The organism is Streptomyces sp. NBC_00691, assembly GCF_036226665.1.
Classification (GTDB): domain Bacteria; phylum Actinomycetota; class Actinomycetes; order Streptomycetales; family Streptomycetaceae; genus Streptomyces.
Genome location: NZ_CP109007.1, coordinates 4,521,856 through 4,577,126 on the forward strand (window position 1 = coordinate 4,521,856; position 55,271 = coordinate 4,577,126).

General features: G+C 73.1%; 57 protein-coding genes (2 of these 57 only partly in view). 30 read left to right on the top strand and 27 right to left on the bottom strand.

Features of this window, described 5'->3' with window-relative positions; all coding sequences use genetic code 11:
* The 6 genes from metH to OG392_RS20490 form a co-directional block, all read left to right on the top strand.
* A protein-coding gene (metH, locus tag OG392_RS20465; protein WP_329281457.1) for a methionine synthase crosses the window boundary here: on the top strand, positions 1-635 show its 3' portion. The gene continues 2,845 nt to the left of window position 1, outside the view; 635 of the gene's 3,480 nt are visible here — the last part of the coding sequence; its start codon lies off the left edge, out of view; it ends in the stop codon at positions 633-635.
* Positions 632-1,492 (top strand): methylenetetrahydrofolate reductase [NAD(P)H], encoded by an 861-nt coding sequence (gene metF / locus OG392_RS20470; RefSeq protein WP_329281459.1) that lies wholly within the window; start codon positions 632-634, stop codon positions 1,490-1,492. The genes metH and metF overlap by 4 nt, the downstream gene beginning before the upstream one ends.
* Positions 1,485-2,882, top strand: coding sequence for an adenosylhomocysteinase (ahcY, locus tag OG392_RS20475; protein WP_329281460.1), 1,398 nt, complete (start codon positions 1,485-1,487; stop codon positions 2,880-2,882). The genes metF and ahcY overlap by 8 nt, the downstream gene beginning before the upstream one ends.
* Positions 2,882-3,550, top strand: a complete 669-nt coding sequence (locus tag OG392_RS20480; RefSeq protein WP_329281462.1) for a maleylpyruvate isomerase family mycothiol-dependent enzyme — start codon at positions 2,882-2,884, stop codon at positions 3,548-3,550. The genes ahcY and OG392_RS20480 overlap by 1 nt, the downstream gene beginning before the upstream one ends.
* A 163-nt stretch (positions 3,551-3,713) precedes the next feature.
* Positions 3,714-7,415 carry an amino acid adenylation domain-containing protein gene (locus tag OG392_RS20485; RefSeq protein ID WP_329281464.1) on the top strand — a complete coding sequence of 1,234 codons (3,702 nt, stop codon included), beginning with the start codon at positions 3,714-3,716 and terminating at the stop codon, positions 7,413-7,415.
* A 153-nt stretch (positions 7,416-7,568) separates the two neighbouring features.
* Positions 7,569-7,877, top strand: coding sequence for a hypothetical protein (locus OG392_RS20490; RefSeq protein ID WP_329281466.1), 309 nt, complete (start codon positions 7,569-7,571; stop codon positions 7,875-7,877).
* A gap of 66 nt (positions 7,878-7,943) precedes the next feature.
* Here the strand turns inward: OG392_RS20490 and OG392_RS20495 are convergent, their stop codons facing one another.
* Positions 7,944-8,690, bottom strand: a complete 747-nt coding sequence (locus OG392_RS20495) for a dienelactone hydrolase family protein (RefSeq protein ID WP_329281468.1) — start codon at positions 8,688-8,690, stop codon at positions 7,944-7,946.
* A gap of 161 nt (positions 8,691-8,851) precedes the next feature.
* Between OG392_RS20495 and OG392_RS20500 the strand changes: the two genes are divergently transcribed.
* Positions 8,852-9,391 (top strand): GNAT family N-acetyltransferase, encoded by a 540-nt coding sequence (locus OG392_RS20500; RefSeq protein ID WP_329281470.1) that lies wholly within the window; start codon positions 8,852-8,854, stop codon positions 9,389-9,391.
* A gap of 93 nt (positions 9,392-9,484) precedes the next feature.
* On the opposite strand, the gene OG392_RS20505 is transcribed toward OG392_RS20500, so the two are convergent.
* Entirely contained in the window at positions 9,485-10,429 is a 945-nt protein-coding gene (locus tag OG392_RS20505; protein WP_329281472.1) for a sigma-70 family RNA polymerase sigma factor, read from the bottom strand.
* A gap of 26 nt (positions 10,430-10,455) precedes the next feature.
* Positions 10,456-11,700 (bottom strand): NAD(P)/FAD-dependent oxidoreductase, encoded by a 1,245-nt coding sequence (locus OG392_RS20510; RefSeq protein ID WP_329281474.1) that lies wholly within the window; start codon positions 11,698-11,700, stop codon positions 10,456-10,458.
* Positions 11,701-11,970: 270 nt separating this feature from the next.
* On the opposite strand from OG392_RS20510, the gene OG392_RS20515 reads away from it, so the two are divergent.
* The 5 genes from OG392_RS20515 to OG392_RS20535 all read left to right on the top strand — a co-directional run bounded on the left by OG392_RS20515 (position 11,971) and on the right by OG392_RS20535 (position 15,493).
* Positions 11,971-12,306 carry a DUF2087 domain-containing protein gene (locus OG392_RS20515; RefSeq protein ID WP_329281476.1) on the top strand — a complete coding sequence of 112 codons (336 nt, stop codon included), beginning with the start codon at positions 11,971-11,973 and terminating at the stop codon, positions 12,304-12,306.
* Positions 12,303-12,932 (top strand): LysE family transporter, encoded by a 630-nt coding sequence (locus OG392_RS20520; protein WP_329281479.1) that lies wholly within the window; start codon positions 12,303-12,305, stop codon positions 12,930-12,932. Before OG392_RS20515 ends, OG392_RS20520 begins: the two co-directional genes overlap by 4 nt.
* A 174-nt stretch (positions 12,933-13,106) precedes the next feature.
* Complete coding sequence (locus OG392_RS20525; RefSeq protein ID WP_329281481.1) at positions 13,107-13,556, top strand: SRPBCC domain-containing protein; 450 nt, start codon at positions 13,107-13,109, stop codon at positions 13,554-13,556.
* Positions 13,556-13,924 carry an ArsR/SmtB family transcription factor gene (locus OG392_RS20530; RefSeq protein ID WP_329281483.1) on the top strand — a complete coding sequence of 123 codons (369 nt, stop codon included), beginning with the start codon at positions 13,556-13,558 and terminating at the stop codon, positions 13,922-13,924. Before OG392_RS20525 ends, OG392_RS20530 begins: the two co-directional genes overlap by 1 nt.
* 138 nt (positions 13,925-14,062) lie before the next feature.
* Positions 14,063-15,493, top strand: coding sequence for an amino acid permease (locus tag OG392_RS20535; RefSeq protein WP_329281485.1), 1,431 nt, complete (start codon positions 14,063-14,065; stop codon positions 15,491-15,493).
* Here the strand turns inward: OG392_RS20535 and OG392_RS20540 are convergent.
* Positions 15,444-16,127, bottom strand: a complete 684-nt coding sequence (locus tag OG392_RS20540; protein WP_329281487.1) for a TetR/AcrR family transcriptional regulator — start codon at positions 16,125-16,127, stop codon at positions 15,444-15,446. The genes OG392_RS20535 and OG392_RS20540 overlap by 50 nt on opposite strands.
* Before the next feature lie 30 nt (positions 16,128-16,157).
* Positions 16,158-17,369 carry an MFS transporter gene (locus OG392_RS20545; RefSeq protein ID WP_329281489.1) on the bottom strand — a complete coding sequence of 404 codons (1,212 nt, stop codon included), beginning with the start codon at positions 17,367-17,369 and terminating at the stop codon, positions 16,158-16,160.
* Positions 17,370-17,537: 168 nt separating this feature from the next.
* Here OG392_RS20545 and OG392_RS20550 point away from each other — a divergent pair, with 168 nt between their 5' ends.
* Positions 17,538-18,107, top strand: coding sequence for an NADPH-dependent FMN reductase (locus OG392_RS20550; RefSeq protein WP_329281491.1), 570 nt, complete (start codon positions 17,538-17,540; stop codon positions 18,105-18,107).
* Here the strand turns inward: OG392_RS20550 and OG392_RS20555 are convergent.
* The 3 genes from OG392_RS20555 to OG392_RS20565 form a co-directional block, all read right to left on the bottom strand.
* Positions 18,079-18,423 (bottom strand): hypothetical protein, encoded by a 345-nt coding sequence (locus OG392_RS20555; protein ID WP_329281493.1) that lies wholly within the window; start codon positions 18,421-18,423, stop codon positions 18,079-18,081. The genes OG392_RS20550 and OG392_RS20555 overlap by 29 nt on opposite strands.
* Positions 18,424-18,584: 161 nt before the next feature.
* On the bottom strand, positions 18,585-19,589 hold the full coding sequence (locus tag OG392_RS20560) for a hypothetical protein (protein ID WP_329281496.1): 1,005 nt from the start codon (positions 19,587-19,589) through the stop codon (positions 18,585-18,587).
* A gap of 121 nt (positions 19,590-19,710) precedes the next feature.
* Complete coding sequence (locus OG392_RS20565) at positions 19,711-20,490, bottom strand: PIG-L deacetylase family protein (RefSeq protein ID WP_329281499.1); 780 nt, start codon at positions 20,488-20,490, stop codon at positions 19,711-19,713.
* 145 nt (positions 20,491-20,635) lie between these two features.
* Here OG392_RS20565 and asnB point away from each other — a divergent pair, with 145 nt between their 5' ends.
* The 6 genes from asnB to OG392_RS20595 all read left to right on the top strand — a co-directional run bounded on the left by asnB (position 20,636) and on the right by OG392_RS20595 (position 27,745).
* Positions 20,636-22,453, top strand: a complete 1,818-nt coding sequence (gene asnB / locus OG392_RS20570) for an asparagine synthase (glutamine-hydrolyzing) (protein ID WP_329281500.1) — start codon at positions 20,636-20,638, stop codon at positions 22,451-22,453.
* Entirely contained in the window at positions 22,443-23,357 is a 915-nt protein-coding gene (locus OG392_RS20575; protein ID WP_329281503.1) for a hypothetical protein, read from the top strand. The genes asnB and OG392_RS20575 overlap by 11 nt, the downstream gene beginning before the upstream one ends.
* A gap of 91 nt (positions 23,358-23,448) precedes the next feature.
* Positions 23,449-24,195: an SDR family oxidoreductase gene (locus OG392_RS20580; RefSeq protein WP_329281505.1), complete on the top strand. Its 747-nt coding sequence runs from the start codon at positions 23,449-23,451 to the stop codon at positions 24,193-24,195.
* A 106-nt stretch (positions 24,196-24,301) separates the two neighbouring features.
* Positions 24,302-25,867, top strand: a complete 1,566-nt coding sequence (locus OG392_RS20585) for a class I tRNA ligase family protein (RefSeq protein WP_329281507.1) — start codon at positions 24,302-24,304, stop codon at positions 25,865-25,867.
* A 144-nt stretch (positions 25,868-26,011) separates the two neighbouring features.
* Positions 26,012-27,325 (top strand): D-inositol-3-phosphate glycosyltransferase, encoded by a 1,314-nt coding sequence (gene mshA / locus OG392_RS20590; RefSeq protein ID WP_329287375.1) that lies wholly within the window; start codon positions 26,012-26,014, stop codon positions 27,323-27,325.
* A 216-nt stretch (positions 27,326-27,541) separates the two neighbouring features.
* Positions 27,542-27,745, top strand: a complete 204-nt coding sequence (locus tag OG392_RS20595) for a hypothetical protein (RefSeq protein ID WP_329281509.1) — start codon at positions 27,542-27,544, stop codon at positions 27,743-27,745.
* A 163-nt stretch (positions 27,746-27,908) separates the two neighbouring features.
* Here OG392_RS20595 and OG392_RS20600 read toward each other — a convergent pair whose 3' ends face one another.
* The 7 genes from OG392_RS20600 to OG392_RS20630 all read right to left on the bottom strand — a co-directional run bounded on the left by OG392_RS20600 (position 27,909) and on the right by OG392_RS20630 (position 33,847).
* Positions 27,909-28,961 (bottom strand): helix-turn-helix transcriptional regulator, encoded by a 1,053-nt coding sequence (locus tag OG392_RS20600; RefSeq protein ID WP_329281511.1) that lies wholly within the window; start codon positions 28,959-28,961, stop codon positions 27,909-27,911.
* Between the two features lie 123 nt (positions 28,962-29,084).
* Entirely contained in the window at positions 29,085-30,113 is a 1,029-nt protein-coding gene (locus OG392_RS20605) for a helix-turn-helix domain-containing protein (RefSeq protein ID WP_329281513.1), read from the bottom strand.
* Positions 30,114-30,311: 198 nt separating this feature from the next.
* Positions 30,312-30,752 carry a Fur family transcriptional regulator gene (locus OG392_RS20610; protein WP_329281515.1) on the bottom strand — a complete coding sequence of 147 codons (441 nt, stop codon included), beginning with the start codon at positions 30,750-30,752 and terminating at the stop codon, positions 30,312-30,314.
* A gap of 97 nt (positions 30,753-30,849) precedes the next feature.
* Positions 30,850-31,710 carry an SAM-dependent methyltransferase gene (locus OG392_RS20615; RefSeq protein WP_329281517.1) on the bottom strand — a complete coding sequence of 287 codons (861 nt, stop codon included), beginning with the start codon at positions 31,708-31,710 and terminating at the stop codon, positions 30,850-30,852.
* Positions 31,711-31,913: 203 nt separating this feature from the next.
* The gene (locus tag OG392_RS20620) at positions 31,914-32,393 is read right to left on the bottom strand and encodes a GNAT family N-acetyltransferase (RefSeq protein ID WP_329281519.1); all 480 of its coding nucleotides are present in this window, start codon (positions 32,391-32,393) and stop codon (positions 31,914-31,916) included.
* A 147-nt stretch (positions 32,394-32,540) separates the two neighbouring features.
* The gene (locus tag OG392_RS20625) at positions 32,541-33,458 is read right to left on the bottom strand and encodes a M56 family metallopeptidase (RefSeq protein ID WP_329281521.1); all 918 of its coding nucleotides are present in this window, start codon (positions 33,456-33,458) and stop codon (positions 32,541-32,543) included.
* Entirely contained in the window at positions 33,455-33,847 is a 393-nt protein-coding gene (locus tag OG392_RS20630; protein WP_329281523.1) for a BlaI/MecI/CopY family transcriptional regulator, read from the bottom strand. Before OG392_RS20630 ends, OG392_RS20625 begins: the two co-directional genes overlap by 4 nt.
* Before the next feature lie 95 nt (positions 33,848-33,942).
* Between OG392_RS20630 and OG392_RS20635 the strand changes: the two genes are divergently transcribed.
* Entirely contained in the window at positions 33,943-34,098 is a 156-nt protein-coding gene (locus OG392_RS20635) for a hypothetical protein (protein WP_329281525.1), read from the top strand.
* 38 nt (positions 34,099-34,136) lie between these two features.
* Here the strand turns inward: OG392_RS20635 and OG392_RS20640 are convergent, their stop codons facing one another.
* From OG392_RS20640 to OG392_RS20650, 3 genes are all read right to left on the bottom strand, one after another.
* Positions 34,137-34,418: a metal-sensitive transcriptional regulator gene (locus OG392_RS20640; protein ID WP_015035316.1), complete on the bottom strand. Its 282-nt coding sequence runs from the start codon at positions 34,416-34,418 to the stop codon at positions 34,137-34,139.
* 82 nt (positions 34,419-34,500) lie between these two features.
* Positions 34,501-36,777: a heavy metal translocating P-type ATPase gene (locus OG392_RS20645; protein WP_329281527.1), complete on the bottom strand. Its 2,277-nt coding sequence runs from the start codon at positions 36,775-36,777 to the stop codon at positions 34,501-34,503.
* Between the two features lie 88 nt (positions 36,778-36,865).
* Entirely contained in the window at positions 36,866-37,150 is a 285-nt protein-coding gene (locus OG392_RS20650; protein ID WP_329281529.1) for a heavy-metal-associated domain-containing protein, read from the bottom strand.
* 187 nt (positions 37,151-37,337) lie between these two features.
* On the opposite strand from OG392_RS20650, the gene OG392_RS20655 reads away from it, so the two are divergent.
* From OG392_RS20655 to OG392_RS20665, 3 genes are all read left to right on the top strand, one after another.
* Entirely contained in the window at positions 37,338-38,330 is a 993-nt protein-coding gene (locus OG392_RS20655; RefSeq protein WP_329281531.1) for a hypothetical protein, read from the top strand.
* Between the two features lie 52 nt (positions 38,331-38,382).
* Positions 38,383-39,081, top strand: a complete 699-nt coding sequence (locus OG392_RS20660; RefSeq protein ID WP_329281533.1) for a copper homeostasis protein CutC — start codon at positions 38,383-38,385, stop codon at positions 39,079-39,081.
* Positions 39,082-39,236: 155 nt separating this feature from the next.
* Positions 39,237-40,223: an aminoglycoside phosphotransferase family protein gene (locus OG392_RS20665; protein WP_329281535.1), complete on the top strand. Its 987-nt coding sequence runs from the start codon at positions 39,237-39,239 to the stop codon at positions 40,221-40,223.
* 20 nt (positions 40,224-40,243) lie between these two features.
* Here the strand turns inward: OG392_RS20665 and OG392_RS20670 are convergent, their stop codons facing one another.
* Positions 40,244-40,816 (bottom strand): dihydrofolate reductase family protein, encoded by a 573-nt coding sequence (locus tag OG392_RS20670; protein WP_329281537.1) that lies wholly within the window; start codon positions 40,814-40,816, stop codon positions 40,244-40,246.
* A gap of 242 nt (positions 40,817-41,058) precedes the next feature.
* The gene (locus OG392_RS20675) at positions 41,059-43,092 is read right to left on the bottom strand and encodes a HelD family protein (protein ID WP_329281538.1); all 2,034 of its coding nucleotides are present in this window, start codon (positions 43,090-43,092) and stop codon (positions 41,059-41,061) included.
* Positions 43,093-43,341: 249 nt separating this feature from the next.
* Between OG392_RS20675 and OG392_RS20680 the strand changes: the two genes are divergently transcribed.
* Together OG392_RS20680 and OG392_RS20685 are read left to right on the top strand one after the other, a co-directional pair.
* Positions 43,342-43,530, top strand: a complete 189-nt coding sequence (locus tag OG392_RS20680) for a hypothetical protein (protein ID WP_329281539.1) — start codon at positions 43,342-43,344, stop codon at positions 43,528-43,530.
* A 48-nt stretch (positions 43,531-43,578) separates the two neighbouring features.
* Positions 43,579-43,911 carry a hypothetical protein gene (locus tag OG392_RS20685; protein ID WP_329281541.1) on the top strand — a complete coding sequence of 111 codons (333 nt, stop codon included), beginning with the start codon at positions 43,579-43,581 and terminating at the stop codon, positions 43,909-43,911.
* A 6-nt stretch (positions 43,912-43,917) separates the two neighbouring features.
* Here OG392_RS20685 and OG392_RS20690 read toward each other — a convergent pair whose 3' ends face one another.
* Positions 43,918-45,558, bottom strand: a complete 1,641-nt coding sequence (locus tag OG392_RS20690; protein ID WP_329281543.1) for a DNA repair helicase XPB — start codon at positions 45,556-45,558, stop codon at positions 43,918-43,920.
* 160 nt (positions 45,559-45,718) lie between these two features.
* Between OG392_RS20690 and OG392_RS20695 the strand changes: the two genes are divergently transcribed.
* Positions 45,719-46,051 carry a metalloregulator ArsR/SmtB family transcription factor gene (locus OG392_RS20695; protein ID WP_329281545.1) on the top strand — a complete coding sequence of 111 codons (333 nt, stop codon included), beginning with the start codon at positions 45,719-45,721 and terminating at the stop codon, positions 46,049-46,051.
* Positions 46,048-46,791, top strand: coding sequence for a DUF2071 domain-containing protein (locus OG392_RS20700; protein ID WP_329281547.1), 744 nt, complete (start codon positions 46,048-46,050; stop codon positions 46,789-46,791). Before OG392_RS20695 ends, OG392_RS20700 begins: the two co-directional genes overlap by 4 nt.
* An 84-nt stretch (positions 46,792-46,875) precedes the next feature.
* Here the strand turns inward: OG392_RS20700 and OG392_RS20705 are convergent, their stop codons facing one another.
* Positions 46,876-49,401, bottom strand: coding sequence for a helicase C-terminal domain-containing protein (locus OG392_RS20705; protein WP_329281549.1), 2,526 nt, complete (start codon positions 49,399-49,401; stop codon positions 46,876-46,878).
* A gap of 72 nt (positions 49,402-49,473) precedes the next feature.
* Here OG392_RS20705 and OG392_RS20710 point away from each other — a divergent pair, with 72 nt between their 5' ends.
* Positions 49,474-50,571, top strand: a complete 1,098-nt coding sequence (locus OG392_RS20710; RefSeq protein WP_329281550.1) for a hypothetical protein — start codon at positions 49,474-49,476, stop codon at positions 50,569-50,571.
* 119 nt (positions 50,572-50,690) lie between these two features.
* On the opposite strand, the gene OG392_RS20715 is transcribed toward OG392_RS20710, so the two are convergent.
* From OG392_RS20715 to OG392_RS20725, 3 genes are read right to left on the bottom strand one after another with little or no spacing between them, the layout of a single operon-like run.
* Entirely contained in the window at positions 50,691-51,515 is an 825-nt protein-coding gene (locus OG392_RS20715) for an ABC transporter ATP-binding protein (protein ID WP_329281552.1), read from the bottom strand.
* Entirely contained in the window at positions 51,512-52,600 is a 1,089-nt protein-coding gene (locus tag OG392_RS20720) for a FecCD family ABC transporter permease (RefSeq protein ID WP_329281554.1), read from the bottom strand. Before OG392_RS20720 ends, OG392_RS20715 begins: the two co-directional genes overlap by 4 nt.
* Positions 52,597-53,601 carry a FecCD family ABC transporter permease gene (locus OG392_RS20725; RefSeq protein WP_329281557.1) on the bottom strand — a complete coding sequence of 335 codons (1,005 nt, stop codon included), beginning with the start codon at positions 53,599-53,601 and terminating at the stop codon, positions 52,597-52,599. Before OG392_RS20725 ends, OG392_RS20720 begins: the two co-directional genes overlap by 4 nt.
* Positions 53,602-53,715: 114 nt before the next feature.
* Here OG392_RS20725 and OG392_RS20730 point away from each other — a divergent pair, with 114 nt between their 5' ends.
* Complete coding sequence (locus tag OG392_RS20730) at positions 53,716-54,348, top strand: HAD family hydrolase (protein WP_329281559.1); 633 nt, start codon at positions 53,716-53,718, stop codon at positions 54,346-54,348.
* 9 nt (positions 54,349-54,357) lie between these two features.
* Here the strand turns inward: OG392_RS20730 and OG392_RS20735 are convergent, their stop codons facing one another.
* Positions 54,358-54,636, bottom strand: a complete 279-nt coding sequence (locus OG392_RS20735; RefSeq protein ID WP_329281561.1) for a hypothetical protein — start codon at positions 54,634-54,636, stop codon at positions 54,358-54,360.
* Positions 54,637-54,774: 138 nt separating this feature from the next.
* On the opposite strand from OG392_RS20735, the gene OG392_RS20740 reads away from it, so the two are divergent.
* A complete protein-coding gene (locus tag OG392_RS20740) occupies positions 54,775-55,158 on the top strand; it encodes a cold-shock protein (protein ID WP_030322122.1) in 384 nt (127 codons plus the stop codon).
* Positions 55,159-55,192: 34 nt separating this feature from the next.
* Here the strand turns inward: OG392_RS20740 and OG392_RS20745 are convergent, their stop codons facing one another.
* Positions 55,193-55,271 carry the final stretch of a 1,4-dihydroxy-6-naphthoate synthase gene (locus tag OG392_RS20745; RefSeq protein ID WP_329281563.1) on the bottom strand. It continues 776 nt past the right edge of the window, so the window shows 79 of its 855 coding nt (coding positions 777-855); its start codon lies off the right edge, out of view; its stop codon occupies positions 55,193-55,195.

The following is a 55,271-nucleotide window of genomic DNA, read 5'->3' on the forward strand; positions in this document are numbered from 1 at the left end:
GACTGCGCGCCTGGCTCGACCGCCTCCAGACGGACCACCTCCTCGAAGCAGCCGTCGTCTACGGCTGGTTCCCCTGTGTGTCCAAGGGCGACGACCTGATCGTCCTGGACGAGGACGGAGGCGAGCGGACCCGTTTCTCCTTCCCCCGCCAGCAGCGGGGCCGCCGCCTCTGCCTGGCCGACTTCCACCGCGCCGAGGACTCCGGCGAGATCGACGCCGTCGCGATGCAGGTGGTCACCGTCGGCTCCCGGATCGGCGAGGAGACGGCGAAGCTCTTCGCCGCCGACGCCTACCGGGACTACCTGGAACTCCACGGCCTCTCCGTCCAGCTGGCGGAGGCCCTGGCCGAGTACTGGCACGCACGGGTGCGCGCCGAGTGGGGCATCGCGGGCGCCGAGCCGGCGTCCCTCGACGGCATGCTCCGTACCGAGTACCAGGGCTGCCGCTACTCGCTCGGCTACCCGGCCTGCCCCGACCTGGAGGACCGGGCGAAGATCGCCGCGCTCCTGCGTCCCGAGCGGATCGGGGTGGAGCTGTCGGAGGAGTACCAGCTGCACCCCGAGCAGTCGACGGACGCGATCGTCGTCCACCACCCCGAGGCGAGCTACTTCAACGCGGGAGGCCGGCGCCTGTGAACCCCACGTATTCGTTCGAGTTCTTCCCGCCGAAGACGGACAAGGGCGAGCGGACCCTGTGGGAGGCGATCCGCCGGGTCGAGGCCCTGTCCCCGGACTTCGTCTCGGTGACGTACGGCGCGGGCGGCTCGTCCCGCGACCGGACCATCGAGGTGACGAAACGGATCGCGACCGAGACGACCCTGCGCCCCGTCGCGCACCTGACGGCCGTCGGACACTCGGTCGCCGAACTGCGGGCGATCATCGGCGCGTACGCGGACGCCGGGGTGCGGGACGTCCTGGTCCTGCGCGGCGACCCGCCGGGCGACCCCCGCGGCCCCTGGACGCCGCACCCGCGGGGATTCACATACGCCCACGAACTGGTCTCGCTGGTGCGGTCGTTGGGCGACTTCCGGATCGGCGTGGCCGCCTTCCCGGAGGGCCACCCGCGATCGGCGGGCCCGGCCGACGACCTGGCGCACTTCGTCGCCAAGTGCCGGGCGGGCGCCGACTACGCCATCACGCAGATGTTCTTCGACCCCGAGGACTACCTGCGGCTACGGGACCGGGTCGCCGCCGCCGGCTGCGACACCCCGATCATCCCCGAGATCATGCCGGCCACCGACGTACGCCAGATCCGGCGCTTCGCGGAGCTCAGCGACGCCGCGTTCCCCGAGGACCTGGCGCACCGCCTGGAGGCGGCCAAGGACGACCCGGCGGCGGCGTACCGCATCGGCGTCGAGCACGCGACCGCGACGGGGCTGCGGCTCCTCGACGAGGGTGCGCCGGGCCTGCACTACATCACGCTGAACAAGTCGACGGCGGCCCTGGAAATCCACCGGACCATCATGAGCGCAAGGAGCGTTGTCCATGTCTGACACCTTCACCGACTACAAGGTCGCCGACATCTCACTGGCCGCCTTCGGCCGCAAGGAGATCACCCTGGCGGAGCACGAGATGCCGGGCCTGATGTCCATCCGCCGCGAGCACGCCGCGACACGGCCCCTGGCGGGAGCCCGCATCACCGGCTCCCTCCACATGACCGTCCAGACGGCCGTCCTCATCGAGACGCTGGTCGCGCTCGGCGCCGAGGTCCGCTGGGTGTCCTGCAACATCTACTCGACGCAGGACCACGCCGCCGCCGCGATCGCCGCCGCCGGCATCCCGGTCTTCGCCTGGAAGGGCGAGACCCTGGAGGAGTACTGGTGGTGCACGGAGCAGGCCCTGACCTGGCCGGGCGCCGACGGCCCCAACATGATCCTCGACGACGGCGGCGACGCCACGGTCCTCGTCCACCTGGGCGTCGAGCACCGGAAGACGGGCGAGCTGCCCGAGGCCGCCAACGAGGAACTGGCCGTCATGCGGGCCCTGCTGGAGAACAGCGACCTCGACTGGCCGACCATCGCCGCCGGCATCCGCGGGGTCACCGAGGAGACCACGACGGGCGTCCACCGCCTGTACGAGATGCACCGCGAGGGCGCGCTCCTCTTCCCCGCGATCAACGTGAACGACGCCGTGACGAAGTCGAAGTTCGACAACAAGTACGGCTGCCGGCACTCCCTCATCGACGGCATCAACCGCGCCACCGACGTCCTCATCGGCGGCAAGACGGCGGTGGTCTGCGGCTACGGCGACGTCGGCAAGGGCTCGGCGGAGTCGCTGCGCGGCCAGGGCGCCCGGGTGATCGTCACCGAGATCGACCCGATCTGCGCGCTCCAGGCGGCGATGGACGGCTACCAGGTCGCCACCCTGGAGGACGTCGTGGAGACGGCCGACATCTTCATCACGACCACCGGCAACAAGGACATCATCATGGCGTCCGACATCGCCCGCATGAAGCACCAGGCGATCGTCGGCAACATCGGCCACTTCGACAACGAGATCGACATGGCCGGCCTCGCGAAGATCCCCGGCATCGTCAAGGACGAGGTCAAGCCCCAGGTCCACACCTGGACCTTCGAGGACGGCAAGGTCGTCATCGTCCTCTCGGAGGGCCGCCTGCTGAACCTCGGCAACGCGACCGGCCACCCGTCCTTCGTGATGTCGAACTCCTTCGCCGACCAGACCCTCGCGCAGATCGAACTCTTCACGAAGACCTCCGACTACCCCGTCGGCGTCCACACCCTCCCCAAGCACCTGGACGAGAAGGTGGCCCGCCTCCACCTGGCCGCCCTGGGCGTCCGCCTCACCACCCTCCGCCCGGAACAGGCCTCGTACATCGGCGTCCCGGTCGAGGGCCCGTACAAGCCGGACCACTACCGCTACTGATGTGTACGAACGACACCCGTGATCCGTGGCTCCCGGACCGTCTGCTGAGGACGGAACGGGACCTGCTGATGCCACTGCTGCGCCGGACACCCGAGGAGGCGTACGAGCTCCGTACCGCGTGCCCCGGGTGGACGGCGAGGCAGGTCCTCGCCCACTGCGGCGCGGCCCTCGTCAGGATCGTCGAGGACCGCCTGGAGGAGGGCGTGTTCCTGCCCGAGGCGAACGCCTGCGACGTCGCCGAACGCGAGGACTGGCCGCTGGGACGGATCCTCGACGAACTGGAACGCGGCCTGACGGAGGCCGGCCCCGTGATCGCCGGGCGTGAGGACGGAAGGCTCGACGCCGTCGCGCTCGGCGAATGGGTCCACGCGGGCGACGTACGGGAGGCCTTCGGCGAACCGGGCGCGTACTGCGGCAAAGCGCTGGAGCTGGCGCTCCCGCTCCTCACGGTGACGAGCCGCAAACGCGAGACTCCGCGCCTGGTGGGAGTCCTGGAGGACGGAACGACGCCCCAGATATCCCTCGGCAACGAGATAGCGGGGCGGCCCCCGGCCACTTTCAAGGGCGACGCCTCCACCCTGATCCGCATCTACGCGGGCCGACCCCTGGTGAGAACCCGCTACGAACTGACCGGCGCGACAGAACACGAACTCCTGATCTACCGCTGACCCACACCTCACACCCCGCCACACGTGCCCGCACCTCACGCCTCGCGTCCCGTTCCGTCCCGGGGGTCCCCCGGGACGGGGTCCGGGGGAGGAACAACTGCCCACGACGGGGAAAGGCGGGCCGGCGCAGCTCGGCGCGGGCGACACACAGAAGGGACCACCCATGCGCACCCTCGACCGTCTGCTCCACGCCGAGACCCTGCACCGCCCCGACGCCATCGCCGTGGCGTACGAGCACGAGACCCTCACCTTCCGGGAGCTCTCGGAGGGCGCCCTGGTCCTCGGCCAGTACCTCCGCTCCCTGGGAGCGAGGCCGGACGAAAGAGTCGGCATCCACATGGAGCCGTCGCTGGAGCTGGTCATCGCGACCTGGGGCACCGTCTGCTCCGGTGCCGCCTACGTCCCGCTGTCGCCCGAGTACCCCGAAGAGCGCGTCCGCTACATGATCGAGGACAGCGCCACCCGCATCGTCGTGACCCAGGACCACCTCCGCGCCCGCGTCAGCGACCTCGCCCCGCCCGGCACGACCGTCGTCACCCTCGACGACGCCGTCCGGCACGCCTGGCGGACCGCGGGTGAGGAGCCGGAGCCGTACGACATCCGGGAGACGGACCTCGCGTATGTCATCTACACCTCGGGCTCCACGGGCCGGCCGAAGGGCGTGATGGTCGAGCACCGCTCGATCACCGCCCAGATGCGCTGGATGGCGGCGGAGCACCGGCTCGTCCCGGGCGCGGTCGTCCTCCAGAAGACCCCGATGAGCTTCGACGCGGCGCAGTGGGAGATCCTCGCGCCGGCCGTCGGCGCCCGCGTCGCCGTGGGTCCTCCGGGTGTCTACCGCGACCCGGAGGCGCTCATCGACAGCGTCCGTGCCCACGGCGCGACGATGCTCCAGGGTGTCCCGACCCTCCTCCAGGCCCTCGTGGACACCGAGCGTCTCGCCGGCTGCACCACCTTGCGCCGGGTGTACTCGGGCGGCGAGATCCTCTCCCGGAACCTCGCGGCGCAGCTCCTCGCCGAGCTTCCGTCCGCCGAGCTGATCAATCTGTACGGCCCCACCGAGTGCACGATCAACGCCTCCTCGCACACGGTCGACCGCGCCGCCGTCGGCGATCCGGCCGGCCCGGCCGCGATCCCGATCGGCAGACCGGCGTACGACACGAGCTTCCACATACGCGACGGCGAACTGTGCATAGGCGGGGTCCAGGTGGCGCGGGGGTACCTGGACCGTCCCGAACTCACGGCGGAGCGTTTCGTCATCGACGAGACCGGCGAGCGCCTCTACCGCACCGGCGACCTGGCGCACTGGAACGAGGACGGCACCGTCCAGTTCGCCGGCCGCGCCGACAACCAGATCAAGCTCCGTGGCTTCCGCGTCGAGCTGGACGAGATCGCGCTGGCGATCGAGAAGCACGACTGGGTGAAGAACGCGGCGGTCGTCGTCAAGGACGAGCCCCGCACCGGTTTCCAGAACCTCGTCGCCTGCGTCGAGCTGTCGCCCAAGGAAGCCGCCCTGATGGACCAGGGCAACCACGGTGCGCACCACCAGTCCAAGGAGTCGAAGCTCCAGGTCAAGGCGCAGTTGTCGAACGCGGGCACCCGTCCCGACGCCGAACTGGCCGGGCTCCCGGCCGTCGTGCTCCCCGGCGGCACCCCCACGGACCGGATGCGCCGTGCGGTCTTCGCCCGCAAGACGTACCGCTTCTACGAGGGCGGCGAGGTCACCCGCGCGGACGTCCTGGGGGCCCTGGCGCGCCGCCCGGAGGGCATCGGTTCGCGGGCCGTCGGCAGTCTGACGGCGGCGGACCTGGGGGAGATCCTGCGCTGGTTCGGTCAGTTCACGAGCGAGGAGCGGCTGCTGCCGAAGTACGGCTACGCCTCGCCGGGCGCGCTGTACGCGACCCAGCTGTACGTGGAGCTGCGGGGCATCGCGGGCCTGGAGCCGGGCACGTACTACTACCACCCGGTCCGCCACCAGCTGTACCTGACGGACGCGGGCGCGGCCGGGAGCGGGAGCGAGCCGGTCCTCGGGCTGGAGTTCCGGGGGCGGCGCGAGGCGATCGAGCCGGTCTACAGGAACAACATCCAGGAGGTCCTGGAGATCGAGACGGGCCACATGGTGGGCCTGTTCGAGGAGATCCTGCCGGGCTACGGCCTGGACATCAGGCCGCGCGAGGACGGCACCTTCGAGGTGGTTCCGTACGACGAGGAGTCCCGTACGCCCCCGGAGACGGACGTCTACGTCCAGGCGCACGGAGCCGGGGTGACGGGCCTTCCGGAGGCCCAGTACGTCTACGAGGACGGCGACTTACGGGAGATCTCCGGCGCGCTGATCGAGAAGAGGCATGTGATCGCGATCAACCAGGCGGTGTACGAGCGGTCCCGGCTCGGCATCACGGTGATCAGCCGGACCCTCGATGAGGGCCGCGCGTACGTCGACCTGGGCCGGGCTCTCCAGCGGCTCCAACTCGGCGGGCACGAACTGGGGTTCATGTCCTCCGGCTACAGCTCGAAGTCCGGCCGGCCGCTCCCCGCGGCCCGTCGGGCGGACGAGATCCTGACGGCGGCGGGGCGTCCGACCGGCCCGTCGTACTTCTTCGTGGGCGGCCGGGTCAGCGAGGAGCAGCGGCTGAGCGAGGGCATGTACGAGGACACCGTCCACATGAAGGGCCCGGCGGAGATGATCCGCGACGATCTGGCCCACCATCTGCCGGACTACATGATCCCGAACCGGGTGGTCGTCCTGGACCGGCTGCCGCTGTCGGCGAACGGCAAGGTGGACACGAAGGCGCTGGCCGACCTGGCCGTGGTCAACGCCGGCCTGCACGGTCGTCCTCACGTCCTTCCGCGCACCCGCACGGAGGGCCGTCTCGCGGAGGTCTGGGCGGCGGCGCTGAAGTACGAGGACGTCGAGGCGGTCTCGGTGCTGGACGACTTCTTCGAGTCGGGCGGCAACTCGCTCATCGCCGTGGCGCTGGTGACGCGGATCAACCGTGTGTTCGACGCGGGGCTGCCGCTGCAGATCCTCTTCGACCGTCCGACGATCGAGAAGCTCGCCCACCAGCTGGACGGGGCGGCCGCGACGCCCGCCTCCCGGCTGGTCCGGCTCCACGCGGCGGGTGCGCGGCCGCCGGTCTACTGCTGGCCGGGTCTGGGCGGCTACACGATGAACCTGCGGCACCTGGCGGAGGAGATCGGCATCGACCGGCCGTTCTACGGGGTGCAGGCGTACGGCATCAACCGGGGCGAGGAGCCGTACGCGACGATCCGCGAGATGGCGGCGGCGGACGTGGAGGCGATACGGCGCCGCCGGCCGGCGGGCCCGTACACGCTCTGGGGCTATTCGTTCGGTGCGAGGGTCGCCTTCGAGTCGGCGCATCTCCTGGAGGCGGCGGGGGAGCAGGTGGAGCATCTGTTCCTGATCGCGCCGGGCTCGCCGAAGGTCCGTTCGTCGGAGACGGGGGGAGCGGACTACGGGAATCCGGCGTTCGTGACGATCCTGTACTCGGTGTTCGCGGGCGCGATCGACCCGACGGTGCGGGCGGACGGCCGTGAGGCCTTCGTGCGGCGGGTGGCCACGGACTTCCCGGCCCTGGACCCGGATCTGATCGGCCGGATCGTGGCGATCGTGGAGGAGACGTTCGACTTCACGTACACCTTCCGCGAGCTGAGGGAGCGTCAGGTGTCGTGCCCCGTGACGCTCTTCAAGGCGGCGGGTGACGACTACTCGTTCCTGGAGAGCGCGGAGGGCTGGTCCACCCGCCCGCCGACGGTGGTGGAGCTGGACGCGGACCACTACAGCCTGCTGCGGCAGCCGGATCTGAACGAGCTGATCAAGAAGATCAGGTACCGGCTGGGGCAGTAGTGCCGACGGGATCCGACCACCGGCCCGGAAGGGTTCCCTCCCTGTCCGCGATCGGTAACGATCGCCCCGGGGGCCGTGATTTCGCCGGCGGGGAGCCTCATCCTGAGCGACGCAGCGTGCAGGAACGCAGGCCGACAGTCACGGGGGAACGCGGTGAAGTTCGGCGTCGACCAGGCCTTCCTGCCGCCCGTGAAGAGCTCGAGGCCGCAGAACCCGATCGTCCTGGCGCCGGGCAAGGAGGCGTACGCGGGTCTGCTCGCCCGGCTGGGCGACAAGGAGGTCAGCCCGCTGGAGAAGGACCTGATCCTCGCCCCGGCGGGCAGGAACGAGCCCGAGGACACGGGCGAGGGCGCTCTCCTCGAAGTGCCCGCGCCGGGCATCCACGTCGACGTCAGGACGGCGCGGGTGTCGTACTGGCGGGCGGACTCGGAGGGCGCGCAGTCGGCCCTCGACCCGCGGTGACGCGGGCCCTGGCGAACGAAGCGGAGGTGTCCTCTCCGCCGCGGGCGGAGAGGACGCGTCCGGCGGTCAGCTCCCGAGGGTGCGGGCCAGGAGGGGGAGCAGGCGGTCCCAGTGGCGCCGCGTCCCCTCCGGGCTGAAGGCGCTCGTGTCGGCCATGGTGAAGCCGTGCGTGGTGCCGGGGTAGATCTCGTTGGTGTGGCGGACGCCGGCGGCGTCCAGGATCTCGTTGAGCCCGTCTAACTCCTCGGGCGTCATGTCGCCCTCGGCGATCCCGAAGTGCACCTCGGCGGTGACCTTCGGGGCGAGGAGGTGCGGGCTGTCGGCCGCGTCCGTGATCAGGGCGCCGGGGTGGAAGCCGGCGACGGCGGCGACCCAGTCGGGGTGGGCGGCGGCGGTGCGCATCGCCAGGACGCCGCCGAGGCAGTACCCGACGACGCCGACGGGCCCGTCGGCGACCTCGGGCCGGTCGGCGAGGAACGCGAGATACGCCTCGGCGTCGGTCAGGACGCGCTCGGTGGTGTGCGCCAGGTAGAACGGCATCAGCTGCTCGAAGAGCAGGGGCCGCTCCTCCTCCCCGATGTGCTCGGGAAGGTCGATGAGGGGTGCCGTGCCCTCCCGGTGGTAGACGTGGGGGACGAGTACGTAGTACCCGTGCGCGGCGAGTTCGCGCGCCATCTCCTCCAGCCGCGGCCGGGGTCCGAAGACGTCCATGTAGAGGAGCACGCCGGGGTGCTGCAGGCCGTCGTCGGGAAAGGCGGCGAAGGCGTCGGCCCGGCCGTCGGGGGTGGGTATGCGCAGGGTCGTGGTGGCCATGGGAACGACCGTAACAGCCATGATCATCCAAGGGGCGGGGCGCCGGGATCCTTCGTCATGAAGGCGGCCGGCGGCTGCCTCGCTCGCCGTCGAGGACATCGTCCGCCCCCGGCACCGTTATCCGGTTGCCGTCGGTGAGACGGGTCGGATAGGAATCTCGCATGCTGAGGGGTAGCGAGGTGGGGCTGAGGGCTCGCCACGACGAAGACATTCCGATCCTGCGGACCGAGCTCTACGACGACGTGGTCAACGCCTCGCGCGCCGAGGGCGGGCCCTGGCGGCCGATCACTCCCGGCTCGAAGGACCGGCGGCTCGTCGTGGACGACACGGCGGAGGGACATGTGCCCTTCTCCGTCGTCGAGTTGGAGGGCGGAAGCCTGATCGGTACCGCGACCCTCTGGGGCATCGACACCCACAACCGGGTCGCGCACATCGGCTTGGGGTTGCTGCCGTCCGCCCGCGGCAAGGGCTACGGCACCGACGTGGTCGCGACGCTGTGCCACTACGGCTTCGTCGTACGCGGCCTCCAGCGGCTGCAGATCGAGACGCTGGCGGACAACGCCGCGATGCTCCGCTCCGCCGAGAGCAACGGCTTCGTCCGCGAGGGCGTGCTGCGGTCGTCGGCCTGGGTGATGGGCGAGTTCCTGGACGAGGTCATCCTCGGACTCCTCGCGGAGGAGTGGAAGGCGTCGGACCGCTGACCGCCTGGTTCGCCCCGCCACGCTCGGTACGCCTCGTCCACCACGCCACGGTCGGCCCGTCTCGTTCCGAACGCCACGCTCGGTACGTCTCGTTCACCACGCCTCGATCGCCGCGGGCGCCCTCGGCTCGTGCTTCCGCCAGGCCTCGTCGAGCCGTGTGAGCCGGGCCGCGGTGGCGATCCCGTGCAGTGACGCGACCCTGCCCTCGCTGACCGCGAAGGCCACCGCACCCATGACCCGGCCGTCGACCACGGCGAGGACGGCCGGAGCGCCGTTGACCACCGCGATGTGGAGCGAGGGCGTGCCTCCGGCCAGCCGCCGCTTCGCCGGCGTGGGCCGGAAACCGGCCCGCGCGAAGGAGGCGACCCGTTCGCGCGTCGTGACCCGCAGCAGCCGCGCCGCCAGTCCGGCGCCGTCCGAGACCGCCGTCACGTCGTCGGTGAGCAGCGCCACCAGTCGTTCGGTGCGGCCCGACACGGCGGCGGCCAGGAACTCCTCGACGACCCGGCGCGCGGACGCGGGGTCGGCCTGCACGCCACCGCGGCGGCGCTCGGAGGCGACCCGGATCCGGGCCCGGTGGATGTGCTGCTGGCTCGCGGACTCGGTGATGTCGAGGATCCCGGCGATCTCGGCGTGGCCGTACGAGAAGGCCTCACGCAGGACGTAGACGGCCCGCTCGACCGGCGTGAGGCGCTCCATGAGGGTCAGTACGGCCAGCGACACGGATTCGCGCTGCGCGAAGGTCTCGGCGGGGCCGAGCATCGGGTCGCCTTCGAGGAGCGGTTCGGGCAGCCAGGCGCCGGCCGACCGCTCGTGGCGCGTGTGCGCCGAACGGAGCCTGTCGAGGCAGAGGTGGGTGAGGACCTTGGTCAGCCATGCCTCCGGCACCTCGATCCGGTCGCGGTCCGCGGCCTGCCAGCGCAGGAAGGTGTCCTGCACGGCGTCCTCGGCGTCGGCTGCCGAGCCGAGCAGGCGGTACGCGATCGAGGCCAGCCGGCCACGGCCGGCCTCGAAGCGATCGACGGCTGCGCTGTCCATGCGGAACACCCTAGGGGGAGACATTCCTAGGCGGTGGCCCTCAGGCCGGTCCGGCCGGGCGTCGGAGCGGTGGTCAGGCGGCGCCTGCGCTTGGGTATACCGAGGGTCGGGTGGGCGATGTTCCAGCCGGCTCCCGTGAGGACACCCGCCTTGAGCCGCGCGGCGGTCCGGCCGCCCAGGTACCAGTTCTTCGGGCGGACGTCCCCGCCCACCATCTGGAAGATGGCGTCCCGCCGGCCGAGGCTGATGTGGTTGCCGTGGTACTTCAGTCCGGTGGTCGGGACCTCGTCGCCCGTCAGGCGCGCGATGATCGCGGCCGTCGCCTGCATGGTGGTGAAGCCGGCCGAGGCGCAGGACATCGGCAGCGGCCGGCCGTTGTCGCCGATCGCGTGGGCGGAGTCACCGGCGGCGTAGATCTCCGGGTGGGAGACCGAACGCATGGTGCGGTCGACGACGATCCGGCCGGTCTCCGCGACCTCCAGACCGGCGGCGGCCGCGAGGGGGTGCACGGCGAACCCGGCCGTCCACACGGTCACGTCGGCCGGGAGGGGCGAACCGCCGGCGGCGATCGCCCGCGTCGGCTCGACGGCCTCGACGGCGGTGTGCTCGTGGACGGTGATGCGGAGCCGGTCGAAGGCCTGGCGCAGGTGGCGGCGGGCCCCCGGGGAGAGCCAGGCGCCCAGCTCGCCGTGGGCGGCGAGGGCGATCGCGAGGTCGGGCCGGGACTCGGCGAGCTCGGTGGCGGTCTCGATGCCGGTCAGCCCCCCGCCGACGACCAGCACGGTGCCGCCCGCGCCGAGAGCGGCGATGCGCTCGCGCAGGCGCAGTGCCGAGGCGCGGCCGGCCACGTCGAAGGCGTGCTCGGCGGCGCCGGGGACGCCGTGGTGGGCGACGGAGCTGCCGAGGGCGTAGAGGAGGGTGTCGTACGCGAGCTGGTCGGCGCCGGTGGCGTCGGTCCCGCCGGTGCCGGTGCCGTCCGCGCCGGTCGCCGTGCCCACGGGGTCCACGGTGACGGTCCTGCGCTCCGGATCGATGCCGGTGACGCGGGCCAGGCGCACCCGTACCCCCGTGCCCGCGAAGACGTCGGTGAGCGTGCGGACCGCGAGGTCCCGGCCGCTCGCGAGCTGGTGGAGCCGCATCCGCTCGACGAAGTCGGGGGCGGCGTTGACGACGGTGATCTCGGTGTCGGCGGGGGAGAGCCGGCGCGCCAGGTTTCCGGCGGCGTAGGCCCCGGCGTATCCGGCGCCGAGTACGACGATGCGGTGCTTCATGGCGATGCTCCTGTCTCGTTCGGGCGCCCCTTGAACGAGACGGGGCGGCGATTGCTGACAGAACCCGGATGTGACGCCGGTCACGCCGGACGTCCCCTTCGCCTTCGGCGCCCTGGACGACCCCGCCGTGGCGTTCCTGCGGCCTTGACGCGGAGAGCCGCCCCCGACGTCATGATCAGGGCTCCGGGAGACCGGGGCGGACGGGCCCGGCGGGGGCATGGGCGAAAACCCTTTGCGGGGCCGGGCCGGCGACCGTCAGGCTTCTCCGCCATGACCAGTCATCCCTCCCGTCCCGCCACCGGGGCCCGTCCGGCCCGTCCGGTCGCGGACCTGTTCTCCGCCGACGGGCGCCTCAAGGCGATCCCGCGCAGGCCGGCCCGCCGCGAGGCCCTCCTCGCGCACCTCACCGAGAGCCTCTTCGCTCCCGGCCGGGACTACCGCGAGTCCGAGGTCAACCAGGCCCTGCTCACCGTGCACGAGGACTTCTCCGCGCTGCGCCGGTATCTCGTGACCGGCGGCTTCCTCGCCCGGACCAAGGACGGCTCGGCGTACCGCCGACAGCAGCAGCCCGGCTCCCCCGGAGGCGCGATCCCCGCCGTCGCGTGACCGCCGCGGTGGTGGCCGGCCTGCTCGCCGGCTACGGCATCGCGATCCCGGTCGGCGCGGTCGGGGCGTATCTGGTGGCCGTGACGGCCCGTACCGGCTGGCGTACGGGCGCGGGCGCCGCGCTCGGCGTCGCCACGGCGGACGGCGTCTACGCCGTGATCGCGGTGGCGGGCGGTTCGGCGCTCGTCCCGCTCCTGGCACCCGTGACGACCCCGCTGCGGTGGGCCTCGGCCGTGGTGCTCGTGGTGCTCGCGCTCCGGGCGGTGTCCGTGGCCCTCTCCGCGTACCGGAAGGGCGGGCTCGCCTCCCGCGACGACGGGACGGTCCTCGGCCCGGCCCGTGCGTACCTCACCTTCCTGGGGATCACGGTCCTCAACCCGATGACGGTGATCTACTTCGTCGCGCTCGTCCTCGCGACGGGTCCCTCGGCGCCCGCGACGCTTCCCGACCGGGCGGCGTTCGTCCTCGCGGCCCTGGTCGCCTCGGCGAGCTGGCAGCTGCTCCTCGCCCTGGGCGGGACGCTGCTGGGCCGGACCCTGACGGGGGCCCGCGGCCGGCTGACGACGGTGCTCGCGTCGAGCACGCTGATCGTCGTCCTGGCGGTGCGGCTCGTGGTGGACTCCTGAGGGCGCCCGCGCCCGGGCCCCGGACCACCCGGGCGATCGCGTGGAGACGGCCTGGCCGGTGACGGACCCGGGCGCCGAGGCGCAACCGTAGAGTTGCGAGTGTGAGAGCCATGTGCAACCCTGGGGTTGCAGTCACTTCCGTGTGGCGCACCCTACGCGAAGAAGGAGTCCCCCATGAGTGAGGACCGGATCGAGCGCGAAACCCTGATCGACGCACCCCTGGAGCGCGTCTGGACCCTTGTGGCCCAGCCCGGGTTCTGGGTGGCCGACGAGGCGGCCGTGGCCGGGACCGTGGCCAGGGAGGGCGAGTCGATGCTCGCCAGGAACTCCGCCCACGGCGACTTCCCCGTACGCGTCGAGAAGGTCGAACCGCCGACCTACGTCGCCTACCGCTGGGCCAGCGCCTTCTCCGGGCAGGAGCTGACCGACGACAACACCACCCTCGTCGAGTTCACCCTCACCGAGGAGGGCGACGGCACGCGCCTGCGCGTCGTCGAGAGCGGCTTCGCGGCGCTGCCGGGGTCGGAGGAGCTGCGGGCCAAGGCCGTCCGGGACAACACGGGCGGCTGGCCCGAGGTGATCGCCGCGTTCAAGAAGCGCGCGGAACAGGCCCCGTCGTCGTGATGCCGGAGCCCTCGGACGGAGAGGGGGCCGAGCCGGCCTCGGCCGCCGGCTCCCCCTCCGCCACCGACAGTGTGATCGGCGCCCTCGCCGACCCCACCCGGCGCCGGCTGCTCGACCTGCTCGCCCAGGAGGGGGAGGCCACCGCGACCGCGCTCGCCGCCCGCCTCCCCGTCTCGCGCCAGGCGATCGTCAAGCACCTCGCGGTGCTCGAGGCCGCCGGCCTCGTCTCCGCCGCCCGCGTCGGCCGGGAGGTCCGCTACGCGGTCCGCCCGGCCGCGCTCGACGCGACGGCCCGCTGGATGGCGGCCCTGGCCGCCGACTGGGACCGGCGCCTCGCGGACGTCAAGCGCCTCGCGGAGGACGGCTGAGGCTCCGGCACCCGGGCCTCCGGCGCCCGGGTGTCCGGCGGTCGGCCCGAACCGGCCCCGTGTCCGGAACCGGCTTACCCTTCCCGGGGATCAGCGGCGAAGCTCCTCCGCTGGCCGTCCGGATTTCGGGGGGGAAACATGACAGGGCGGGTACTCGGCGCCGGTCTGCGGCAGCGGCATCTGGCCATGATCGCGCTGGGCGGTGCCATCGGCGCCGGACTCTTCGTCGGTTCGGGGTTCGGGATCGCCGCCGCCGGTCCCGGCATCCTCGTCTCGTACGTGTGCGCCGGCGTCCTGACCGTCCTGGTGATGCGCATGCTCGGCGAGATGTCGGCGGCCCACCCGGTCACCGGCTCGTTCGCCGAGCACGCGCGCCGGGCGTTCGGGCCGTGGGCCGGGCTGCTGACGGGGTGGATGTACTGGGCGCTGCTCGTCGTGAGCGTCGCCGCCGAAGCCGTCGGGGCCGCGCACATCGTCGGCGGCTGGGTGCCGGCCGTGCCCGGCTGGGTGTGGGTGGCCGTCTTCATGAGCCTGTTCACCGCGAGCAACCTGGCGGGCGTACGGAACTTCGGCGAGCTGGAGTTCTGGTTCGCCGGCCTCAAGATCGTCGCGATCGCCGGCTTCCTCGTGCTCGGAGCCGTCGTCCTCGCCGGTCTGCTGCCCGGCCACCCGTCCCCCGGTACCGCCCATCTCCTCGGCGACGGCGGGTTCCTGCCGCACGGCTGGCACGGTGTCGCCGTCGGCATGGTGGCGGCCGTCTTCGCGTTCGGCGGCCTGGAGACGGTGACCATCGCCGCGGCCGAGTGCGACGACCCGGTCCGGGCCGTCCGCAACGGCGTACGGGCCGTCATGTGGCGGGTCGCGGTCTGCTACCTCGGCTCGATGGCCGTCATCGTCACCCTCGTGCCGTGGAACGCCCCGGGCGTCGCGGAGGGCCCGTACGCCGCCGTGGTCGCGAGCACCGGTGTCCCCGGCGCCGCCGACCTGATGAAGGCGGTCGTCCTCGTCGCGCTCCTGTCCGCGATGAACGCCAACGTCTACGGCTCCTCGCGCATGCTGTTCGCCCTGGTCGGGCGCGGCGACGCGCCCCGCGCCCTCGGCCGGGTGAGTACCGGCGCCGGGGTCCCGGACACGGCCGTCCTCGCCTCCGCCGCGTTCGGTTTCGTCTCGGTCGTCCTCAGCCTGCTCTGGCCGCGCACGGTCTTCCCGTTCCTGCTCAACTCCATCGGCGCCGCGATCCTGCTCGTCTGGGCGCTGATCGCCGCCTCCCACCTGCGCCTGCACGGCCCCTCCGTGCGCGCGGCGCTCGCGCTCGCGGGGATCGGCGGGGTGCTGCTCTTCATGCTGGGCGACCCGGCGAGCCGCATCCAGCTCCTCACGACCGGCGGGTGGGCGGCGGCGCTGCTGCTGTGGGCCTGGTCGAGGAGGGGCGGGCGGGCGCGGACGCCCGGGAGTGCCGTGGCCGTCGCCGGTGAGATCGCCGGTGAGGTCGGTGGCGGCGTCGGGGAGAGCGCCGGCGTCAGGGACGGACGGCGTACCGAGCCAGGAAGAGATCCACTCCCGAGCTGATCACCCGCGTCAGCTCCGCCTCGTCGATCTCGGCGTCGGGCGAGAAGGTCCGGACGAGCTGTGGCACGCCGACGGTGGCCGCCACCAACTGCTGTACGGCGAGCGCCGGGTCGGGCACGTCGAGGGCGCCGCGGGTGTCGAGCTCGGTGAAGGCCTCGACGAGCGGGCCGTTGTTCATGTCGTAGCTGACCCGGTACCAGAGCTGGCCGAGCTGCGGGAAGCGGTCTATCTCGCCGATCACCAGTCGGCGCAGCGACATGATGTCGGGGCGCAGCAGGATGCGGGCCCAGTCGGTGGTGAGCCGGACGAGGGCGGTGCGCAGGTCGGGGGCGTCGGCGAGGGTGGAGTTCGACGGCTCCAGATCCGCGTACGTCTTCGGCAGCACGCCGCCGATGACGGCGAGGAACAGCCGCTCCTTGCTGCCGAAGTGCTTGTAGATCGTCGCCTTGGAGACGCCCGAGCCACGGGTGATCGCGTCCATCGAGGCCGCGGAGTAGCCCTCGGCGAGGAACTCGGCGAGGGCGGCGTCGATGATCGCCTGCCGCTTGCGCGAGGCGGCGTCGGCGGGGTCCGGGATGATCGGGATGCCGTACTCGTCGGTCGCGTCGTCCTGGATGTCGGCTCCGGCGCCCATGGGTGTTCCTTAGGTGTGGTGGCGGGACCGTCAGTATATGAACTGAACGGTTTGGTCTGTAAAGCGTGCCGCCAGGGCGGGCCCGGCAGCGACGCCGATCAGGAACGCCAGGTTGAACAGGCCGATGGCGAGGCCGTGCCGGGCGGCCGGCAGCCCGTCGGTCGCGGCCCCCGTGAGCAGCCCCTGACCTCCGGCCGTGACGAGCGCGCTCGTCCCCGAGGCGACCAGGACGAGCGCAGGCCAGGGCGCCGCCAGTGCCAGGACGGTCGCACCGAGCGACCCGAGGGCGAGGACGGCGCGGACGCGGCGCGCCCCGATCGCCGGGGCCGCGCGGACCAGCGGCCAGGACAGCAGGGCTCCGGCGAGCGCGGCCAGCGAGGCGACGGCCCCGGTCTCCACGGAACTCCAGCCGGTGAGCGCGGCGACGCGCCGCGGAGCCGCGTACAGCAGGGCGAAGTTGACGGTGGCGACGGCGAGCATGAGTCCGGCGGCGACGCGGAAGCCCGGGGCGCGGAGGATGTCGAGGGGGAGGGCGGACCGGCGTCCCTCCGCGCCCGTGCGGGACGGGAGGCCGTCGCGGCCCGCCAGTCTCCGCGCCGGCACGACGACGAGCAGGCTCAGCAGCGGAAGGACCAGGGCCCCGCGCCAGCCGGTCACCTCCGCCAGGGCCGCCCCGGCGAACAGGCCCACCGTGCCGCCCGCCGCGCTGCCGATCGCGACCACACCGGCGGTGCGGCCCGACCGGTCGCGGCCCGCGATCTGGAAGGCGGCGACGTTGAGTCCCGCCGCGCCGGTCGCCTCCAGGACGCGCCCGGCGACCGCCAGGGGCAGGCTCGGGGCGAGGAGGACGAGGGCCGCGCCGAGGGCCACGAGGGCGGCGCCCGCCCCGACGATCCCAGCCGGGCCGCGCCGAGGCCCGGCGACGGCGGAGAGCAGCGGGGTCCCGGCCGCCATGCCGAGTCCGAAGGCCGTCATCAGCCAGGCGGCCGACGCGGGGGAGACGGCCAGCTCGCGGGCGGCCTCCGGGAGGGCGAGGCTCGGCCCCGACACCCCCATCGCGGCGGGCGCGGCGAGCGCGGCGAGCAGGAGGCCGCTCGGCGGCCGGGTCCGGGTCCGGGGCCGGACCCGAAGCCGAATCCAAGCCCAAGTCCGTTCTGGGGAAAGGGCCTTGGGGCGGATCCTGGCCGGGCCGGCGGCCGTCCGGCCGCGCCCGGAGTCCTGGTCGGTACTGGTGGTGGCCATGGAGGGAATGAACTACACCACTCAGTTCAGTGTCAAGACTGAACTGTTCTGTTGACAGACTGAACCGATCGGTTTAGCTTTCTGTTCGTCGGGCCACGGCAGCGGCCGGGCCCGACGGGATCCACGATCCGCAGGCCGACTCATTCACTGATCCGCAGGGGGCATTCCATGACCGAGTCCACGATCCTCGCCATCTCCGGCTCGCTCCGCGCCGACTCGCACAACACGCAACTGCTGCGTGCGGCACAGAAGTTCAACCCCGGCGGTCTGGAGATCGGGATCTACGAGGGCCTGCGGGACATCCCGGCGTACGACTTCGACCTCGACACCCCCGACCGTCGGCCCGCCGCCGTCGACGAGCTCCGCCGCCGCGTCACGGAGGCGGACGGCGTGCTCATCGCCACGCCGGAGTTCAACTACTCGATCCCCGGCGTCCTCAAGAACGCGATCGACTGGCTCAGCACCGACTGGACCCGTACCGAGGGCGTGCCCCTGCGGCACAAGCCCACCGCGATCCTCGGTGCCGGACCGGGAGCCTTCGGCACGGTCCGCGCACAGCTGGCGCTGCGTCAGATCTTCGTCTGCGTCGACGCCGACGTCGTCGTGAAGCCCGAGGTGCACGTCTTCCAGTCGAACGACCGCTTCGACGCCGACGGCAACCTCGTCGACGAGGCGACGATCGGCCTCGTGCAGGGCCTGCTGACCGCGCTCAAGGACAAGATCGACGCGAAGGGCTGAGCGCGCCGGACGTCGTGGCCCGCGCCGACGGCGCCAGCGCCACGGTTCCGGCGGCCGCGACCGCCAGCAGCGCGCCCGCCGCGAGCACACCCCCGCGCGAGCGCCAGGAGAGCACCGACCAGCACGACCGGGCCGAGAGCAGGGATCCGAGACTCGCCCAGGAACCCACGGAGCCGGCCGACATCGCGGAACCGACGGAGCCGACGGACAGGAACGACCCGACCGAGCCGATCGAGAGCGTCGATCCGACCGAGGCGACGGACAGGAACGAGTCCCTCGACCAGAGCGACAGGGACGAACCGCGGCGAGAGGTCATATCTCGATCCTAGGGTCGTTCCGGGCGGTGCGCGCGGGTGGTGCCGGTGCGCGTACGCCGCCCTCCGGGCGACGGCGGAGGGCCGACGACGGGCCCTAACCCGCGCAGGCCGGCAGGAACTCCCGTCCCTCCGGGGTCCCGAGGCGCACCACCGGTCCGGGTCAGTCCAGCTGCGCCATGCGCTGCCGGTTGCCCTCGTCCGTGTCCTGCTGGCTGTTCGACACCTGCAGGATCGCGTCGGGCAGCGCGCCGCTCAGGTGGCCGCCGATGGCGGTGGTGGCCGTGCTGAGCCGGTCGAGGACCAGATCGACGCTCTGGGCCAGGTCGATGGCGAAGGAGCCGCTGCTCTTGACGGAGCCGTGATCGCCGACCGCCGCGTTCAGCTCGGCGGTGGTCTCGCCCCGGACCTTGAGGCCGATCTCGCGGATCCTGCCGGCCGCGAGCTCGTGCTCCTCGTGGTCCACGCGCAGCACGCCGCCGATCGCCCGGCCGGGCGGCATGCCACCCGCCGCCCCGCCGCCGACGCTTCCGCCGAACCCCTTCTCGGCCCCGCTCCCGGCCCCGCCGAAGACCTCGCTCCAGCGGGCCCCGGTGGAGCCGCCGCGGCCCCCGGCCCCGCCCGCGAGATCGTCGGGGACGTTCTCCAGGGCGATCACGGCCGGGTCTGCGAGCACGGACCGGAGGGACGTCAGGAGGTTCTCGACGACCGATCCGTACCGGGCGTTCGCCCTCTGCGCCAGTATCGCGTTCCTCGCGGCGGCCGCCGCCGGGGCGCCCGGGGCCGCTGCCGCCGCCGTCAGTGCGGCCGTGTCGTCCGCGGCCATCCGGGCGGCCGCCGCCACGACGGACGCCTTGAGTTCGGCGATCACGGTCGTCAGCGGGCTCACCGCCGCTGCCAGCGCGCGGGCCGCTCCGGCGACGGGGGTGAGGTCCTGCGCCCTGACCCGGTCCCAGTGCTCCCGCAGCGCGTTCATCGCCTCGCCCTCCCCGGAGGAGAGCAGGCGCTGCATGTGCTGGTTGGCGCCCCATGTGTCGTCGTCGACGGAGTCGGCGAAGGTGCTCAGGCCGGCCGTGAGCAGCGTGTAGCCGTCCTCGTCGACCTCGGGCCAGGCCAGGTCGTACTTCTGGACGGCGGCCCGCTCGATGCTGTCGAGTTCTACCGGCATGTCCTCAACTCCCCCTCGCCACGCGCGTGTTGGCCACGCGCCCCCACGTGTGGCGCTCACGGTCTCACGCGCCTCCGGAGCCCACAAGGCCGGACGGGAGCTGCTCGGAGCCGTCCGGGACTCAGTCGATGTGCACGATCTGGAACGCCTCCGCCATCCGGCCCGGAGGCAGTCCGCCCGCCGTCGCGTGTTCGCCGAGCCAGGTGCGCAGGAGGCCCGCGAGGTCGTCGAAGTGGGCCGTCTGGGAGGTGTGGATGCGCAGCGCCTCGACCTTGCGGTCGAAGACCGGGGTGACGTCCACGTACTGGTTGGGGGTCGGGCCGGTCATCAGCCACAGCTCGTGGACGGTCCACGGGTCGAGGCCCTCGTCCTTCAGCAGGGAGGGGTGGGCGAAGGGGTTGCGGGCCTCGGGGTAGACCGCGCGCAGACAGGCGTCGCCGACGGCGCGGTGGTCGGGGTGGAGGTCGGCGACCCGGGCCCAGTTGATCTCGGGGGAGGGGATGATCGCACGCTGCGGCCGTACCTCGCGTATCACCCGGCACAGGTCGCGGCGGAGTTCCACCGAGGCCTCCACGAAGCTGTCGGGATAGCCGAGGAAGCGGACGTCCGCGACGCCGCTGAGCTTGGCGGAGTGGACCTGTTCGGCGCGGCGCAGATCCGCCATCGCCTGGCGGGGGAGCCGGTCGTCGTAACCGCCGGCGCCGCCGTCCGTGACGATGCAGTACGTGACGCGGGTGCCGCGCTCGATCCACTGCATGACGGTGCCGCTGACGCAGAACTCGATGTCGTCGGGGTGCGCGGCCACGACGAGCAGCGATGCGGGCGCGGTGCGGGCGCTGTGGTCGACGGCGCTGCCGGCAGGGCGGTCGACGGTGTGGTCGTGGTCCTCCATGTCCCTCATGGGGTCAGCCTGTTGGGGCGCCGGGGGCGTCGCAAGGCCAAGCCGTGGCGTGAACTGGACATGGCACTTACGCGCCATTCAAAAACTTGGTAGATTCAAATCATTGGTTAGTACGGGTGAGTGATGTGCTTGGAGGGTGACCGCTGTGTGCAGGATTCTCGGCTCCTTCGCCGCCGGAGCGGCGGCCCACGCCGACCGCCCCGACCCGGCGCAACTCGCCGCCGTGTCGGCCCGTCAGCGCCACGGCGGCCCCGACGAGCACGCCGTGCTCACCGGACCCGGCTGGTCCCTCGGCTGCGACCGGCTCGCCGTCACCGACCCCTGCGGCGGGCAGCAGCCCTACCGGCTGCCCCACCTCCCCGGCGTCCTCGCCGTCCTCAACGGCGAGATCTACAACCACGCCGAGCTGCGCCGCGCCCTGGCCGCCCGCGGCCACCGGTTCCCCGACCGCTGCGACGGCACGCTGCTGCCCGCGCTCTACGCCGAGTACGGACCCGCCTTCGCCGAACGCCTCGACGGCATGTTCGCCGTCGCGGTCCTCGACCTGCGCCCCGGCAGCCCCCGACTCGTGCTCGCCGTCGACGACATGGGGATGAAGCCGATCCACCTCCACCACGACCCGTACGACGGCTCCACCCGGTTCGCCTCCGAGATCCCCGCGCTCCTCGCCTTCGAAGGGGTCCGGATCTCCCCGCGCGAGGACTCCCTCGACACGGTCCTCGCCACCCGTACGTCCTTCTCCACGCACACCGCGCTGGACGGCGTCAGCGTCCTGCCGCCCGGGGCCACCGCCCTCGTCCGGCCCGGCGCCGCCCCCGTCGTCCGCCGGCGCGGCCCGCACCGGAGCACCCCCGTCGGCGACACCCAGGACGTCCTGCGGCACGAGGTACGGCGGCTCGCCGAGGCCGAGGTCCCCGTCTGCGCCATCACCAGCGGCGGCCTCGACTCCGGACTCGTCACCGCGCTCGCCGCAGAACACGCCCGCGAGACCGACGCGCCGCCGCTGCACACCTTCCACCTCACCTACCGGGGACGGTGGCCCGACTCCGAGGCGGCGTACGCCCGTTCCGTCGCACGCCGGACCCGGACCGTGCACCACGAGGTCGCCGTCGACCCCGACGAGATCGGCTCCCTCCTCACCCGGACCGTCCGCCACCTCGGCCAGCCCAACGCCGACCCCATCACCCTCTCCACGTACGCGCTGTTCCGCGCCGTCCGCGAGAACGGCTTCACCGTCGCCCTCACCGGCGACGGCGCCGACGAAATCTTCGGCGGGTACGACCGGATGCGCGCGGCACTCGCGGCGCCGGCCGGCGCAGACTGGGCGGGGGCGTACGCGGACGCGCTCTCGGCGGCGCCGCGCCTGCTCCGGGAGCACCTGTACACCGCCGACTACCGTGCGCACATCGCCGATCAGGGCTCTGCGGCCGACCGCATCGAGCAGGAGCTGCGCTCGGCGGAGGCGGTCGGCGAGGACCGGCTCACCGCGATGACGGCCTTCGAGACCCGCTGGCGGCTTCCCGCGTACCACCTGCGGCGCGTGGACCACCTGTCGATGGCGTGGGCGGTCGAGGCGCGGATGCCGTTCTGCCAGCCGTCGGTGGTGACGCACGCGCGAGCCCTGCCCACGGCCGCGCGGACGGGGAAACGGGCGCTGTACGAGGCGGGGGCGGAACTGCTGCCCTCGGCGGTCCTGCGCCGCCCCAAGCAGCCCTTCACCCTGCCGCTCTCGGCGATGCTCGCACCGGGCAGCCCGCTCCTGGAGACGGTCCGGGAACTACTGTCCCCCGCCCGGCTGGTCCTGGGCGGGAAGGTCCGCGCGGACCGCGTGCGGAAACTCCTCACCCGCCACTGCGAACGCCCGTCCCCGAGCGACGCCCAGGCGCTGTGGGCCCTGGCGGTCCACGAACTGTGGACGGACGTCGTCCAGGGCATGCGCATCCCGGTCGGCTGTGCGGCCTGATCCTCCGGGACCTCCCCGCCCCGGACCCGCGCGGGGCGGCCCCGCCCGTGCCACCGTCGTCCGGGCGCACGACGCCCCCGGGCCCACCCTCGTCCTCCGGCTCGACCAGCTCCCCCTCGGGGCGCTCGCCCTCGGCGGGGAGCTGGCGCGGCTGCGCCACGCGCTCGCCGGCACGGCCCACGCGGGGATCGCCAAGATCGCCCTCTACGGGCCGACGGGCCGCGGCCGCCTCGACTACCGCTTCGTCCAGGCCCTCCCCGCCGGCGGATTCGACTTCCGGGCGGGCTGCGGCCACTCCCTCCTCGCCTGCGTGGTCGCCGACGCCCGCCCCGGACCCGTCACCGTCCGCGCCGTGACCACCGGCGACACCGTCCTGTGTGAGCGCGAGCCGGAAGGGGACGCGTACGTCCTCAGCTTCCTCCGCGCCCCGGCCGCCCCCGGCACCCTCCCCACCGGCCGTCCCGTCGACGTCCTCGACGGGGTTCCCGTCTCGCTCGTCCGGTACGGCAACCCGTACGTCTTCGTCGACGCCCGGCATCTTCCCGAGCGGGGAGTCCGGGAGCGGCTCGAAGAGCTCCGCGGCCGCGCCGCCCGGCTCCTCGGCCATCCGCCCCACTCCGCCCTCCCCAAGATCGCCGCCTTCACGGCGGGCCCGGCCGGGATCGCCGTCCGGGCGCTCACCGTCGGCGGCTGGCACCCCCGGCTCGCGCTCACCGGCGCCGCCGCCCTCGCCGCCGCCGGCGCGCTCGACGGGACGGTCGTGCCGCCCGTGGACGGCGAGGTACGCACCCCCGGCGGTACCGTCACCGTCTCCACCGCGCCCGACCGCGTCCGCGTCCACCACAAGCGCGCCGAACTGCTCGAACGGCTCGTGCTGCCGTGGCGTGTCCACGCAACGGCGTGAACGCGCACCCTTCTCACCAGGCCCGGCGTCCCTTTCCTCTGCCACGCTGAAATGGACCGGCAATCGGTATCCGTGGGGAGAGCAGACACACATGAAATTCGAGAATCTGCGTGTCGTCGTGACCGGAGCGTCCCGCTATTTCGGTCGCGCGCTCGCCGTCGGATTCGCGCATCTCGGCGCCGAGGTCTACGTCTCGGCGCGGACCGTCGAGGCCGCCGAACGCACCCGTACCGAAGTCATGGGCTCGGCCCGTGACCGTATCCACGCCTTCGGCTGCGACCTCAGCAGGCCCGCCGAGATCCGGGAGTTCGCCGCCCGCGTCGGCGAACGGACCGACCGCGTCGACCTGTTGGTCAACAACGGGGCCCGCTGGCTCGACGGCATGGACCTGGAGGCCGCCAGCGACCGCGAGATCGTCGAGACGATCGAGTCGACGGCCGGCGGCACGGTCCTCATGGTGAAGCACTTCCTGCCCCTGCTGCGCGGCTCGCTGCGCCCCGACATCGTCAACATGGTCGCCGTCCGCGACGCCGAGGGCGCCTCCGCGGCGGCCGCGGGCGCCGCCCACGAGGCCTTCTGGGCGGCGAAGAGCGCCCAGGCCGGATTCGCCGACATCCTCTCGCGCCGCCTCCGCCCCTCCGGCGTCCGCGTGTTCTCCCTCTTCCCGCCCGACTTCTCGACCTCCGACCCGCGCTTCGCGGAATGGGACGGCTCGAATCCGGACGGAATCGCACCCGACGAGAAGCTGACGACGCAGGCCCTCTTCGAATGCATCGTCTACGCGGTCGAGCAGCCCCGCGACTGCTTCATCCGCTCGTTTCACTTCGAGCCCCGCTGACCCCGCCACCCCTTCGAGCACGAGCCCGCTGACCCGCCCTGCGCCGACAGCGCTCCGCCGCACGCGACCGCTGAAGCCCACCGCACCGCAGCGTCAAGGAGGTCCCATGAGCACCCCTGTCTGGATCACCGCGACCCCTCCCGCCACCCACGGCGAACTGCACATCGGCCACCTCGCCGGGCCGTACGTCGCCGCCGACGTCCTCACCCGCTATCTGCGAGCCGAGGGCGAGGCCGTCCGGTTCACCACCGGTACCGCCGACCACGCCAGCTCCGTCGAGGTCCGGGCGCTGCGCCACCACCGCAAGCCCGAGGAGGTCGCCGAGGGCTACCGGGCCGCGATCACCGCGGACTGGCTGCGGTCGGGCGTGGAGTTCGACCACATCGTGCGTCCGCGCCGCGACAAGGGATACGGACGCTGGGTGCAGGACCTCTTCGGGCGCCTCTTCGCGCAGGGCGTCATCGCCCCGCGCACCCGCCTGCTGCCGTACTGCGAGCCGTGCGAGCGCTGGCTGCACGGGGCGCACGCCACCGGCACCTGCCCGCACTGCGGCGCGGTCAGCGACGGCGGCATGTGCCACGAGTGCGCACGGCCGAACGACGGCGGCGACCTCATCGGCGCCCGCTGCGCCCTCTGCGACACCCCGGCGGTGGCCCGCCGCTGCCGCCGGCTCTACGTGCCCCTGGAGCCGTTCCGGGAGACGCTCGCCGAGTACTGGGCGACGGCCGGGCTGCCGCCCAGGCTCGCCGCGCTGTGCGAGTCGCTCGTCGAGGACGGGCTGCCGGACATCGCGGTCGGCCACCCCGCCGAGTGGGGCCTCCAGGTGCCGGTCGAGGGCTTCCCCGACCACCGGATCGACGGCTGCTTCGAAGCCGCCGCGATGCACCTCTTCGGCTACGACGTGCAGGGCCCGCTGCCCCGCCGGGCGATCCACTTCTGCGGCTTCGGGCACGCCTTCTGCCACGCCGTGCTGCTGCCGGTGCTGCTCCTCGCGCAGGACATCAAGCTGCCGCAGGACTTCAACGTCAACGAGTCGTACGTCATCGAGGAGGGCGTCCAGGAGGGCAACGTCTGGGCGCTCGACCTGCTCACCGAGTACGGCTCCGACACCCTGCGCCGCCATGTCCTCCAGGCCCGCCCGCTGGGCCGCCGCACCGTCTTCCACCGGGAGCGGCTCGCCGCCGCCCGGCGCGAGCTGGACGAGAACTGGAACAGCTGGCTGTCCCGGCTCTTCGCCGCCGTACGGGAGGAGTGCGGCGGCCTCGCCCCGCAGGCGCTGCCCGGCGGCACCGGCTGGGAGATCCTGGAGCGGCGGCTGCACCGGGGCGTCGACGATCTGCGCGAGGCGTACGGCCCCGATGCCTTCGACCCGCGCCGGGCGGTCGCCGTCCTGGACGAGATGGTCCGCTCGGCCGCCGACTTCGGTCACGTCAACGCCCACGAACGCTGCCGGCCCAGCACGTCCTGCCGTCATCTCCCCGCACTCGCCGCCCAGCTGGCGGTGGCCTCGGCCCTGTCGGCGTGGGCGCGGCCGGTGATGCCGGAGGGCGCGGACCGGCTGGCGGCGGCGCTCCACGCGGCGCCGGGCCGTCCGGTCGACTGGCACGCCCTGACGGCGCCCCTCCCGGGGACCCGGCTGGCACCTCCGTCGGGTCCGGTCTTCGGGTTCTGACGTTTCGTCCGCTCTCTCACTACTAAGCAACTAAGTAACCCCGTAGATCCCCCACCCTGCCGCGTGACCGTGCGCGCGCGAGCGACGCGCAGGGGCACGTGGCTTCCCTCCCCTCAGGAGCCCCTCGTGTCCCTGCGCGTCGCCATGCTCAGCGTCCACACCTCCCCGCTCCACCAGCCCGGGACGGGGGACGCCGGCGGCATGAACGTCTACATGGTCGAGCTCTCCCGCGCCCTCGCCGAGCAGGGCGCGGAGGTCGATCTGTTCACCCGCTGCCGGGGCGAGGGCCTGCCCCCGCTCGTCGAGCTCGCCCCCGGGGTACGGGTCCGGCACCTCCACGCGGGGCCGCGCCAGGCGCTGCCCAAGGAGGCCATGCCCGATCTGGTGGTGCCGTTCTCGCTGGCCCTGCTCAAGGAGGAGCGGCGGTACGACCTGGTCCACTCGCACTACTGGCTCTCCGGGCAGGCGGGCCGGATCGCCTCGGTGGGCTGGCGGATCCCGCTGGTGCACACCGCCCACACCCTGGCCCGGGTGAAGAACGCCTCGCTGGCCGCGGGCGACACCCCCGAACCTGAGCTGCGGGTCAGGGGCGAGCACCAGGTGGCGGGTGCCGCGGACCGGCTGATCGCGAACACGGCGGACGAGGCGGAGGCGCTGCGGTCGCTCTACGGGGCGGCGGGGGAGCGGACCGAGGTGGTGCGTCCGGGGGTCGATCTGCGGACCTTCCACCCGGGGGACGGCCGGGCGGCGGCGCGGGCCCGGCTCGGGCTTCCGGCGGAGGCGTTCGTGCCGCTGTACGCGGGCCGCATACAGCCGTTGAAGGGCCCGGACGTGCTCGTGCGGGCGGTCGCCGAGCTGCTGAGGGAGGTCCCGGACCTGCGCCGCCGGCTCCTGGTGCCGGTGGTCGGCGGGCATTCGGGCGCGACCCGTGAGGGGTCGGCGTGGCAGCTCGCCGCGGAGCTGGGGGTGACGGATGTGCTGCGGTCCTGCCTTCCCGTGCCGCAGGCGCGGCTCGCGGACTGGTACCGGGCGGCGGACGTCCTGGTGGTGCCCTCGCGCAGCGAGTCGTTCGGTCTGGTGGCCCTGGAGGCGCAGGCCTGTGGGACTCCGGTGCTCGCGGCGGCGGTCGGCGGGCTGCCGACGGCGGTGTGGGACGGGGTGACGGGGATGCTGGTGCAGGGGCACGACCCGGCGGAGTACGCGCGCCGGCTGGGCTGGCTCGCGGCGCACCCGGAGGTGGTGGGGACGATGGGGGAGGCGGCGGTGCGGCATGCGCACGGGATGAGCTGGCGGGCGTCGGCCGCGCGCACCGTCGAGGTGTACCGGGGTGCGCTGGCGGAGACGCCCCGCCCGGTGTTCCCGGGCGGGGAGCGGGTGGTGGGGCAGGGGCGGCGGCACGCCCCTGCCCCGACGGCCCCCCTCTCCTGGAGGAACGAGAAGGCCGTAGCACAAGTCTAGCATCTCTTTTGGTTCGACCAAAGATATGGGAGGCTCCGGATGCTCCAATTCCGTTGTGGGAACGGCGGAATGACGCATCCACGCCATGGCGAGTCCACGCAGAGACGAGCTATGGATTCGATTCGAGGGCCGGGACAGAATGGAGATGTCTTCAGGGAACGCCCGGCGGCACGGGCCCCGGAAGGCGGAATTCACATTCCAATTCCTGGAGGAATCATGTCCGTTGCTCAGAACACCGGAATCCGCAAGGCCGTCCGTCAGCTCCTGGTCGCGGTGGCCGCCTGTACCGCCGTCGCGGGCGGTGCCACCTTCGCCGTCGGATCCGACATCGACCACACGGTCACCCCGCAGACGGTCGCCGGCGTCGCCGAGGACAACGGCTGGCCGGTCGTTCCGCCGAAGCCGACCCCGACCAACTGACGCCACTTCCCGGGAAATTCCCCGGACATATTCTCGTGCCGGGCCCCGCAATCGCTGCCACGATTGTGGGGCCCCGGTATTTCCACCCCGCCGATGGCGGACGGGACGCGCCGGCGTTCCCCCGGCCGCACCCGCGGATCCGCCCCTTCCCGCATTCCGGCGGTCAGTCCAGCCAGCCCAACCGCACCGCGCGCGCCCCCGCCTCGAAGCGGCTCGTCGCGCCCAGCTCCTGCATCAGCTCCGAGATCATCCGGCTGACCGTCCGCAGCGACACCCCGAGCGTGCGCGCGATCCGCTCGTCCTTCATCCCCGAGGCGAGCATGTGCAGCGCCGCCCGCTGCTGCTCCGAAAGGCCGTCACCGCCCGCCTCCGCCGTCGCCTCGTTGCCGTACGGAGTCGCCGTGTGCCAGCAGTGCTCGTACAGACTCAGATACGGCCGCACCAGCGCCCTGCCACGCGCCAGGATCGCGCCCTCCCCCGGCTCCTCGGGCCGGATCGGCACCAGGGCGAACTGCTGGTCGGCGATGATCAGGTTCATCGGGACGACGGGCGCCAGGCGGATCTCCACACCCAGCTCCGCCCGCTGCCCCAGGAACTTCTCCATCTGCGGGTCCGTGGCCTCCTGCCGGCCGTAGATGGCCCGTACCCGCACCCCGTTGGCGATCTGCCGCCGGTCCCGGTCCAGCATCCGGTCCGGGTCCTGCCGCCCCGGCATCCCCGGATGCAGCGCCGCCGAACTCTCCTGCATCACATCGGTGATGTCCTCGATGGCCTGCTGGATCCTGCGGTAGTCGGTCAGCGCCTCGACGTGCGCCTCCGCCTTCGTCAGCGCCTCGGCCCGCAGATAGGAACCCGCGAGGATCTCCAGCGTGCTGTACGCCTCGTCCGCCTCCGCCAGGTGCTCCCGCAGCCGCTCCCGCTCCCGCTCCAGAAGACGGAGCAGCGCGATCTCCGGGTCGATCGCCGCGACCGTGTCCGTCTCGGAACGCCAACTGCCGTCCTGGACGGCCGCGATGGTGGCATGCGCCTGGCCCGTCGGAACGATCAGACCCAGGGTCAGGAGGTCGCCGCGACATCGCTCGTACTCCTCCGGCGCCAGGCCGAGTTCTCTGCGGACCTCCTCGAAGTCCGAGACGCCCCGACGGCGCAGCTCCTGGTACACGGCAAGCAGGACCTCGGTCGTGCCGCCCCCGATGCAGTCGCCCCCAGTGACCATGGCGAAGTGACCCCCTCATCCTCCGAGTCGCCCCGCCCTCACCTTGTCATACGGCTCGGCGGGAGTCCGTCGTGCAATGCCCGTACCCGTACCTGGACCTACCGTGTCGCACCGGAACTCCTCTTACGAGGCCCCCTGTTCGGACCCCTCGCCGTCGAGCAGGCCGAGCCGCGCCGCCTTCACCCCGGCCTCGAAGCGGCTCGCCGCGCCCAGTTCCTGCATGACCTCCGAGAGCAGCCGGCTGACCGTCCGGAGCGACACCCCGAGACTCCGCGCGATCTGCTCGTCCTTGATGCCCGAGGCCAGCATGTGCAGCGCGGCCCGCTGCTGGTCGGACAGCCCGTCGCCGTCACCGCCGCTGCCGCCGGGCTCCTCGCCGTACCGGGAGGCCGCCTGCCAGCAGTACTCGTACAGGGCGAGGTAGGACCGGACGAGGCCCGGGCCGCGGGCCAGGATGGTGGGCGAGTCCGGGTCGTGCGGGTCCGTCGGCAGCAGGGCGAAGTTCTCGTCGGCGAGGACCATGTTCATCGGGACGACGGGGGAGAGCCGCAGCTCGACGCCGAGCGCGGCCCGGTCCGCCAGGTGCTGGGTCATCTCGGGCACGGTGCCGACCCGCCGGCTGTACATGGCGCGGACCCGCACCCCGCGGGCGGCCCGGCAGCGGTCCCGGTCCAGCTCGGCGGCCATGTCCTCACGGCGTACGGACCCGGTGTGCATGACGTGCACGGCGGTACGGACGGACTCGGTGAGCTCGGTCAGCTCGCGCAGCACCCGCTGCGGGTCGGTGACGATCTCCACCTCGACCTCGGAGCGGGGCGCGGCCCCGGCGCGCAGGAACGGTCCGGCGAGGGACTCGAGGGCGGTGTGCGCGCGGCTCGTCGCGGCGAGGCGCTCCTGGAGCCGGTCACGCTCCCGGCGGAGCAGCCGCAGCAGGGCGACATCGGGGTCGACGACGGTCCGGTCGCCGGAGCGGTCCTGGGTGGTGAGTCCTAAGGAGGTGAGTTCCTCGCGACATCGCTCCCGCTCCTCGGCGGAGAGCTCCAGGCCGTTGGCGACCTGGTCGAAGGTGCTGCCGGGCCGGGTGCGGAGCTCCTGGTAGACGGCGAGAGCCTGCTCGCTGCCCGCGCGGGACACGGCGGCGTTTCTGGACACGGCGCAGCAGACTCCCCTCGGATCCACGCGGATCCTGTTGAATCGCCCCGCTAGACCCTGCCACAAAATCGAACGACACGCACGGAGTTGGCCGTCGACGCGTATACGGCGACGGCGGCCCGGCCGGTGCCGGCGACCGCCCCGGTCGGAGATGTGAGGACGGAACGCCGACGGGTTCCCGCAACCCCCGGCTGCGGCTCAGGCGGCGGGGGCGCTCGCCCGGCAGTCGGGGCACAGGCCCTTGAAGACGACCTCCGCGTCGTCCACGCGCCACTCCGGCAGCGCGCCCTTCGGCGGCGCGGGCGCGGCCGACGCGACGTTCTCCACGCGGCCGCACACCGTGCACAGCGCGTGCTGGTGCGCGGGGCCCGAGATCTCGAAGACCGCGGGCAGTCCGGGCCGGTCGAACTTGCTGACCAGGCCCGTCTCCTGGAAGTGCCGCAGCATCTCGTACACGGCCTGGCTGGTCAGCGTGCCGAGCCGCTCGCGGGCGGTCGTGGTGATCGCCTCGACGTCGAGATGGCCGCCGGCGGCGAGCACCGTGAGCACCTCCAGGCGCGGGCCCGTGACCCGCAGCCCGACATCGCGCAGGCGCTGGATCACCGCCTCGCGGCCCGTCAGCTCTTCCACGACTGCCATCTTCTCCGCCCGCCCGCCCGCCATCTGGTCGGCTCAAACTTTTGTGGGCATCGTACCTCTTGCTCGTCAACCTCGTCAGGGCTCTTCGTCCGTCCGTTCAGTCGTCCGTCCTGCACACGAGCAGGACGGACTCGGTCCGCTCGTCGATCCGGTGACGCCGCCGGCCCTCGATGTGCAGGCCCGCCGAGTGCAGCTCCGCCGCCAGCCGCTCGGGGTCGACGATCCACTTGTCGGTGGTCAGGACGACCCGCTCGGTGGACAGCTTCCCGGTCCTCGCCGCGTAGTACGTGATCCGCTCGCTCATCGACGGCAGGTCGAAGACCTGCCGGGCCACCACCCACTCGTCGATGCCGTCGAAGCGGGGCACCTGGAACGCCCAGGTCCGCCGCGGCTCCGCGATGAGCCCCGGCAGCTGGTGCGCCGTGTAGTCGAGGGCGAGCGCCCCGCCCGTCTGGAGGTGGGACGCCACCTCGCGCAGCAGCTCGGGCCGCCGCGCCGGAGGGACGGCGGTGACCATCGCGCCCGCGAGCAGCGCGAGCCGGTAGCTGCCGGCGAGCCGCAGCTCGGTGAGGTCGGTCCGGTGGGTGACGACCAGCCCGGACACCTGCGGACCGATCCGGCGTGCCCAGCCGTCGAGGCGCTCCAAGGCCGAGGCGTCCCGGTCCACGGCCTCCACGGCGAAGCCGTGCCGGGCGAACGGGACGGCGAGCCGCCCGGCGCCGGAGCCGAGATCCAGGACGGGTCCGCCGGTGGAGCGGGCGAGGCTGAGGTACCGGACGATGTCCGCGCTGTGGGGGCCGAGCAGGGCGTCGTGCAGCCAGACGGAGTTCTCGTCGGCGGGCGAGACGGATTCGAGCCCGGGCAGGGTGTCCGAGGTGACCCGGACGCCGGCCCCGGGGGCGGGCTCCGGCTCCCGGCCGTATCGGGACGGCAGGACCGGAGCGAACGCTGCGGGCACGACGGGCAGGGAAGTGCCGCTCGGTGTGTGCATCGCTCCTCCAGGGGCTCGCTCGGTCCATGCCGTCCGGACGAGGTACCCGTGCCGCCGGGGCCCGCGTCGCTGAACCCATCCTGACCTGGGGGAGGAACCCCGATCCACCGGATCGGGCTGCGTGAACACGCGATGGCGTGGATCTGCCACGCCCTGGAGTACGGCTGCCGCTACAGCGTTCTGCTCCAGCGCCGCGCCGAGAGGGCGGCGAAGCCCAGGTGGCTGTAGAAGGGCAGCGCGGGGTCCGCCTCCGCGGGGAGTTCCACCCGCTGGTCCCTGGCGCCGAAGTTCCGCATCCGCTCCGTGGCCGCCGCCAGCAGGGCCGTACCCACGCCCCCGCGCCGGGAGCCGGACGCCACCGCCAGGGCGTACACCTCGCCCTCACCCGGCACCGGGACACCGCCCGCGGCGACACCGACGACCGTGCCCTCCTCGTCGGTCGCGACGAGCCAGCCGAGCCAGCCGGGCGCGCCCCCGGGAATTTCAATTTCCGCGCGTATGCGGGGGAGTGCGCATTGTGCGGAGATCAGCCGCCGCATCGGGATTTCGTCCAGGATTCCCGCGTAGCTGCTCCGAATGACGTCGGCGAGCAGCCTGGATATCGTCGTCGCATCGCCGGCCGCGGCCGTCCGAACGCCAGCCAGCTGCATCGGTTTTGTACCCTTCGACGTGCCGAGCCCGAGCCCCAACATACCCACAATAGCGGGGAATTCGGTTGTTCGTGACCGATGCGAAATCTACGAATTCACTTAGTAAATAGAGCGGTTCGGCAGGTCGGACGTGTTGAAGCGAGTCAATTATCCGGGGAAGGAGCAGCAGGCGACGATCAAGGGCGTCATCGCGAGACCCGCCGCCGCGATGGTCATCAGACCGCGCAGGACGGGATGTCCGGCGCTGTGCGGAGCGAGGATGCGCCGCATCCGCAGCGCCGCCGAAGGGCCGCCCGCCGCGAAGGCGGACCGCGGCGCCCGTCCCGACGCGAGCGCGTACAGCGCCGTGGCGAGAGCGTCACGCGTGCACCGGCGCAACGCGCGGTCGTCCGCGGCCATTTCGAGCAGCAGCGGTACGGAGGCCGCCCCGTGCCGGGCGAGCGGCAGGCGCGGGAACACGGCCGCGAAGGCCTCCGACGCGGCGACGAGGAGGTGGTGCCGCCCCGCGATGTGGGCCCGTTCGTGGGCGAGCGCCGCCGCGAGCTGGGCGGGGGTGAGGGTGTCCACGGCGCCCGAGGAGACGACGACCCGGCGCGAGCGGCCCGGCAGGCAGTACACGGCGGGGCGCGCGTCGTCGAGGACGGTGGCCCGCAGTGCCGGGTCGTACCGTCCGACGAGCCGCAGCACCCCCGCGTGCCGCAGCCGCACCCGGCGCGCCCTCACCAGCCGGCGGACGAACGCGACGGCGGGCGTCGAGAGCACGGCGAGCGAGAGCGCGAGGGCGCACCGGCCGCGCGCGTCGAGTGCCAGGAGCTGGTCGACCGTGGGCGGTTCGAGCGCGAACATCATGTCCGCGAGCCGGTGGCTGCCGGCGCTCGACAGGACCAGCTGGGCCGGCAGCAGGGCGCTCGCGACGGCGAACGCGGCGCCGCACGCGGCCCATACGCCGAGGGCGAGCCGGGGCGCCTGCTGGGCCCAGCGGGCCCGGACGAGCAACCAGGGGACGAGGAATCCGGTGAGGACGAGAAGTCCGAGCGGGACGAGGACGTGATGGTTCACGTTCACGCGCCGCTCCCGCCGCCGGGGTGCGGGTCGTGGTCGCCGCGGGCGGCGCGGAGGGCCGCGTCGAGGGCGTCCATGTCCTCGTCCGAGATGACCTCGACGAACCGGAGGAGGGCGGCGGGCCGGTCCTGGCTGTCGCCGAGGGCGTCGCGCATGAGGCCGGCGGTGTACTCCTCGCGGCTGCGGACGGGCTCGTACAGCCAGGCCCGGCCGGCCTTCTCGCGGCGGAGCCAGCCCTTGCGGTGCAGGATGTCCGCGACGGTCATGACGGTCGTGTAGGCGACCCGCCGGCCGCGGTTGATGTCGTCGACGATCTCGCGGACCGTGGCGGGCCGCTGCCAGGCCCACAGCCGGTCCATGATCTCGGCCTCCAGCTCTCCCAGCCGGCGCACGTGCATCCCCTCCCCCTACGGGCGGCTCATCGTACGGGCCGGTACCCTCGCTCAGGTATACCCCCCGGGGGTACGCTGGCAGGATGTCGGCCCTCATGAAGATCCCCACGTGGAACCGCCCCTGCGGGAAGCTCTGCGACTCCGGTCCTCCCGGAACGGTGGAGCTGGTGCTCCTCCGGCAGCTGCTCGGCCTCTGTCTCCGGCTGAGTCTCACGCTGTCCGCCGACTGTCCGTCACGCAAGGGCGGTTGACGCGGCCTCGCTAGTCCGTCAGGTCGCCCGGCACCCCGTCAGGTCCGGATCAGCCGGGCGATCGCCTTCGACGCCTCGCCCACCTTCACCTTCGCCTGGTCACCGCCCTGCGCGATGGCCTCCGTGACGCAGCAGCTCAGGTGCTCGTCGAGCAGGGCCACCGCGCAGGACTGGAGGGCCGCGTTGATCGCGGAGACCTGGGTCAGGACGTCGATGCAGTAGACGTCCTCGTCGACCATCCGCTGCACCCCCCTGACCTGTCCCTCGATCCGGCGCAGGCGTCTGATGATGTCTTCCTTGTGCTGTCCGTAACCGGCCACGACGGGCTCCTCGGAGATTCGGCGGGGAAGGGCGGGTCCGCCGGTGGAGTCACCGGCGGACCCGTCGAACGGTGGACCGGCGTCAGCGGTCGGCGGCCTGGAAGCCCCGCAGGCGGAGGCTGTTGCCGACCACGAAGACCGAGGAGAAGGCCATGGCCGCGCCCGCGATCATCGGGTTGAGCAGTCCGGCCGCGGCGAGCGGCAGAGCCGCCACGTTGTAGGCGAAGGCCCAGAAGAGGTTCGAGCGGATCGTGCCGAGCGTCTTGCGGGAGAGCCGGATCGCGTCTGCCGCGGCCCGCAGGTCTCCCCGTACGAGGGTCAGGTCGCCGGCCTCGATGGCGGCGTCCGTGCCGGTGCCCATCGCCAGACCGAGGTCGGCCTGGGCGAGCGCGGCGGCGTCGTTCACGCCGTCGCCGACCATGGCGACCGAACGGCCCTCCGCCTGGAGCTTCTTGACGACGTCGACCTTGTCCTGCGGCATGACCTCCGCGATGACCTCGTCGATGCCGACCTCGGCGGCGACGGACTCGGCGACCGCCTTGTTGTCACCGGTGAGCAGGATCGGGGTGAGGCCGAGCGCGCGGAGCCGCCTGATGGCCTCGGCGCTGGTCTCCTTCACCGCGTCGGCGACCTCCAGGACCGCACGGGCCCGGCCGTCCCAGGCCACCGCGATCGCGGTCCTGCCGGCCTTCTCGGCGGCGTCCTTCGCGGACTTGAGGTCCGCCGGGAGCGCCATGGCCCATTCGTCGAGGAGCTTCTCCCGGCCGACGAGGACGGCGTGTCCGTCGACGATGCCCTGGACGCCGAGCCCGGGGATGTTGGCGAAGTCCTCGGGGGTGGGCAGGGTGCCCACCTTCGCGGCGGCGCCGGTGGCGACGGCCTGGGCGATCGGGTGCTCGGAGGAGTGCTCCAGGGCGCCCGCGAGCCGCAGGACGTCCGTCTCGTCGGCCTCGCTGTCTCCCTCGGCGGTGTGGACCTTGATGAGCGTCATCCGGCCGGTGGTGACGGTGCCGGTCTTGTCTAGGACGATCGTGTCGACCTTGCGGGTGGTCTCCAGGACCTCGGGCCCCTTGATGAGGATGCCGAGCTGGGCGCCGCGTCCGGTGCCGACCATGAGGGCGGTCGGGGTGGCCAGACCGAGGGCGCAGGGGCAGGCGATGATCAGGACGGCGACGGCGGCCGTGAAGGCGGCGGTCAGTCCCTGGCCCGTGCCCAGCCAGAAGCCGAGGGTGCCGAGCGCGAGCGCGATGACGATGGGCACGAAGACGGCCGAGATCCGGTCGGCGAGGCGCTGGGCGGCGGCCTTGCCGTTCTGCGCGTCCTCGACGAGCTTGGCCATCCGGGCGAGCTGGGTGTCGGCGCCGACGCGGGTGGCCTCGACGACGAGGCGGCCGCCGGCGTTCAGGGTGGCGCCGGTGACGGAGTCGCCGACGGACACCTCGACCGGGACGGACTCGCCGGTGAGCATGGAGGCGTCGACGGCGGAGGAGCCCTCGACGACGGTGCCGTCGGTGGCGATCTTCTCGCCGGGACGGACCAGGAAGCGGTCGCCGACCTGGAGTTCGGCGGTCGGCACGGTGACCTCGCGGCCGCCCCGCAGGACGGTGACCTCCTTGGCGCCCAGCTGCATCAGCGCCTTGAGCGCGGCGCCCGCCTTGCGCTTCGAGCGGGCCTCGAAGTACCGGCCGGCGAGGATGAAGGCGGTGACGCCGGCCGCGGCCTCCAGGTAGATGTTCCCGGCACCGTCGCTGCGGGCGATCGTGAACTCGAACGGGTGGGTCATCCCCGGCGTACCGGCGGTCCCGAAGAACAGCGCCCACAGGGACCACAGGAAGGCGGCGATCGTGCCGACCGAGATCAGCGTGTCCATGGTGGCGGCGCCATGCCTGGCGTTGGTCCAGGCGGCGCGGTGGAACGGCCAGGCGGCGTAGACGACGACCGGTGCGGCGAGTGTGAGGCTCAGCCACTGCCAGTACTCGATCTGGAGCGCCGGGACCATCGCCATGGCGATGACGGGCACGGCGAGGGTGACGGCGGTGACGAGACGCTGCCTGAGGGGCCGCAGCTCCTCGTCGGCCTTCTCCTCGTCGGTGGGGCCGTCGGGGGCGCCGGGCGACTCGGACCGCGGGGGCGCGGGCTCGGCGGCGGTGTAGCCGGTGGCCTCGACGGTGGCGATGAGGTCGGCGACGTCGATGTCGGCGTCGAAGGTGACCTTCGCCTTCTCGGTGGCGTAGTTGACGGTGGCCTCGACCCCGTCCATCCGGTTGAGCTTCTTCTCGATACGGGCCGCACACGAGGCGCAGGTCATGCCGCCGATGGCGAGCTCGACCTGGGCGCTGCCCGGTGTCGTCGTTGTCATGACTGTTCCTGCTCCTCGTGAGTGCGGGGTGTCGGGGGCCGGGGCCCGGGCGTGGTGGGCGGGCCCCGGCGGCCGAGGGGGCTGTCGGTCAGGCGCGGCCGGTGAGCTCGTAGCCCGCGTCGTCGACCGCCGCCGTGATCGCCGCGTCGTCGGGCGCGCCGCCGGTGGTCACGGTGACGAGGCCGCCGGCCACGTCGACGTCGACGTCGATGACACCGTCGAGCGCGCTGACGGACTTGGTGATCGCGGTCTTGCAGTGGCCGCAGGTCATGCCCGAGACGGCGTAGACCGTGGCGGTGCTGTCGGCGACCGCGACGGCGGTGGTCTCCGCGGTGGTCGAGCAGCTGTTGTCGGGGGTGCAGCAGGAGCCCATGGCTTCTCCTCGGTCGGTTCCGGTGGCTGGATACCCTCGGGGGGTATCGGCTTCCGTTCCATGTATACCCCCCTCCCGTATCTCGCGCAAGCAGATCCCCGACTTGACTTGATACCCCCCAGGGGTATGGTGAAGTGCATGGAACGGCTACCGACGCCGCCACCGCCCACGTAACGGGAGAGCAGCCATGAACACCGGAGTGAAGATCACTGCCTATGCCGCCGCACTCGCCGCGACCTTCGGGGCCGCCTACGGGGTGGGCACGGGCGTCGGCCCCGTCGAGGAGCCGAAGAAGGCCGGGCACGGGGAGCACGCGGCCACACCCGCGCCGTCGAAGAGCGCGCCCGCCGACGGTCACGCCGGGCACGAGGAGGGCGCCGCGAACACCCCCGCCGCGGCCGCGAACACCCCCGGCGGCCTCCAGGTCTCCGAGGGCGGCTACACCCTGGCCATGGAGACCCCCACCCCCGCCGCGGGCACGAGCACCCTGAAGTTCTCCATCAGGGACTCGACGGGCCGGAAGGTCACCGCGTTCACCACCGAGCACGGCAAGGAACTGCACTTCATCGTCGCCTCGCGCGACCTCAACACCTTCCGCCACCTGCACCCCGTGAAGGCGGCCGACGGCACCTGGACGGTGGTCGCCGACCTGCCCCGCGCCGGCGGCTACAAGGCCTTCGCCGACTTCAAGCCCGCCGCGCCCGGCGCCCAGGGCATCACGCTCGGCGTCGACCTCTCCGTACCGGGGGCGTACGCGCCGCGGCCGCTGCCCGCCGCCACCCCGACCTCCACCGTCGACGGCTACCAGGTGCGCCTCGGCGGCACCCTGAACCCCGGCAAGGCCGGCGAGCTCCGGCTCACCGTCACCAGGGCCGGGAAGCCGGTCACCGACCTGGAGCCCTACCTCGGGGCGTACGGACACCTCGTCGCCCTGCGCGACGGCGACCTCGCCTACCTCCACGTGCACCCGAACGAGGGCGGACCCGGCCCGGACGTCTCCTTCACGGCGACGGCGCCGAGCGCGGGAACGTACCGGCTGTTCCTCGACTTCCAGCACGAGGGGAAGGTGCGGACGGCGGCCTTCACGGTCACCGCGGGCGGCGCTTCGGCCGGCGGGAAGGCGCCCGTTCCCACGGCCGGCGAGGCCACGCACGATGCGGGAGACCACGCGCACGGCTAGGCTGGCCATTGGACTAGACCTGTAGAGACGCATTCATGGAGGAATGGGCTCGATGAGCAACCGTGCAGTCCTTGAGGTGATCGCCCTCGACGAGGAAGACGCGGTCGCTGCCCAGACCGGTGGAGCCGACCGGCTCGAACTCGTCACCGACATGGCGGCGGACGGACTCACCCCGTCCCGGACCGGCTTCGCCGCCATCCGAGCCGCCGTCGACATCCCGCTGCGCGTGATGCTCCGCCTCACCGACGGCTTCGCGGCCGGCGGCCCCGAGGGCGTCGACGCCCTGGTGGCCCGGGCCCGGGAGCTGCGCGAGGCGGGCGCCGACGAGTTCGTCCTCGGCTTCCTCACCCCCGACGGCGAGCCCGACCTGGTGGCCGTGGAGCGTCTCCTCGCCGTCCTCGACGGCTGCCGCTGGACCTTCCACCGGGCGATCGACCGCACCGCCGACCGCGACGGACTGCGCAAGCGGCTCGCCGACCTGCCCGGCCTCGACACCTACCTGACGGCCGGCGCCGCCACCGGCGTCGACGACGGCCTGGCCACCCTCAAGGCCGAGGCCGCCCGCGCGGGCGAACCCGGCTACGAGGCCCAGATCCTCGTCGGCGGCGGCCTCCGCCTCGACCACCTCCCCGAACTGCGCGCGGCGGGCCTCGACGCCTTCCACATCGGCGGCGCGGCCCGCCCCCAGGGCTGGGCGGCCCCGGTCTCGGCGGACGCGGTACGGACCTGGCGCGAGGCGCTGGACGCGTAGAGGGCAGGGGGCGGCCGGGGGCGGGTCCGCCGGGCGCGGGGCGAGGGCCAGGACCAGGGCTCGGGCCGGGCCGTCGAGAGGGCGCGGGCCGGTGCTCGGACCGGGGTGTGAAAACCCTTGGCCCGGCGCCCTGGACGCTCGCTAGCCTCCCCGCCATGGCAGCCACCGCCCCCACCGCCCCCACGCCCGCCGACGAGCCGCCCGCCGTCGACGCCGCGCTCGTCGCACGGCTCGTCGCCGCACGGTTTCCCGCGTGGGCCGGCCTCCCGGTCAGGGCCGTGCGGTCCGCCGGCACGGACAACCTCATGTTCCGGCTCGGGGACGACCTCGTCGTACGGCTGCCCCGGGTCCCGTACGCCGCGCGCCACGTCGAGAAGGAACAGCGCTGGCTGCCCCTGCTCGCCCCGCACCTGCCGCTGGACGTCCCGGTCCCGGTGGGCCGCGCCGGAGCGGGCGCGGAGTTCCCGTATCCCTGGTCCGTCTACCGCTGGCTCGACGGCGACGACACGTTCGACGTCCCGCTCACCGACCTCGCCCACGCGGCCGTCGCTCTGGGCCGCTTCGGTGCCGCGCTGCGCGGCGTCGACGCGAGCGACGGCCCGACCTCGTTCCGGGGCGGCCACGTCAGCAGCTGGGAGGACGGTCAACTCCCTCGGGTCATCCGTGACTTCGGAGCCGAGGGCCTGATCGACGCGGAACTGGCCACGGCCTCCTGGGAGGCCGTCCTGCGGCTCCCGCAGTGGGAGGGCGCGCCCGTCTGGGTCCACGGCGACCTGCTGCCGGGCAATCTGCTGGGCCGCGAGGGCCGCCTCAGTGCCGTCATCGACTTCGGCGGCGTCGGTACGGGCGACCCGGCCTGCGACACGATGCCCGCCTGGACGCTGTTCACCGCCGGCACCCGCCCGCTCTTCCGCGAGGCGGCCCGCGTCGACGACGCGACCTGGGCGCGGGGGCGCGGCTGGGCCCTGGCCTGGGGCCTGGTGACCGAGCACTACTACCGCGAGACGAACCCGGTGCTGGCGGCGGTCGCCCGCCGCACCCGTATCGAGGCGCTCGCGGAGTACGCGAAGTCGCACGGGGTCCACGGGGTGCCGTGTCGTCAGACGCCGGCCGGCCCCGCGGGGCCGGCCTTCGGGCGGTGACGGGAGTGTGACGACAGGCCCTAGCGGACGACGTCGAAGACGTTCTTCTGGATGCCGTTGGAGTACGTCTCGTGCTCGACGAGCTTCAGCTTCTGCGTGTCCTTGTCCGTCTGGCTGAACAGCCGCTTGCCGGCGCCGAGCAGCAGCGGGAAGACGAGCAGGTTGTACCGGTCGATCAGACCGGCGTCCGAGAGCGCGCGGCCCAGCGTGGCGCTGCCGTGCATGATGATCGGACCGCCCTCGGTCTTCTTCAGCGCGGCGACCTCGTCGAGCGAGCGGAGGATCGTGATCTCGCCCCAGTTGTCGACGAGGTCGTCCTCGGTGAGGGTCGTGGACACGACGTACTTCGGCATGGCCTTGTAGCCGGCGAAGTCCTCCATGGCGGGCCACACGGTGCTGAACGCCTCGTAGCTGGCCCGGCCGAGCAGCATCGCGCCGGCCTCCTCCTGCTCCCGGCCCTTGATCTCGTACGCCTCCGGGACGAACTCCACGTCCTTGAAGGTCCAGCCCGAGTTCCGGTAGCCGGCCTCACCGCCGGGAGCCTCCACGACACCGTCGAGCGAGACGAAGACGGAGCTGATCAGGGTGCGCATCTGGGTTCTCCCGTGAAGTTCATGACGGCCGCTCAGCACTGGCGCTCAGCAGCGACTACAACCTATAGACCGGCGGCCCGGCGGAAACTCATCGCGTGGGCGCGACTTTCGCGTCGGCGGCGGCCGGGTCGCCGGCGTGGAAGGCGAGGTGGTGCAGGCCGGGCCTGAGCCGGTCGCTCGGCGCGCGCCGGATCCCCCACCACACCTCGACGTGATGGAGCGCCCCGGCCCGGGCCGACGGCTCACGCCTCTTCCAACTGCGGCGGGATCGGGGCCGAGTGGAGGATGGTCAGCCCGGACACGGCACGGGTCAGCGCCACGTACAGCCGCCGCAGACCGGTCCGCTCGTCCGGCTCTCCGTCGACGACGGCCGCGGGCTCGTCCAGGACCACGTAGTCGTACTCCAGCCCCTTCGCGAGCGAGGCGGGGACAAGCGTCAGCCGGGACTCGGCCGTGGTCTCCTCACCGGGCGAGAGGTACGTGAGCCCGGCGGCCGTCAGCGCCTCCGCGAGGGGGGCGATCCGCGCGTCGGCGGCGATCAGCCCGATGGAGCCCTCGTGGGCCAGCGCCTCGACACAGGCCGCGACGGCGTCCCGGTCGAGCGCGTCCGTGTGCCGTACGTCCAGCGACCCGGGATTCTCACGCACCGACTCCACGGCCGCGAGCCCCGGCGACATGTGCGGAAGGAGCCGCGAGGCGTACGCGATGACCTCACGCGGCACACGGAAACCGGCGGTCAGCTCCTCCACCACCGCCTCCGGCTTCCCCAGGTGCCCGAGCGCCTCCGCCCAGCTCGCCGTCGCCCACGGCGTCGTGCCCTGCGCGAGGTCGCCGAGGACGGTCGCCGAGCCGGTCGTGCAGCGTCGGCCCACCGCCCGGTACTGCATCGGGGACAGGTCCTGCGCCTCGTCGAGGACGACGTGGCCGAGCGAGTGCGTCCGCTCGACCAGGTCCCGCGCCTCGTCGACGAGGACGGCGTCCGCCGCCGACCACTTCGCCGTCTTCACGCTCCGGGCGGGCTTCGCCCAGAGCAGCAGCTTCTGCTCGTCCTCGGTGAACAGCCCCTCGGCGTGCTCCGCGAGGAACTCCGCGTCGCCGAGCAGCCGGAGCACCAGCTTCGCGGGCTCCACCAGCGGCCAGCACTCCTTCACGACGGCCTTCACGGCCGTGGTGCGCGCGACGGCGTTCTGCACCCGGTCGTCGGGCGCCTCGCCGGCTTCCTCCATCCGCACCAGGACAGCGTGCGCGATGCGCTGCGGCAGTGCCTCGCGGGCGGCCCCGTACCGGATGTCGCGGTCCGTCAACTCGCGGACGATCTCCTCCAGTTCGTACGCGGGCACCCGCCAGCGGCGGGACCCGCGCACCACCATGAGGGGCTCCTTGGGCAGTGCCACATGCGAGCGCACCGCCCGCCGCAGCAGCTCCGCCATGCGGGCGTCGCCCTTGAGGACGGCTGCGGCGGCCTCGTCCGTGCCCCGCACCTCGACCTGGCCGCCGACGAGATCGTCGACGGTGGCCTGCTTCACCTCCAACTCGCCCAGAGCGGGCAGGACCTGCTCGATGTAGTGCAGGAAGGACCGGTTGGGTCCGATGACCAGCGTCCCGGTCCGGGCCAGCCGCTCGCGGTGCGCGTACAGCAGATAGGCGACACGGTGCAGACCGACGGCGGTCTTGCCCGTTCCGGGCCCTCCCTGCACGCACACCGTCCCGGAGAGGCCGGACCGGACGATCCCGTCCTGCTCGGGCTGGATCGTGGCGACGATGTCCCGCATGGGGCCGACGCGGGGCCGCTCGATCTCCGCCTGGAGCAGCCTGCTGGTCCGCTCCAGCTCCTCGGGGTCGGAGAGGTGTTCGTCCTCGTACGCGGTGAGCTCGCCGCCCGTGTAGCCGAAGCGCCGGCGCAGCCCGACGTCCTGCGGGTCCTTCTTCGACGCCTGGTAGTACGGCTGGGAGACCGGCGCACGCCAGTCGATCACCATCGGGTCCCCGTCGGCGTCGTGCACGTGCCGCCGCCCGATGTAGAAGCGCTGCCCCTCCTGCGTGGTGTGCAGATAGTCGAGCCGCCCGAAGAACAGCGGGGTGTGGGACAGGTCGGCGAGCGCCTTGATGCGGTCCTCGATCTGCCGTCCCAGCACCACCGCGTTGACCCAGTTCGCGGTGACGTCCTTGATGTCGAGCGCCTCCACGTCCTCGCGCATCGCCCGCAGGGCGGCGCGGGAGGAGGTCAGATGGGCACGCTCGCGCGCGAGGGGATCGTCGGACACGGGAACGGACACGGCGGAGCCTCCGGGGAGAAGTACGCGGACACGTCGAGGTGGCCGCCGGTTACCGACCGGGCGGCGGCTCTCCACGGAGGGAGGCGGGGAAGCTGGCGAGTGTAACTCCTGGGCGCGGCCCGGAGCGAACGTTTCCGACCGGGATCCACCCCGTAGGGGACGGGGTCCGTCTCACGTCGGACCCGGGCGCGCCCCCGGTTCACCCCCGAGAGCGATGTGTTCGGAATGTCCGGATTCCATCATGGAGACATGACCGCGACGACCTTCACCCTCGTGACCACCGTGACCCGCCCCCGGGTCCGCCCCCTCGGCACTGCCTTGCGCGCGATACGCGCCTTCGGCGGCGCGGCGGCCGGCGTCGTCCTCCTGGGCGACTACGGTCCGCCCGAGGCCGGTGTCGGGAACCCGCGTCCTGAGTACGCCCCCGGCCCCGACTGAGTACGAGAGCGCCTGCCGCCACGGGACCGGTCTTGATGTGATCGACCCATGACGACGACGCCCCTCGACCCGACCCTCGACCCGACCCTCGGCCCCGCCGACGGCATCGACCCCTACGCCCCGAGCCCGCGCGCCCTGCGCGTCGTCGCCGGGTGCGGATTCCTCCTCCTGGCGGCGTGCTTCGTCGCCACGGTCGTGGCCGTGCTCGGGGACGCCGTCAGCGGGGACGGCGTCGCCGGGGGACTCGTCACGGCGGCCTTCTGGACCCTGGGCCTGGGGGCGGCCACCGGAGTGGCGGCCCTGGCCGCGCCCCGCAAGGGCCTGGTGATCGCCGAGTACGCGCTGGCGATCACCGCCCCCCTGCTGGCGCTGATGGACTAGCCGGCCTCAGGGCGCGAGCAGCTCGTCCGCGTCGACGATCCGGTACGCGTACCCCTGCTCGGCGAGGAATCGCTGCCGGTGGGCGGCGAAGTCCTGGTCGATGGTGTCGCGGGCGACCACCGAGTAGAAGTGCGCCTGGTGGCCGTCGGCCTTCGGCCGGAGCACCCGGCCGAGACGCTGTGCCTCCTCCTGGCGGGAGCCGAAGGTGCCGGACACCTGGATCGCGACGGTCGCCTCGGGCAGGTCGATGGAGAAGTTCGCGACCTTCGACACGACGAGCACGCTGATCTCGCCGGTCCGGAACGCGTCGAAGAGCTTCTCGCGCTGGGCGTTCGGGGTCTCGCCCTTGATGACGGGCGCGTCCAGGTGTTCGCCGAGCTCGTCGAGCTGGTCGATGTACTGCCCGATGACGAGGATCTGCTGTCCCTCGAACTTCTTCACGAGGGCCTCCGTCACCTTCCGCTTCGTCGCGGTCGTGGCGCAGAACCGGTACTTCTCCTCGGCCTCGGCAGTGGCGTAGGCGAGCCGCTCGGAGTCGGTCAGGTTGACCCGGACCTCGACGCAGTCGGCGGGCGCGATGTAGCCCTGTGCCTCGATCTCCTTCCAGGGCGCGTCGAACCGCTTGGGCCCGATGAGCGAGAAGACGTCGGACTCACGGCCGTCCTCGCGGACCAGGGTGGCGGTCAGGCCGAGACGGCGCCGTGCCTGGAGGTCGGCGGTGAACTTGAAGACGGGCGCCGGAAGCAGATGCACCTCGTCGTAGACGATCAGGCCCCAGTCCCGCGAGTCGAACAGCTCCAGGTGGGGGTAGATCCCCTTCCGCTTGGTCGTGAGCACCTGGTACGTGGCGATGGTGACCGGACGGATCTCCTTCTTCGTACCGCTGTACTCGCCGATCTCGTCCTCGGTGAGCGAGGTCCGCTTGACCAGCTCGTGCTTCCACTGGCGGGCGGAGACGGTGTTGGTGACGAGAATGAGCGTGGTCGCCTTGGCCTGGGCCATCGCACCGGCCCCCACCAGCGTCTTCCCCGCGCCGCAGGGCAGCACGACGACCCCGGACCCGCCGTGCCAGAAGCCCTCGACGGCCTGCCTCTGATAAGGCCGCAGGGCCCAGCCGTCCTCGGCGAGATCGATCCGGTGCGCCTCGCCGTCGACGTATCCGGCGAGGTCCTCGGCGGGCCATCCCAGCTTCAGCAGCGTCTGCTTGATCTGCCCGCGCTCGGAGGGGTGCACCACGACGGTGTCGGGGTCGATGCGCTCCCCGACCAGCGGCTGCACCTTCCGCGACCGCAGGATCTCCTCGAGCACGGGCCGGTCGGTACTGGTCAGCACGAGCCCGTGCGTCGGATGCTTGGACAGGGTGAGACGCCCGTAGCGGGCCATGGTCTCGGCGATGTCGACGAGCAGCGCGTGCGGGACGGGATAGCGCGAGTACTCGACGAGCGCGTCGACGACCTGCTCGGCGTCGTGCCCGGCGGCCCGCGCGTTCCACAGCCCGAGGGGCGTCAGCCGGTACGTGTGGATGTGCTCGGGCGCCCGCTCCAGCTCGGCGAACGGCGCGATGGCCCGCCGACAGGCGTCGGCGAGCTCGTGGTCGACCTCCAGGAGCAGCGTCTTGTCACTCTGGACGATAAGAGGTCCATTCACGTGATCAGGTCCTTCCGACACCGTGCCGTTCCCGTAACGGCCAATCCTCCAGTGTGCCTGACACGGGAGACGGCTGCGGCGCCGCGAGCCCACCCGTGCGGTGCGGGGTCGCCACCCGGAGGACTTGTTAGGTATTTAGCTAAAGTGCTAAACATCAGTCATGACAGATGCCCAGGACGAGGCGGGGGCCTTCCGGGCGCTCGCCGATCCGACGAGACGCCAGATCCTCGAGGACCTCAGAGGCGGCGAGCTGGCCGCCGGTGAGATCGCCGCCGGGTTCGCCATCAGCGCGCCCTCCGTCTCCCGCCACCTCGGCGTGCTCAAGGGCGCCGGTCTGGTCACCGAGCGGCGTGACGGCAACCGGATCCTCTACACGCTCGCCGAGGAACGCCTGGCCCTGTGCATCGGTCGGTTCCTCAGCACCGTCTGCCCCGAGCAGATCGTGCTCCGCCACACCACATGGCGCCGCGGGGCGCAGAGCGAGGGATCATGAGGCAGCCACGACTGTCCAGCGTCATCGAACGAAGGCTTCTGGTGAACTACCGGGTCGCCCCGGACACCGCGGCACGCCTGCTCCCCGCGCCCCTGCGCCCGCAGGTGGTGAACGGCCACGCGGTCGCCGGCATCTGCCTCCTGCGCCTGGGAAAGGTGCGGCCGGTCTGGGCACCCGAGGTGTTCGGGCCCAGCAGTGAGAACGCGGCCCATCGGATCGCCGTCGAATGGGACGGACCCGACGGCGTCGAGACCGGCGTCTACATCCCGCGGCGCGACACGGCCTCGCGGCTCAACGCCTGGGCCGGAGGCCGCGTCTTCCCCGGGGAACACGGCCGCGCCGACTTCGAGGTGCACGAGACGCCCGGCCGCACCCGGGTCGCCCTGGCCACCCGGGACGGCGGCATCCGGGTGGACGTCACCGTCGAGCCCGCCGACGAACTGCACGGCAGCCGGCTCTTCCCCGACCTCGCGGCGGCTTCCCGCTTCTTCCGGGCGGGGGCCAAGGGCCTCTCGCCCACCGGCGCGGGCCACCTGGAAGGCATGGAGCTGCACACCGACGCCTGGCACGTGGAAGCCGGCCGGGTCCGCGCCGCCGCGTCGTCCTTCTTCGACGACCCGGACCGCTTCCCGCCGGGGAGCGCCACCCTGGACTGCGTACTGATCATGCGGAACGTCCCCGCCGAGTGGCGCCCCCTCCCGGCGGTGGCCACCGGGAGAGACGCCGGACGCGCCGCCTGACGGGCGCGGCCACCACCGACCCGCCCTCCCTCCAGCCCGGCTCCGGGCGCGCCGGGAGCGTCGTGCCCGCTCCCGTCGTGCCCGCTACACCTGGTCGTCCGCCAGTTCCGCCACGCCCGTGATCCGGTGCAGCGGATACGTACGGACCTCGTCCGCCGTGTGGTCGTAGGCCGTCACGAAGCCGCCCTCCACCCGCACCGGGGCGATCACCCGCTGGCTCGCGCCGCCCTCCGCGTTCACATAGCCGATCCAGACCGCCGACCCCGTCATCGCCGCCGCCTGGACCGTCGCCAGGGTCTCCGCCGCCGACGTGCGCGGCAGCGCGCCCGCCGCCGTCGGGGCCGCGGCCGGTTCCTTGCGGACCGCCGTCGCCGCCCGGTCGCCCGCGCGGATCGCCTTGACCGCAGCGCCGAGCAGCGTCGTGTCGGGAGCCGGCGGGCCGTCCGGCACCGGCACCGGGGCCGTACGCGCACCCGTCCGGTAGGCGTCCGCCCGCGTGATGAGGACGTCGCCCGTCGTCGACTCGGCCGCCGGCGCGTACCCCATCGACCGCAGCCCGTCGAGCAGCGCCACCGGATCCGCCTGCGCCGCGAGCACCGTCGGCGCGAGCCGCCGCAGGCCCAGGGGCGACGAGCGGCGGTCCGCCAGGATCTCGCCCAGCACCGTGTCGTCGTCGCAGCGCACATACGCCGACGCCGCCCCCACCCGCAGATGACCGTGGCGTCTCGCCACGTCGTCGATCAGGTACGCGAGAGGCTGGGGGACCGGCGTCCGAGAGTGCGCCTTGAGGAATTCGTGCAGGTCCGTGGCGGTCTGGCCGGAGTCGAGCGCCCGCCGTACGGACCCCGGCGTGAACCGGTAGACCGTCGCGCCACCCTTCGATTCCACGTCCGCGAGCACCGCGAGCGCATCGGCGAGCGGCCGCCGCAGCGGCCCCGGCGCCACCGCCGTCAGGTCCGCCTGGAGGAGGACGTGGTCGACGGCCTCCGGCAGCAGCGGCGCCAGGAGCGTCGCCGCCCGGCCCGCCGCCACCGACAGTTCGACGCCCCCGCCCAGCTCCCCGGCGGACGCCGCCTCCGCCAGCGGAAGGTTCAGCAGCGCACGCGCCGGCCCCGACAGGGCACCCCGCCCCGTCAGACCGAGCAGCTCCGCCTCCGCCAGCGCCCACCGGGCCAGCCGCGACCGCAGGTCGCCGCTCTCCTCCACGGCCGACGCGCCCCGCAGCGGCCGCTCCCACCGCAGCCGCGCGAACAACGACTCGGGCTCCACCGACGAACCGGGCGGCAGCGTCGCCAGCAGCCCGAGCACCCGGTGCCGGACCTCCGGCGCGGGCGACCGGTCCAGATCAGGACCGAGCACCGACAGCGTCCGGCCCTTCGTGTCCTGACCGCCGACCAGACCCGACGTACGGGTCGCCGTCAGCCACGGCGTGACGAGCAGCGCCCAGCGCTCCGCCGGCGGCAGATCGAGCCAGTCGTCGTACGCCGGCGTCGGCGCGTACCGCTCGTCGGCCTCACCGTCCGACGCGAGCAGCCCCGCCGCGTAACAGAGCTCCAGCCAGAACGCCGCCGTCTCCTCCGAGACGTCGAGCGCCGCCGCCGTCCGCTTCAGATCCCGTACGGACAGACCGCCCGCCCGCAGCACCTGCGGCCCGCCCCGGTCCCAGGACTTCAGCAGCTCCTCGACCGTCGCGAGCGCCAGCTGCGCCTGCCCGGCCGCCGCACTGTCCACCACCTGCGGGCGGTACTCCCGCAGCACCCGCAGCACCGGCGCCACCGGCTCCGGCGCCCGGTGCGCCCGTCCGCCCCGCAGATGCAGCGCCACCTCACGCGGCAGCACCATCGTCCGCGGCGACACCGGAAGCAGCAGGCCGTGGTCGCGGAGCCACTGCACCGGAGCCGCCGGCTTCGCCGTCACCTCGCCGTACGGCGGACCCCACACCAGCCGGTCGAGCACGGACAGCGCGTCGGGAGACGCCGTGTCGAGCAGCGACCCCATCCGGTCCCGGTCCGTGAACAGCGCCGTCAGCGCCGCCACCGCCGACACCGGATCGTGCGTCGCCGCCAGCCCCGCGGCCGCGATGATCTCCTGTACCCGGCCCGGCGACATCCCCGACGTCGCCTCGGCCACCGTCGGCCCCAGACCCGTCGGCGACGGATGCTGCGCCGACGGCGCGAGCAGCTCCCGCGCCGTCCGCACCAGCCGCAGCCGGTCGTCCTCGCCCCACACCAGCGCCTGCTCGCGCAGCAGCGCCACCGCACCCGGCAGCGCCGCCTCGATCTCCGCGTCGCCCTCGTCGCCGGTGAGCAGCCCCAGGAGCACGGGGTAGGGCGCCGGGTCCTGAGCCACCGCGAGCGCTTCGGCCGTCTGGAGGGCGAACCGGTCGAGCCGCTCCAGGGCCCGCACCACCGAACCCCGCGTCCCGGCGCGCGTCGCCAGCTGCGTCAGATCGTTCGGCACCGGACTCAGCAGATCGGGCCGGGCACGCAACAGTGCGGCGAGCCCCTCGTCGCCCCGCGCGCGCAGCGCCTCAGCGAGTGTGCGGGGCGCCGCGGCGGCGCCAGTTACCTCGGGCACGTGCGCCTCCCGGTCGAGCTCACCGATCCCCATCCGGACCACGTTAGCCGCTGCGCAGGCGCTAACGTCGGGCCGTACCGGGCGAACCGGCTGTGGAGGGGCACCGTGGGGATCGAGAGCGACCAGTTGGTCTACGACTATCTGAGCCGGGTCGGCGATCTGGCCCAGCAGCGGCAGCTGCCGGCGAGCGACCGGATGCGGCTGGTGTCCACCCTCCGCAACGAGATCGACCGCCGTCGCGCCACGCACGGCGAGGAGAGCCCGGCGGCGATACGAGGCATCCTCGGTGCCCTGGGAACCCCGGACGAGGTGGTGGAACGGGCGGAGGGCCCGGGCGCGGCGCCACCGTCGGCACCGGCCCGGCCGGCCGCGAGGGGGGCGGCGAGGAAGCCGGCGGAGAAGGCGGAGAGGAAGCCCGTGCCGAAGCCCGTGCCGAAGCCCCGCGCGGGGGAGCGGACGGGGAAGCGCCTCGGATGGATTCCGGGCAGCCGCCGGTCCCGTGAGGGAGCCGCCCCGGTGCCGAAGCCGACTCCGGCACCGGACATCGCGGCAGGGGACACCACCGACGCCGTGGGCCTCGCCGGAGCCGGTGCCGACACGGACTGGTGGCAGGTCGACGCCGCCGACGGCCTCCCGGGCTTCGTGGGCGGGGTCGAGCGGCCGGACCTCTTCAAGGAACCCGTCGCGAAGGACGACGAGGACGAGGACGGCGAGGAGGACCCGGCCGCCCGGGACTCATCGGACCCGGCCCCCGGGAAGCGCCGCCGCCTCGCCCGTCTCCTCCGTCGCAGGCGGGCGGTCGCCGAGGCCGAGCCGGCCGCGGACGAGGACACGGGGATCGAGGCGGCCCCGGTCTCCCGTCTCCGCCTCGCCAACCCCTTCGTGCTGCTCGCCGCGCTCCTCCTGCTCGGCGGCGCGCTCTTCGGCTCACTCGTCGCCCTGGCCGCGGGCTGGCTCATCGCGTACGCCTCCCGCCGGCTGACCCCCGGCGAGGTCAGGGGCGCCGTCCTGGTGATCCCGGGCCTGGCCGCCGCGTCGGGCATCGTCTGGCTGTGGGGCCGCGTCGAGGGCCGCTGGGGCGAGCCGGTGGCCGCGGGCGGCGAGGCGATGGGCGCGGCGGTCTCGGAGACGTGGCCCTGGGTCCTCCGTGGCGCGGCGGTGGCATCGGCGCTGTTCCTGCTCTGGCGCTCCCGGCGACGCTGAGGAACGCCGGCGCGGAGCCGCACTTGCGGAGCCGCCGCACTTGCGGAGCCGCCGCGCCTGCACGGAGCCGCGCCGGCACAGCCGTGCCGGCACCGCGGTGCGCGGACGGCCGGCTCAGGTCACCCCGCGGGAACCTCCGCGTCCGCCGTCTCCGCGTCCGCGTGCCACGGCGCCCCCGGCACCACCAGCGGCGACCCCGTCACCGGATCCGGGACGACGACCGACGCCAGCCCGAAGACGTCGCGGACGAGTTCCTCCGTCACGACCTCCCCGGGCGGCCCCTCCGCCACCACCCGGCCCGCCTTCATGGCGATCAGGTGGTCGGCGTACCGGGCCGCCTGGTTCAGGTCGTGGAGCACGAGGACGACCGTGCGGCCGCGCAGCCGGTTGAGGCGGCGGACCAGGTCGAGGACCTCCACCTGGTGGGAGATGTCCAGGTAGGTCGTGGGCTCGTCGAGGAGCAGCAGATCGGTCTCCTGGGCGAGGGCCATCGCGATCCACACCCGCTGCCGCTGACCGCCCGACAGTTCGTCCACCGAGCGGTCGGCGAGCGCGGCCACGTCCGTGCGGTCCATCGCCTCGACGACGGCCCGCTCGTCCTCCTCCGACCACTGCTTCCACCAGGCCTGGTGCGGCTGACGGCCGCGCGAGACCAGGTCGGCGACGGTGATCGCCTCCGGCGCGACCGGGGTCTGCGGAAGCAGCCCGATCGAGCGGGCGATCCGCTTCGTCGGGAGCTTCGCCAGCTCCTCCCCGTCGAGGAGGACCGCGCCGCCCGCCGGCCTGAGGAGCCGGCCGAGCGCCCGCAGGGTGGTCGACTTCCCGCAGGCGTTGGGGCCGACGATCACCGTCACCTTGCCGTCGGGGATCGCCAGGTCCAGCTCGTGGACGACGGTGCGGTCCTCGTAGGCGAGCGTCAGCTCGCGCGCGGTCAGCCTGCTCACGCCTTGCCTCCTGCGGATGCTGCGGTACGGCTCCGGACGATGAGCCAGATCAGATACGGGGCCCCGACGGCCGCCGTGAGGACGCCCACCGGAAGCTCGATCGGCGACAGGAGCCGCCGGCCGAGCAGGTCGGCGAGGACGACGACCACGGCGCCGGTCAGCGCCGAGGAGAGCAGCGGGATCTGCGCGGTGCGGGTCATGCGGCGGGCGATCTGCGGCGCGAGCAGCGCCACGAAGTCGACCGGACCCGCGACACCCGTCGCCACCGACGCGAGCACGACCCCCACCGCGACGAGCCCGAGCCGGACCCGCCCGAGCCGCACGCCGAGCGCCGTCGCCGTGTCGTCGTCGAGGGAGACGGTCCGCTGTGCCCGGGCCGCCCACAGCACGGCGGGCAGCATGAGCAGCAGCGTCCAGCGGATCGGCGCGGACTCGTCCCAGCCGCGCCCGTTGAGCGAGCCGGTCATCCAGATCTGGGCCTGCTGGGCGACGAGGAAGTCGCCCTTGGTCATGAACAGGGTGGTGAGCGACCGCAGCGCGATCGCGAACCCGATGCCGATGAGGACGAACCGCGTCGCGTGCAGCCCGCCGCGCCACGCGAACACGTACACGAGCGCCGCGGCGACGACACCGCCCGCGATCGAGAGGTACGGCAGCACGGTGTACGAGCCGATCCCGAAGGTCATCGCGGCGACGGTGACCGCGCCCGCGCCCTGGCTGATGCCGATGATGTCGGGGCTGGCCAGCGGGTTGCGGGCCACGGTCTGGATCAGCGCTCCGGCCACCCCGAACGCGGCGCCGACGGCCAGCGCGACGACGAGCCGGGGTTCCCGCAGCTCCGCCACGACGAACGTCGAGGGCGACGGCTGCCCGAGGAGCACCCGTACGACCTCGGAGGGCTCGACGAACCGCTCACCGACGCAGAGGTACGCGACGGAGGACGCGGCCAGGAGCAGCAGCAGGCCCGCGGTGACGGCGGCGGACCGCCGGTGCACCAGGAACGAGGCGCCGCCGGCGCGCACGAGCCCGTACCCGGCGGGCCGTGGCGTGCCCTTTGGGGGCCGGACGGGGGCGAGGGTGCTCACGCGGCCACCGCCTTCCGGCGTACGAGGGTCACCAGGAACGGCACCCCGATCAGCGCCGTCATCACCCCGGCCGGCACCTCGCCCGGCGGGAACACGATCCGCCCGGCGACATCCGCCACGAGCAGCATCACCGGTCCGACGACCGCGGCCATCGGCAGCACCCACCGGTGGTCGGAGCCGACGACGGCCCGCGCGATGTGCGGGACGGCGAGGCCGACGAAGGCGACGGGCCCGGCGGCGGCCACCCCCGCGCCGGTCAGGACGGTCGCGCCGATCCCGCCGACGATCCGCACGGTCGCGACCCGCTGCCCGAGCCCCTTGGCGACGTCCTCGCCGAGCGCGAGCGCGTCGAGCCCGCGCGCCACGGAGACGACGAGGACCGCGCCGAGCAGCAGGAAGGGCCAGATCTGGCCGACGATCTGGGCGTCACGCCCGTCGAGGGAGCCGATCTGCCAGAACCGGAACTCGTCGAGCGCGGAGGCCTTGGTGGTGAGGACGCCGGTGGTGACGGAGAGCAGCAGCGCGTTGATCGCCGCCCCGCCGAGCGCCAGCTTCACGGGCGTCGCCCCGCCGCGCCCGCTGGACGCGATGGCGTGGACGGCGACCGCGGCGAGCGCGGCTCCGGCGAAGGCGAACCACACGTACCCGGTGAGCGTGTGCACCCCGAAGAAGGCGATGGCGAGGACGACGCCGACCGAGGAGCCCTGGCTGATGCCGAGGATGCCGGGGTCGGCGATCGGGTTGCGGGTGATGCCCTGGAGGGCGGTGCCGGCGAGCGCGAGGGCCGCGCCGACCATCAGCCCGATGAGGGTCCTGGGCACCCGCAGCTGCCGTACGACCTCGGCGTCGGGACTCGTGCCGCCGTGCAGCAGGGCGTCGAACACCGTGGACGGGGCGATGGCGCGGGCGCCGACGGCGAGGCTCAGGAGCACGGCGAGGAACAGGGCGACGAGAGCCGCCGAGGTCGCGAGGACCCGTCTGGAACGGAAAGCGGCTGGCATCAGGACCCATCGGGTGGTGCGGGGAACGGGCGGTGCGGGTTTGGTAAGGCTTGGCTCAGTGTAAGCAGCAGCCATATTCGAACACCTGGGCCGGAGGTCCCCCAGAATGGCCCCATGACGACCCGCACGGACAACGCCTCCGCCCCGCCCACCGTCGGCTTCGACCTCGACCTGACACTGGTCGACACCCGCCCCGGCATCAAGGCCGCCTGGGAGGCCTTCTCGGCCGAGTACGGCGTCCCCGTCGACGCGGACCTCGTCGTCAGCCGCCTGGGCCCGCCCCTGGAGCACGAGATGGCGTACTGGGTCCCCGAGGAGCAGGTCACCGACATGGTGGCCCGCTACCGCGCGCTCTACCCCGCGTACGCGATCGAGCCGTCGGCGCCGATGCCGGGCGCGCGGGACGCCATCCGGGCCGTGCGCGAGGCGGGCGGCCGCACCATCGTCGTCACCGCGAAGAACGGCCCGCACGCCGAGCTGCACCTCGCGCACCTCGGCATCGAACCGGACGCGCTCGCCGGCGGCCTGTGGGCCGAGGGCAAGGCAGAGGCCCTGCGCGCCCACGGCGCCCGGGTGTACGTCGGCGACCACGTCGGCGACGTCCGCGGCGCCGCCACGGCCGGCGCCCTCTCGGTGGCCGTCGCCACCGGCCCCTGCGCCCCCGAGGAACTCAAGGAGGCGGGCGCCGACGTCGTCCTCGCCGACCTGACGGACTTCCGCGCCTGGTGGGAGGGGTACCTGGCCTGAGCGGGGGCGCTATCCGGCCTGAACGGGAGCGGCCGAGCCCTCCCGCGCCTGCCGCCGCTGAGCCGCGATCGAGCGCAGCACCCCGGCGGCGGCGACGGCGAATCCCACGCCCATGAGCATGGAGACGGTGTACGCGACCGTGGGGAACGGATCCGTACCCAGGAACAGCGGAGCCACGGTGACCAGCGTCGCCACCGCGCCGATGGCGAAGAGGATGACACCGGCCTTGACGAGGCCGTCACCCGGAGCGCTGTCGTTCGCCTGTGCGGCAGGGGTTTCACTACGCATCCGGCCAGGGTAGTTCCCAGGCCGAAGGAACACATCGGCGACGTCTTGTCACCGGCCTCCGGACCATTAGCCTGGTGCCGGCGGGTCGGTCGACCCGCTGTTTGCTATCCCCCGACGAGGACGAGGACGAGGACAGACGTGCCTACCGGCAAGGTCAAATGGTTCAACAGCGAGAAGGGCTTCGGCTTTCTCTCCCGCGACGACGGCGGCGACGTCTTCGTCCACTCGTCGGTGCTCCCTGCCGGAGTCGACGCACTGAAGCCGGGGCAGCGGGTCGAGTTCGGAGTCGTCGCAGGCCAGCGCGGCGACCAGGCACTGTCCGTCACGATCCTCGACCCGACGCCGTCCGTCGCCGCGGCGCAGCGCCGTAAGCCCGACGAACTGGCGTCCATCGTGCAGGACCTGACGACTCTCCTGGAGAACATCACGCCGATGCTGGAGCGCGGCCGCTACCCCGACAAGACGCAGGGCGCCAAGATCGCGGGCCTGCTGCGCGCCGTCGCGGACCAGCTGGACGTCTGATCCTTCCCGGCCGGACGCCGTCCGGCGGTCCCGGCTAGGGGAAGGCGAGCGAGTCCGGGCCGAGGGGCGGTACGAGCCCCTCGGCCGCGGCGCGGGTGAGCAGCCCGCGGACC

Excerpts from the sequence above, each read along its gene's own strand:
- OG392_RS20730 (WP_329281559.1), top strand. The coding sequence starts at position 53,716 with ATGACGACCCGCACGGACAACGCCTCCGCCCCGCCCACCGTCGGCTTC.
- OG392_RS20565 (WP_329281499.1), bottom strand. The coding sequence starts at position 20,490 with ATGAGGGACATGGAGGACCACGACCACACCGTCGACCGCCCTGCCGGC.
- OG392_RS20560 (WP_329281496.1), bottom strand. The coding sequence starts at position 19,589 with ATGCCGGTAGAACTCGACAGCATCGAGCGGGCCGCCGTCCAGAAGTAC.
- OG392_RS20725 (WP_329281557.1), bottom strand. The coding sequence starts at position 53,601 with ATGCCAGCCGCTTTCCGTTCCAGACGGGTCCTCGCGACCTCGGCGGCT.
- OG392_RS20510 (WP_329281474.1), bottom strand. The coding sequence starts at position 11,700 with ATGAAGCACCGCATCGTCGTACTCGGCGCCGGATACGCCGGGGCCTAC.
- OG392_RS20495 (WP_329281468.1), bottom strand. The coding sequence starts at position 8,690 with ATGGCCACCACGACCCTGCGCATACCCACCCCCGACGGCCGGGCCGAC.
- OG392_RS20620 (WP_329281519.1), bottom strand. The coding sequence starts at position 32,393 with ATGCAGCTGGCTGGCGTTCGGACGGCCGCGGCCGGCGATGCGACGACG.
- OG392_RS20665 (WP_329281535.1), top strand. The coding sequence starts at position 39,237 with ATGGCAGCCACCGCCCCCACCGCCCCCACGCCCGCCGACGAGCCGCCC.
- ahcY (WP_329281460.1), top strand. The coding sequence starts at position 1,485 with ATGTCTGACACCTTCACCGACTACAAGGTCGCCGACATCTCACTGGCC.
- OG392_RS20635 (WP_329281525.1), top strand. The coding sequence starts at position 33,943 with ATGAAGATCCCCACGTGGAACCGCCCCTGCGGGAAGCTCTGCGACTCC.
- OG392_RS20685 (WP_329281541.1), top strand. The coding sequence starts at position 43,579 with ATGACGACGACGCCCCTCGACCCGACCCTCGACCCGACCCTCGGCCCC.
- OG392_RS20735 (WP_329281561.1), bottom strand. The coding sequence starts at position 54,636 with ATGCGTAGTGAAACCCCTGCCGCACAGGCGAACGACAGCGCTCCGGGT.
- OG392_RS20535 (WP_329281485.1), top strand. The coding sequence starts at position 14,063 with ATGACAGGGCGGGTACTCGGCGCCGGTCTGCGGCAGCGGCATCTGGCC.
- OG392_RS20585 (WP_329281507.1), top strand. The coding sequence starts at position 24,302 with ATGAGCACCCCTGTCTGGATCACCGCGACCCCTCCCGCCACCCACGGC.
- OG392_RS20600 (WP_329281511.1), bottom strand. The coding sequence starts at position 28,961 with ATGGTCACTGGGGGCGACTGCATCGGGGGCGGCACGACCGAGGTCCTG.
- OG392_RS20515 (WP_329281476.1), top strand. The coding sequence starts at position 11,971 with ATGACCAGTCATCCCTCCCGTCCCGCCACCGGGGCCCGTCCGGCCCGT.
- OG392_RS20480 (WP_329281462.1), top strand. The coding sequence starts at position 2,882 with ATGTGTACGAACGACACCCGTGATCCGTGGCTCCCGGACCGTCTGCTG.
- OG392_RS20680 (WP_329281539.1), top strand. The coding sequence starts at position 43,342 with ATGACCGCGACGACCTTCACCCTCGTGACCACCGTGACCCGCCCCCGG.
- OG392_RS20580 (WP_329281505.1), top strand. The coding sequence starts at position 23,449 with ATGAAATTCGAGAATCTGCGTGTCGTCGTGACCGGAGCGTCCCGCTAT.
- OG392_RS20670 (WP_329281537.1), bottom strand. The coding sequence starts at position 40,816 with ATGCGCACCCTGATCAGCTCCGTCTTCGTCTCGCTCGACGGTGTCGTG.
- OG392_RS20610 (WP_329281515.1), bottom strand. The coding sequence starts at position 30,752 with ATGGCAGTCGTGGAAGAGCTGACGGGCCGCGAGGCGGTGATCCAGCGC.
- OG392_RS20695 (WP_329281545.1), top strand. The coding sequence starts at position 45,719 with ATGACAGATGCCCAGGACGAGGCGGGGGCCTTCCGGGCGCTCGCCGAT.
- OG392_RS20645 (WP_329281527.1), bottom strand. The coding sequence starts at position 36,777 with ATGACAACGACGACACCGGGCAGCGCCCAGGTCGAGCTCGCCATCGGC.
- mshA (WP_329287375.1), top strand. The coding sequence starts at position 26,012 with ATGCTCAGCGTCCACACCTCCCCGCTCCACCAGCCCGGGACGGGGGAC.
- OG392_RS20700 (WP_329281547.1), top strand. The coding sequence starts at position 46,048 with ATGAGGCAGCCACGACTGTCCAGCGTCATCGAACGAAGGCTTCTGGTG.
- OG392_RS20530 (WP_329281483.1), top strand. The coding sequence starts at position 13,556 with ATGCCGGAGCCCTCGGACGGAGAGGGGGCCGAGCCGGCCTCGGCCGCC.
- OG392_RS20660 (WP_329281533.1), top strand. The coding sequence starts at position 38,383 with ATGAGCAACCGTGCAGTCCTTGAGGTGATCGCCCTCGACGAGGAAGAC.
- OG392_RS20705 (WP_329281549.1), bottom strand. The coding sequence starts at position 49,401 with ATGGGGATCGGTGAGCTCGACCGGGAGGCGCACGTGCCCGAGGTAACT.
- OG392_RS20525 (WP_329281481.1), top strand. The coding sequence starts at position 13,107 with ATGAGTGAGGACCGGATCGAGCGCGAAACCCTGATCGACGCACCCCTG.
- OG392_RS20500 (WP_329281470.1), top strand. The coding sequence starts at position 8,852 with ATGCTGAGGGGTAGCGAGGTGGGGCTGAGGGCTCGCCACGACGAAGAC.
- OG392_RS20655 (WP_329281531.1), top strand. The coding sequence starts at position 37,338 with ATGAACACCGGAGTGAAGATCACTGCCTATGCCGCCGCACTCGCCGCG.
- OG392_RS20545 (WP_329281489.1), bottom strand. The coding sequence starts at position 17,369 with ATGGCCACCACCAGTACCGACCAGGACTCCGGGCGCGGCCGGACGGCC.
- OG392_RS20550 (WP_329281491.1), top strand. The coding sequence starts at position 17,538 with ATGACCGAGTCCACGATCCTCGCCATCTCCGGCTCGCTCCGCGCCGAC.
- OG392_RS20555 (WP_329281493.1), bottom strand. The coding sequence starts at position 18,423 with ATGACCTCTCGCCGCGGTTCGTCCCTGTCGCTCTGGTCGAGGGACTCG.
- OG392_RS20540 (WP_329281487.1), bottom strand. The coding sequence starts at position 16,127 with ATGGGCGCCGGAGCCGACATCCAGGACGACGCGACCGACGAGTACGGC.
- OG392_RS20650 (WP_329281529.1), bottom strand. The coding sequence starts at position 37,150 with ATGGGCTCCTGCTGCACCCCCGACAACAGCTGCTCGACCACCGCGGAG.
- OG392_RS20505 (WP_329281472.1), bottom strand. The coding sequence starts at position 10,429 with ATGGACAGCGCAGCCGTCGATCGCTTCGAGGCCGGCCGTGGCCGGCTG.
- OG392_RS20485 (WP_329281464.1), top strand. The coding sequence starts at position 3,714 with ATGCGCACCCTCGACCGTCTGCTCCACGCCGAGACCCTGCACCGCCCC.
- OG392_RS20595 (WP_329281509.1), top strand. The coding sequence starts at position 27,542 with ATGTCCGTTGCTCAGAACACCGGAATCCGCAAGGCCGTCCGTCAGCTC.